Origin of the sequence: Streptomyces sp. NPDC020379 (assembly GCF_044387105.1) — a bacterium.
GTDB lineage: Bacteria > Actinomycetota > Actinomycetes > Streptomycetales > Streptomycetaceae > Streptomyces.
On the sequence record NZ_JBIRVR010000005.1, the window covers coordinates 1 to 57,671 of the forward strand.

Consider the following 57,671-nt stretch of genomic DNA (forward strand, 5'->3'; position numbering starts at 1 on the left):
GAGTACGGCCAGCCCGGCACCACATGGTCCGATGAGCGGCCATTGCGGCCGTGGACCAGACAGAACAGCCGCTCCGGCGAGCAGGCGGCATCCGGTCGCAGCCACGGTGAGACGTCCACCGTGAGCACGATCCGCCCGTCGAACCGCTGAAGAGGCAGGGATGTGAGCAGGTCACGCAGGGCATTTGTGTCGAGCCGGCCGTGGTTCAGGGCGCCGTACAGCGAGCCGTAACCGCGCTGGTGCTCTGCCAGTAGCGACAGCTCCACCGGCGTCCGTATCGGGCCGTCCGCACACAGCAGAGCGTCGGCCAGCTCGAAGAACGCGTCGGCCCGCGCGGACAGACACCCGTAGAACCGGGCGCGGAAGTGTGACAGGTCAGCGAGGGCGTCCCGAGCGCCGTCCTGGTGCAGCACACCCATCCCCAACGGCCTCCCCCGTGAACTCCTTCATCACAACGCAGAGTTCAGGATCACGAGGAAGACCGCCCCATACCCTGCAAACACTCCAAAGGGTGACCGCCGAGGTTAAGGAACAAGGTGAGACTGCTCCCATCCCCTTCTGCGTGGCAGGCGGCCGCGTTACGGTCCGGCGATGCGCACACGTCCGCGGGGCACTACCCGCATACCCTGGACATCACTCGTACTGGCGGCCGTCGCCGCCCTGTTGGCCGTGCTCGTCGCTCCGTCGGGCGCGGCGACCGCCGCCCCCGGCGGGGCGGCGAAGCCGAAGGAGAGCAGACCCGTCTATTCGTACGACCGTGCCGTGCGCGAGTCGGTATGGGTGGACATCAAGGTCGACGGTGACGGTGACGGGCGGTCCGACCGGGTCGCCGTCGACATCATCCGGCCCCGCGAGCCCGCCGAACAGGGCCGCCGCGTGCCGGTGATCATGGATGCCAGCCCGTACTACTCCTGCTGCGGCCGGGGCAACGAAAGCCAGAAGAAGACCTATGACGCACAGGGCAACCCCGTGCAGTTCCCGCTCTATTACGACAACTACTTCGTCCCGCGCGGCTATGCCGTCGCCCTGGTCGACCTGGCCGGAACCAATCGCTCCGACGGCTGCGTCGACATCGGCGGGCGCTCCGACATCCGGTCCGCGAAGGCCGTGGTCGACTGGCTGAACGGCCGCGCCCGCGGTTACAGCAGCCGTACGGGCGGATCGGCCGTCAAGGCCGACTGGACCACCGGCGCCGTCGGCATGATCGGCAAGAGCTACGACGGCACCGTCGCCAACGGCGTCGCCGCCACCGGGGTCGAAGGGCTGAAGACCATCGTCCCGATCGGTGGGATCAGCTCCTGGTACGACTACTACTTCGCCAAGGGCGCCGCCCTCTACGACGGCGGCCCCGACGGGCTCTCGAACGGCATCGAGAGCCCGGACGCGCGCGCCCACTGCCAGGCCGAGCAGCGCCGGCTCGTCGAAGGCGCACCGCGCAACGGCGACTGGACCCCGCAGTGGGCCGAGCGGGACTACGTCAAGGACGCCGCCAAGGTGCGTGCCAGCGTCTTCGTCGTCCACGGCGCGCAGGACCTCAACGTCCGCACCAAGCACTTCGGCCAGTGGTGGGACGCGCTCGCGAAGCAGGGCGTGGAGCGCAAGATCTGGCTGTCGACCGCCGGGCACGTCGACCCCTTCGACTTCCGCCGCGACGCCTGGGTGCCCACGCTGCACCGCTGGTTCGACCACTACCTCCTCGGCTACGCCAACGGCATCGAGCGCGAGCCCATGGCCGACATCGAGCGCGCCCCCGACCAGTGGGCCACCGACCGCGTCTGGCCGCCGAGCGGCACCCGGGCCACCACGCTCCACCCGGCCGCGGGCCCCGTCGCCGGCGTCGGCACCCTGGGTCTTGCGCCCGCGCCGTCCGGCACCACCGCCGCCTTCACCGACGACCCGAAGCTGAACGAGGGCGACTGGTCCGCCCACATCGACGAATCCACCCCCGGCAAGGCCGGGTTCACCACCGGGCCGCTCGCCCGCGACCTGCGGCTGTCCGGCTCCTCCACCGTCCGCCTCACCGTCACCCCGTCCACCGCCTCCGCCCACCTCTCCGCCGTCCTGGTGGACCTCGGCCCGGCCACCATCCGCAACTACGCGGGCGACGGCGAGGGCATCAAAACCCTGCCCGGCAGCAGCTGCTGGGGGAGCGGCACCCCCGGTGACACCGGCTGCTTCAAGGACACCGCGGCGGACACCGAGCAGGTCGGATACACCGTCTTCAGCCGCGGCTGGGCGGACCTCGGCCACTACGCGGGAGGCAAGGCGCGTCCGCTGACGCCCGGCAAGCCGTACACCCTCACCCTCGACCTGGCCGCCGCCGACCACGTCGTCCCGGCGGGCCACCGCCTCGCCCTGATCGTCGCGGGCACCGACGCCGGGCTCATCGAGCCCGCCGCCACCAGCCCGCGGCTGACGGTGGACCTCGGCCGCACCTCCGCCGAGCTGCCGTTCGTCGGGGGACGCGCGGCCTTCGCCCGCGCGACGGCCGGCGGCCACCGCCCCGCGCCGCACCCGGGCACCCCGCCGTACGGCTTCCGCCCGTCGGCGCCGTCCCACATACCGGCCGCCTGAACGACCGCGCGGTCCCGCCGCGGTGGCGGGATCGCGCGGGTACCACAGGTCGCCCATAGAAAAAACTGTTATGGGACCGGGCCCTCGAGCGGTTAGAGTCGGCGCATCATGAGCGCCACCCTCGTCGCCAAGGACCTCGCAGCCGGACACGGCGACCGCACCCTCTTCGCCGGGCTCGACCTCGTCGTCGCCCCCGGTGACGTCATCGGACTGGTCGGCGCCAACGGCGCGGGGAAGTCGACACTGCTGAGGCTGCTCGCGGGCCTGGCCACCCCGGAGGAGGGCGCCGTCCGGCTCAGCCCGCCCACCGCGACCGTCGGCCACCTGCCCCAGGAGCCCGACCGCCGCCCCGGCGAGACCGTGCGGGCCTTCCTCGCCCGCCGCACCGGCGTCGCCGCCGCCCAGGCCGCCCTCGACGCCGCGACCCAGGCCCTGGTGGACGGCGCCCCCGGCGCCGACGACGCTTACGCCCACAGCCTCGACCGCTGGCTCGACCTCGGCGGCGCCGACCTGGAGGAGCGTGCCGAGGAGGTCACCGGCTCGCTCGGCCTCACCGTCGGCCTGGACCGGCCCATGACCGCCCTCTCCGGCGGCCAGGCCGCCCGCGCCGGCCTCGCCTCGCTGCTGCTCAGCCGCTACGACGTCTTCCTCCTCGACGAGCCCACCAACGACCTCGACCTGGACGGCCTGGCCCGCCTGGAGTCCTTCGTCACCGGGCTGCGCGCGGGCACCGTGCTCGTCAGCCACGACCGCGAGTTCCTCGCCCGCACGGTCGACAAGGTCCTCGAGCTCGACCTCGCCCAGCAGCAGATCTCCCTCTACGGCGGTGGCTACGCCGCCTATCTGGAGGAGCGCGAGACCGCCCGCCGGCACGCCCGCGAGGCGTACGAGGAGTACGCCGACACCCGCGCCGGCCTGGAGGCCCGCGCCCGCACCCAGCGGAACTGGATGGAGAAGGGCGTCAAGAACGCCCGCCGCAAGGCCACCGACAGCGACAAGCTCGGCCGCAAGTTCCGCACCGAGTCCACCGAGAAGCAGGCCGCCAAGGCCCGGCAGACGGAGCGGCTCATCGAGCGGCTGGAGGTGGTCGAGGAGCCCCGCAAGGAGTGGGAGCTGCGCATGGAGATCGCCGCCGCGCCCCGCTCCGGCGCGGTCGTGGCCACCCTGCGCGGCGCCGAGGTCCGCCGCGGCTCCTTCACCTTCGGACCCGCCGACCTCCAGATCGACTGGGCCGACCGGGTCGCGATCACGGGCGCCAACGGCTCCGGCAAGTCCACGCTCCTCGCCGCGCTGCTGGGCAGGCTGCCGCTCGACGCGGGCGCCGCCGCGCTCGGCCCGGGCGTCGTCGTCGGCGAGGTCGACCAGGCGCGCGCCCTCTTCTTCGGGACCGAGGCGCTGCTGGCCGCCTTCGAGGCGGTCGTGCCGGAGCTGGAGCCCGCCGACGTCCGCACGCTGCTCGCGAAGTTCGGGCTGAAGGCCGCCCATGTGCTGCGCCCGGCCGCCACCCTCTCCCCGGGCGAGCGCACCCGCGCCGCCCTCGCGCTGCTCCAGGCCCGCGGTGTCAATCTGCTCGTCCTGGACGAGCCCACCAACCACCTCGACCTTCCGGCCATCGAGCAGCTGGAGTCCGCGCTCGCGTCGTACGAGGGCACGCTGCTGCTCGTCACCCACGACCGCCGGATGCTCGACGCCGTGCACACCACCCGCCGCATCGAGGTCGCGGACGGGCGTCTCACAGAGAACTGACAGGCCGGCCGCACAGAGAACTGACAGGTCAGACGCACAGAGAATGGACAGGTTCGGACAGGCGGCTGACAGGTTGGAAAACCGCAACAGTCCGTCCGGGTGAAGCGGTGTCCGAAAACAAACCCAGGTACAGGCCAATATTTGGCCAAGCGCTCGCCATGGTGGTCGGGGCGACGCGCCGGGGCCGGTCGCCCCTCGGCCCCGCACGGTGGCGGATTTGAACTCCTGATGGGGATGCTCCGGCAGGTGTTCGATTTACGGAATTCTGGCTCCACCATGCGAACCCTGCGCCGGAGGTCGGCGTCTGTGGTGGCGGACGTCCCGAGGGCGTCCGTTCCACCCGCCGTCGAATTAAGGCGAATAGAGGCGTACCGATGTCCCCGTCCCTTTCCGGCCCACAATCCGGCACACAGGACCCCCCTGTGGGGCAGGCCCGCTACCGCAGTGCCCCGGCACCGCGCCCGCGCACCCTGCTCGACGTACTCGACACCACGATCGCCGCACATCCCGAGGCCCTCGCCCTCGACACCGGTCATGAGGCCCTCACCTACCGGGCGCTGCGGGACGAGATCACCGTCCGCGCCGACCGGCTGCGCCGCGTCGGCATCGGCCCCGGCGACCGTGTCGGCATCCGCGTCCCGTCGGGCACCGCGGAGCTGTATCTGTCCATCCTCGCCGTGCTGGCCTGCGGCGCCGCCTATGTGCCGGTCGACGCGGACGACCCCGACGAGCGCGCCGCCACCGTCTTCGGCGAGGCCGGCGTCTGCGCCGTCCTCGGTGCCGACGGCCTCCACACGGCCGGGCCCGTCGACCCCCTGCGGACGCAGCGGCCGGAGCCGCTCCCCGAGGACGACGCCTGGATCATCTTCACCTCCGGCTCCACCGGCGCCCCCAAGGGCGTCGCCGTCACCCACCGCAGCGCCGCCGCCTTCGTCGACGCCGAGGCCGCGCTCTTCCTCCAGGACAGCCCGCTGGGTCCCGGCGACCGGGTGCTGGCCGGACTCTCCGTGGCCTTCGACGCCTCCTGTGAGGAGATGTGGCTGGCCTGGCGCTACGGCGCCTGCCTGGTGCCCGCGCCCCGCGCCCTGGTGCGGGCCGGCCACGAACTCGGCCCCTGGCTGGTCGAACGCGGCATCACCGTCGTCTCCACCGTGCCCACCCTCGCGGCGCTGTGGCCCCCGGAGTGCCTGGACCGCGTGCGGCTGCTGATCGTCGGTGGCGAGGCGTGCCCCGCTGCGCTCGTCGACCGCTTCGCCGTGGCCGGCCGCGAGATGTGGAACACCTACGGTCCCACCGAGACCACCGTCGTCGCCTGCGCCGCCCGGATGCTGCCCGGCGAGCCCGTCCGCATCGGCCTGCCGCTCAACGGCTGGGAACTGGCCGTCGTGGACGCGAGCGGCGAACTCGTGCCGTACGGCGCCGAGGGCGAGCTCGTCATCGCGGGCGCGGGCAACGCCCGTTACCTCGACCCGGTCAAGGACGCCGACCGCTACCGGCACTCGGACGCCCTGGGGACCGACCGCGCCTACCGCACCGGCGACCTCGTCCGCGCCGACCCCGAGGGCCTGATCTTCGCGGGCCGCGCCGACGACCAGATCAAGATCGGCGGCCGCCGCCTCGAACTGGGCGAGATCGACGCCGCGTTGAGCTCCCTGCCCGGCGTGCACGGCGCCGCGGCCGCCGTGCGCACCACCCCGGCGGGCGGCAAGGTCCTCGTGGGCTACGTCCTGCCCGACGGCGGATACGACCGGCACAAGGCGAGAGAACTGCTCGCCGAGCGGCTGCCCGCCGCGCTGGTGCCCGTCCTCGCCGAGGTCGGTGAACTGCCCACCCGCACCTCCGGCAAGGTCGACCGCGACGCCCTGCCGTGGCCGCTGCCGCAGTCCGCCGAAGACGGCGAGGAACTGCGCGGCACCGCGGCCCGGCTGGCCCACCTGTGGGAGCAACTGCTCGGCACCCGGCCCACCGCGGACTCCGACTTCGTCGCCCTCGGCGGCACCAGCCTCACCGCCGCCCGCATGGCCTCCGCCCTGCGCGAGCACCACCCCGGCGTCTCCGTCGCCGGCCTCTACCGGCACACCGTCCTGCGCGACATGGCCGACCACATCGACTCCCTCACCCCCGCGCGGTCCTCGGGCCCCGCGCCCGAGGTGCGCCCGGTGCGGCCCCTGCGGCGGCGCACCGGTGTGGCCCAGGTCCTCGTGCAGTGCGCGCTCTTCGGCGTCGCCGGGCTCCGGGGGCTGGTCGGCCTCGCCGCCGCCGACAACGTCCTCGGACTGCTGGCCCCGCGGGCCTGGGCACCGCACACCTCCTGGTGGCTGGTGCTGATCGGCTGGGTGGTGCTCTTCAGCGCACCCGCCCGCTTCGCGATCGGCGCCTGCGCCGCCCGCACCCTGACCCGCGGCATCAAGCCGGGCGCCTACCCGCGCGGCGGCCGCGTCCACCTGCGGCTGTGGGCCGCGGAGCGCACGGTGGCCGCCTTCGGCGTCCCGACCCTCCTGGGCACGCCCTGGGCCGCCCTGTACGCCCGCGCCCTGGGCTGCAAGGCCGGCCGCGGCGTGGCCCTGCACGCGATGCCGCCGGTGACCGGCCTCGCCGAATTCGGCGACGGCTGCGGCGTCGAGCCCGAGGCCGACCTCTCCGGCTGGTGGCTCGACGGCGGACTCCTGCACGTCGGCGCCCTGAAGATCGGCGCGGGCGCCCGGGTCGCCCACCGCAGCATGATGATGCCCGGCGCCTCCCTCGGCGCGAACGCCGAACTCACCTCCGGCGCCTGCCTCGACGGCCACATCCCCGCCGGCGAGACCTGGGAAGGATCGCCGGCCCGCCCCCGCCCCCGTACCGCGGTGCCCCGCCCCGCGAGCGCGACGTCCGCCGAGCGGAGCGAGGGCCTCGGGCGAGGCTCCGCTGTCCCGGCCTCCCGCACGGACAGCGCCCTCGCGGCGGCCGCGCGCGCCGTGGACGAAGCCTTCGACGGCCTCGGCCACCCGGTGGACGCGGGTGACCGCCCCGCCACCCGCTCCGCCCTGAGGAGCCGTCGCCCGCGCAGCGGCTCCGTCCGCCCGCAGCCGACCGGCCGCCCCGAGCCGTACGCGGGCCGCGGCAAGGGCTCCCCCCGCCCCGGCGGAACCGGCCGCCGCGCCCGGCGTGCCCGCCGCACCCCGCCCACCACAGCGACGGTGAGCCCGCGCTGGCGCCTCGCCTACGCGCTGTCCCTCGCGCTCGTGCCCCTGCTGCCGCTTCTCTCGGCACTCCCGTCGCTGGTCGGCACGTACTACCTGGTCAAGAGCTGCTCCACGCTGCTGTCCGTGACGCTGCTGCTGCTCGCCGCCGCGCCCGTGCTCACCGTCGCCACCACCCTGTGCTGGGCGCTGCTCGTCGCCGGGGTCGTCCGGCTCCTCGGGCGCGGGATCACTCCCGGAGACCACCCCGCCACCGGCGGGGTCGCCTGGCGGGCCTGGCTCGTCACCCGGCTGCTCGACTCCACGCGCTCCAGCCTCTTCCCGCTCTACGCGGGCCTGGCCACCCCCGTCTGGATGCGCCTGCTCGGCGCCCGCGTCGGCAAGAACGCCGAGATCTCCACGGTGCTCCCGCTCCCGTCGCTGCTCACGGTCGACGAGGGCGCGTTCCTCGCCGACGACACCCTGGTCGCCCCGTACGAACTGCACGGCGGCCGGATGCGGCTGGGCACCGCGCACATCGGGCGGCGCGCCTTCGTCGGCAACTCCGGCATCGTCGGCCCCGGCCGGAGCGTGCCCGACAACGGCCTGATCGGTGTCCTCTCCGACACCCCCGAGCACAGCGAGCCGGGCTCCTCCTGGCTGGGCCGTCCCGCGATGCCGCTGCCGCGCGTCGCGACCGTCGCCGAGGCGGGCCGCACCTTCGCGCCGCCGCGCCGCCTCGTCCTCGCCCGCGCTGCCGTCGAGATCTGCCGCGTCCTGCCGCTGATCATCGGCTTCGCGTTCGCCGAACTGGTCCTGCTGGGCGAGCAGGACGCGCTCGACACCGGAGGCCCCGGCCTCGCCGCGGCCGTCGGCGCCCCCCTGCTGCTGGCCGCCGCGGCCGCCGCCGGACTCACCGCGACCGCCGCGAAGTGGCTGCTCATGGGCCGCTTCAAGGTGGGCGAGCACCCGCTGTGGAGCTCCTTCGTCTGGCGCAACGAGCTCTACGACACCTTCGTGGAGTCCCTCGCCGTGCCGTGGATGGCGGGCCCCTTCACCGGCACCCCGGTCCTCAACTGGTGGCTGCGCAGCCTGGGCGCCCGGATCGGCCGCGGCGTGTGGTGCGACACGCACTGGCTGCCCGAGACCGACCTGATCTCCCTCGGTGACGGCGTCAGCGTCAACCGCGGCTGTGTCCTGCAGACCCACCTCTTCCACGACCGGATCATGCGGATGGACACCGTCCACCTCGCCGACGGCGCCTCGCTGGGCCCGCACGGCATCGTCCTGCCCGGCACCAGCATCGGCGAGCACGCGGCCATCGCGCCGTCCTCGCTGGTCATGCGCGGCGAGTCGGTGCCCGCCGGGACCCGCTGGGCGGGCAATCCGATCGCAGGGGAGCGTGTGGCGTGAGGGGCGACGACGCATCATGACCCTCCGGGACCGCTTCCCGTGCAGCCGCCGCGCCGTTCTCACGGCCGCGGCGGCGGCCCTCCCGCTGGCCGCGACCGCGGCCAGCACGAGCGACCGGGCCGCCCGCGGCGGCGGCCCGGCGGCGCGCTACTTCCCGCGCCACGGCTCGTACGGCCACCGCACCCTCGCCTACGACCTGCGGCTCGCCTACGACCCCGGGTCCGCGTGGCTGGACGGCCACGCCACGATCAAGGCCGTCGCCAACGAGAACACCCGCCGGGTCGAACTCGACCTGGCCCGGCTGACCGTGCACGCCGCGGAGATCGACGGCGAACCGGCGACCGTGCAGCGGCGGGACGGCAAGGCCGTGCTCACCGCCGCCCGGCCGCTCGCCCCGGGCCGGCCGTTCACCGCGGACATCCGCTACAGCGGCAGCCCGGGGCCCGTACGCACCCCGTTCGGCGCGATCGGCTGGGACCGTACCGGCGACGGTCACGACGGCACCCTCGTCGCCTCCCAGCCGCTCGGCGCGCCCTCGTGGTTCCCGTGCAACGACCGGCCGGACGACAAGGCCGCTTACACCGTCACCGTGACGGTGCCCGCGGGCCACCACGCGCTCGCCAACGGCACCCTGCGCGAGCGCCGGGACCTCGACGACGGGTCGGTGAGCTGGACCTACCACCACCCCGGGCCGATGGCGTCCTACCTCGCGGCCGTCTACACCGGCCGGTTCACGCACGAGACGCACGACACGGAGAGCAGCGGCTCACCCGTACCGCTGCGCAACGCCTACCCCGCCCACCTCGCCGACCGGGCCCGGCACGACCTGGCCCGCCAGCCTCAGATGCTGCGCGCCTTCACGGAGATGTTCGGCCCGTACCCCTTCGAGACGTACGGCGCCGTCGTCGTCGACGCCGAACTCGCGGCGCCCGTGGAGAATCAGACGCTCTCCGTCTTCGGCAGCAACCACATGGACGGCAAGCGCGGCTGGGAGACGCTCGTGGCCCACGAGATCGCCCACCAGTGGTACGGGAACAGCGTCAGCCTCAACGACTGGCGGCACATCTGGCTCAACGAGGGCTTCGCCACCTACGCGGAGTGGCTGTGGTCCGAGCACATCGACGAGGACGACGCCCACACCCTCGCCGTGCAGGCCCGGCGGGAGCTGTCCGGCCACCGGCAGAACCTGCGCATCGGCGACCCCGGGCGCAGCCGCATCTTCGACGACCGGGTCTACGTCCGGGGCGCGTGCACCCTGCACGCGCTCCGGCTGGCCCTCGGCGACGAGCGGTTCTTCACGGTGCTGCGCACCTGGCACGCCGCGCACCGCGGCGGCAGCGCGGACACCGACGCGTTCGTCGCCCACGCGGAACGGACGGCGGGCCGGCCGCTGACCGGCCTGCTCCACCCCTGGCTGTTCGAGCGGACGCTGCCGGAGTTCCCGGACCGGACCGTCGGGGCGTGACTCCCTGCCGGACCGCCCGGCGCGCCTACCAGTGCGCCGGGCGGTTCAGCGACGGCGGCAGCACGGTGGCGGCGTCGCCCTTCGCGGCGTCGAGCTGCGACTGGATGAGGAAGAGGCTGCCGGTGAGGTCGGCGCCCCTGAGGTCCGCCCCGCGCAGATCGGCCCCGATGAGGTCGGCCAGCCGCAGGTCGGCGCCGCGCAGGTCGGCACCTATGAGGCAGGCGCCCCGCAGACTGGCGCCCCTGAGGTCCGCGCCCTTGAGCTTCGCCCCGATGAGGCCGGCTCCGCGGCGGTCCTTCTTCTTCCCGCCGAACCCTGCGCGTGCGAGCTCGCTCGCCCGCAGCAGCAGGGGGTTGACCTCCTGCCGGACGGCCATGACGTCCACGGCCGCGAGGGCCTCGGCGTCCAGGGCGGTGAGCCGCGCGGTCTCCTCCAGCGCGCGGGTGAGCTCACCGCGCACCGGCCGGGCGGCGGGCAGCGCCCGCGCCTCGGTCAGGTAGTACAGCAGCTCGTGCAGGTCCCGCATGACGGGGAACACGTCGAACATCCGCTGCCCGCCGTCCGGCGCCCGCCGCCAGTCCAGCCCGCCGAACGTCACCTGCGAGACCTTCTGCCCGGCGCCGAAGCAGTCGTAGACCGTGCAGCCACGGAACCCGCGCGGGCGCAGCTCGGTGTGAATGCCGCAGCGGAAGTCCGCCCGCAGATTGGGGCACGGCGTCCGGGCCGGCTTGTCGATCGCGAAATCCGACGAGGCGGAGAAGGCGGGGACGGTGCAGCAGAGGGCGAAGCAGTTGGCGCAGTCGGCGGCGAGGTCGGTGCCGGTCGGTATGTGGGACAAGGGGTGGATCTCCTGGCTCGATGTTTCGTTTCTTCCCCCGGCTCGGCGGCTTCCGGGGGCGGGTCGCTGGCACCTGCGGCAAGAGCGGCCTGCGGCCGCGTCCTCAGTCTCCCCCAGCTACCTCCCCCAGACTCCGTCCGGGAGTGCCCCCCAGAGGTGCCCCCAACGGGCTGGATATCCAGCCCGTTGGGCGTTTGAGGACAACGCGCGAAGCGTGTTGCCGGGGGTCCGGGGGGCTCCCCCGGTTTCGGGAAAGGGCGGGCAGGGGAACAAAGCGCCGCGGGCCCAAGCGACCCACTGCCCCGGGGCGGAGCCCTTCGCGGCGGAGCCGCACATCAGACGCGGCCGGCAAGGGGCGGGCAGGGGAACAAGCCCCGCGCAGCGGGACCGTCAGCGCCGCTTCGGATCCAAGAGCCCCGCCCGCCGCAGCGCGTCAGCCATCGCGTCGTTCGCCGGCGGAGCCGCCTCCCGGGATCGCGGCGCACCCCCGCCGTCACCCCGCCGCGGCCGAGGCGCCCCACCGCGGGCCCCCTTGCGCGGCGCGGCCCCCGCCGCGGGAGCCGCCTCGTCCTCCAGCCGCAGCGTCAGCGACACCCGCTTGCGCGGGATGTCGACCTCCATGACCTTCACCCGCACGATGTCACCGGGCTTCACGACATCCCGCGGGTCCTTCACGAAGTTCTTCGACATCGCCGACACATGCACGAGACCGTCCTGGTGCACACCGATGTCCACGAAGGCGCCGAAGGCCGCCACATTGGTGACGACGCCTTCGAGGACCATGCCGGGCACGAGGTCGCCGAGCTTCTCGACGCCGTCCTTGAACGTCGCCGTCCGGAACGCCGGACGCGGGTCGCGCCCCGGCTTCTCCAGCTCCCGCAGGATGTCGGTGACCGTCGGCAGGCCGAAGGAGGCGTCGACGAAGCTCTCGGGGCGCAGCGAGCGCAGCACGCTCGTGTTGCCGATGAGCGCGGCGACCTCGCCGCCGGTGGCCTTCACCATCGCCCGCACCACGGGATAGGACTCGGGGTGCACGCTGGAGGCGTCCAGCGGGTCGTCGCCGCCGCGGATCCGCAGGAAGCCGGCGCACTGCTCGTACGCCTTCGGGCCGAGCCGGGCCACGTCCTTGAGGCCCTTGCGGGACCGGAAGGGGCCGTTGGCGTCGCGGTGGGCCACGATGTTCTCCGCGAGGCCCGTGCTGATGCCGGAGACCCGGGAGAGCAGCGGCGCGGACGCGGTGTTCACGTCGACGCCGACGCCGTTCACACAGTCCTCCACGACCGCGTCGAGCGAGCGGGAGAGCTTCAGCTCGGAGAGGTCGTGCTGGTACTGCCCGACGCCGATGGACTTGGGGTCGATCTTCACCAGTTCGGCGAGCGGGTCCTGGAGCCGGCGGGCGATGGAGACCGCGCCACGCAGCGACACATCCAGCTCAGGCAGCTCCTGGGAGGCGAACGCGGAGGCGGAATACACCGAGGCGCCCGCCTCCGAGACCATCACCTTGGTCAGCCCCAGCTCCGGGTGGCGCGCGATCAGGTCGGCGGCGAGCTTGTCGGTCTCGCGCGACGCCGTGCCGTTGCCGATCGCGATCAGCTCCACGCCGTGCTCGCGCGCGAGCCGGGCGAGCGCCGCCAGCGAGGCGTCCCACTTCTGCTGCGGCACGTGCGGATAGACCGTCTCCGTCGCGGCGACCTTGCCGGTCGCGTCCACGACGGCGACCTTCACGCCCGTGCGGAAACCGGGGTCGAGGCCCATCGTGACGCGTGTGCCCGCCGGGGCGGCGAGGAGCAGGTCGCGGAGGTTCGCGGCGAAGACCCGGACCGCCTCGTCCTCGGCGGCCTGGCGCAGCCGCAGCCGCAGGTCGATGCCGAGATGGACGAGGACGCGGGTGCGCCAGGCCCAGCGCACCGTGTCGGCCAGCCACTTGTCGGCCGGGCGGCCGCGCCCGACGATGCCGAACCGCCGGGCGATGGCCTGCTCGTACGCGGTGGGGCCCTCGGCGGCCGACGGCTCCTCCGGCTCCAGGGTGAGGTCGAGGACCTCCTCCTTCTCGCCCCGCAGCATGGCCAGCACCCGGTGCGAGGGCAGCGCGGTGAAGGGCTCGGCGAAGTCGAAGTAGTCGGCGAACTTGGCGCCGGCCTCCTCCTTGCCCGGCCGCACCTTGGCCGCGACGCGGCCGCGCGTCCACATGCGCTCGCGCAGCTCGCCGATCAGGTCGGCGTCCTCGCTGAAGCGCTCGGTCAGGATGGCGCGGGCGCCCTCCAGCGCGGCCGCGGCGTCGGCCACCCCGCGCTCGGCGGAGACGAAGGCGGCCGCCGCGGCGAGCGGCTCGACGCCCGGGTCGCCCAGCAGCCCGTCCGCGAGCGGCTCCAGCCCGGCCTCCCGCGCGATCTGCGCCTTGGTGCGCCGCTTGGGCTTGAAGGGCAGATAGATGTCCTCCAGCCGGGCCTTGGAGTCGGCGGTGCGGATCCGCTCCTCCAGCGCCGCGTCGAGCTTGCCCTGCGCGCGGACGGAGTCCAGGACCGCCGTGCGGCGGTCCTCCAGCTCCCGCAGATAGCGCAGCCGCTCCTCGAGGGCGCGCAGCTGCGCGTCGTCGAGCATCTCGGTCGCTTCCTTGCGGTAGCGGGCGATGAAGGGCACGGTCGAGCCGCCGTCGAGCAAGTCGACGGCGGCCTTCACCTGCCGCTCCCGGACGCCGAGCTCCTCGGCGATCCTGCCTGCGATCCTGTCCTCGGTCGACGCACCCGCTGCCGTCACGATCACGCTCCGCTTTCTCCTCGAGCTGTGATCCGCATTGTGGCAGGTGCCACCGACAACGCCCGCGCGAGCCTCGCGGCCCCGGCGCTCAGCCCTTGCCGAGCAGGTCCGCGGGGAAGCCGCCCGCGCCGAACGCCGCCGTGGTGAAGGCGGTCGCCAGCTCGGTGAGGCGCTCGGTGCCCGCCGCGCCCAGGTGCTCGTACGGGCCCGCGTCCAGGCGGTCCGTGGTGGCCTCCAGCTCCTCGCGCAGCGTGATGCCGGCTTCCGTCAACTCGCCCTCGGCGTCGAGCAGTCCGCGCTGCCGCAGCCGGTCCCGGCCCGCGTCCAGCTCGTCCTCGCTCCAGCCGCGGGTGGCCAGCAGCCACTTGCGGGTCATGCCGCGGCCGGTCGCGCCGTGGCTGACGAGGGCCTCCACCGGGTCGAGTCCGGCCTGGACGAGTGCCATCACATGGCCGTCGCCGCGGTGTTCGCGCAGCAGGGTCGCGGCGTACCAGAGGGCGAGGTGCGGCGCGTCCGGCACCGGCAGGGCGGCGTGGGCGGCGTACAGCGGGCGGCCGCCCCGTGTGCAGCCCTCGGTCGCGCGCAGCGCGAGGCGGGCGGCCTCGGCCATCTCCGGGGAGGCGACGGTGTCGTCGCCGAGCAGGCGGCGCAGGGTCGCGTCGGCGGCGCGCAGCCGGGCGGCGATCGCCTCCTCGGGCGTGACGGTGTCCCAGACGGCCGGGACGTGCCGGGCCACCAGCTCGTACTTGTAGTTGTAGAACGCGGCCGCCACCACACCGGCGCCCACCCGCCCGAACGCGGCGGCGCGCGCCGCGAAGTTGACGGCGGGGCGGTCCTCGACGCCCAGGGCCGTGAACTCCCGGTGGGTGTCCGGGGAGAAGTAGACGAGGGAGTGCAGGGGGTTCACGACGTGGTGACAGCGGCGCGCGGCGCCCTCGGGCAGACGCTGGGAAGTGGTCATGGCTGCACGTTACCGACTGGTCGGTACGGCGGGAAGATCCGGGGGAGGGCCGGTGGCCATGGCGGAAAAGGTGGGATATTCGTCATTGCGGACGCGCCGGACCCCGGTGAGCATGGTGTGCATGACACCTCGCCGCACCGTGCTCTTCCCCCTCTTCGAGGGGGTGCAGAGCCTCGACGTCACAGGCCCCCTCGAAGTGTTCGACCGCGCGGCCCTGGTGGCCGGCGACCCGGATCTCTACGAGCTCCGTACCGCCACCGTCGACGGCGGGGCGGTCCGCACCAGCAGCGGCCTGCGGCTGATGCCCGACACGGCCCTGCGCGCGGCGAAGGTCCCGCACACCCTGGTCGTCCCGGGCGGGGCCGGCACCCGCGCCGCCGATCCCCGGCTCGTCGACTGGCTGCGCGAGAGCGCCCCGCGCGCCGAACGGATCGTGTCGGTGTGCACGGGAGCGTTCCTGCTCGCCGAGGCCGGGCTGCTCGACGGGCGGCGCGCGACGACCCACTGGGCCTACTGCGCCGGCCTCGCCGAGCGCTACCCCGCGATCCGCGTGGAGCCCGACCCCATCTACGTACGCGACGGGAAGATCGCCACCGCCGCCGGGGTCACCGCGGGCATCGACCTCGCGCTCGCCCTCGTGGAGGAGGACCTGGGCCGGGAGCCGGCGCTCGCCGTCGCCCGCAGGCTCATCGTCTTCCTGCGCCGCCCGGGCAACCAGACGCAGTTCAGCGCCCAGCTGGCCGTCCAGACCGCGCAGCGGGCGCCACTGCGCGACATCCAGCACTGGGTCGTGGAGAACCTGGCGGCGGACCTCTCCGTCGACGCGCTCGCCGCCCGCGCCGGCCTGTCGCCCCGGCACTTCGCCCGCGCCTTCCACAGCGAGGTGGGGATGACGCCCGGCCGCTACGTCGACCGGGTCCGGCTGGAAGCCGCGCGCAGGCTGCTCGAAGACACCGCCGATGCGGTCGAGACCGTCGCGCGGGCGTGCGGCTACGGCACGCCCGAGGCGATGCGCCGCGCCTTCATCCGCGCCCTGGGAGCCTCCCCGGCCGAATACCGCCGCCGCTTCCGCCCGCTGACCCCGGCCTGAGCCGGCCCGTTCCGTACGAAAGGACGATCGTGCAGATCGCCATCCTGCTCTACCCCGGCTTCACCGCCCTGGACGCCGTCGGCCCCTACGAGGTGCTCGGCAACCTCCCCGGCGCCGAGGCCGTCTTCGTCGCCGAGGAGCCCGGCACGCTGCGCAACGACAGCGGCAGGCTCGCCATGGTCGCCGACGCCTCGCTCGCCGAGGTCACGCGCCCCGACATCGTCGTGGTGCCCGGCGCGCCCGACACGAGCGGGCCGACGGGTTCCGAGGCCGTACGGGAGTGGCTGCGGGCCGTCGACCGCACCACGTCCTGGACGACGTCCGTGTGCACCGGCTCCCTGGTCCTCGCCGCCGCCGGCCTGCTGACGGGCCGCCGGGCCACCTCGCACTGGCTGCACCTGGAGGAACTGGCGTCGTACGGCGTCGAGTCCACCGGCGAGCGGGTCGTCACCGACGGGAAGTACGTGACCGCGGCGGGCGTCTCCTCCGGCCTCGACATGGGCCTCACGCTCGCCGGCCGGATCGCGGGCGACCGCACGGCCCAGGCGCTGCAGCTCCTCATCGAGTACGACCCGCAGCCGCCGTACGACGCGGGCTCACCGGAGAAGGCGCCCGCGGACCTCGTGGCGGAGTGGCGGGCGCAAAAGCTCTGACCCGGCGGCGTCACCGCCGCGCAGGACCACTCCCGCGGGCACGCGGCCGGGGAGGACCGGGACGGGGGTCCGGTCTTCCCGGGCACGCGATCGGGGAGGACCGGGACGGGGGTCCGGTCCTCCCCGGCCGCGGCCGTCAGGCCGGACCGGGCACCCGCCAGGCGAACCGCGGAGCCCGTCGCTCCAGGAACGCCGCGGCGCCTTCCGCCGCCTCACCGCTGCCGCGGGCCTCCCGCGCCCAGTGCTCCCACCGCGCGTCCCCTTCCGCCGCGGTGAACTCCTTCGCCGCCACCTGCGTGAGCAGCGACCGCGACGCCAGCACCCGCGCGAACTCCGCCACCCGCTCCCCGAGCGACTCCGCCGGCCACACCTCGTCCACCAGGCCGGTGCGCAGCGCCCGTTCGGTGTCGATCAACTCGGCGGAGAACAGCAGGTACTTGGCCGTCGACGGCCCCACCAGGGCGGCCAGCCGCCGGGTGGACGACGCCGCGTAGACGATCCCCAGCCGCGCCGGGGTCACCCCGAAGGAAGCGCCCTCCGCCGCGAAGCGCAGGTCGCAGGCGGCCGCGAGCTGGACGCCACCGCCCACGCAGTAGCCGCGGACGGCCGCGATCGTCGGCTTGGGGAAGGCGGCCAGCGCCTCCTCGGCCGCGACGGCCAGATCGCGGGAGCCCTCGCCGCCGTCGGTGAGCGAGGAGATGTCGGCGCCCGCGCAGAAGGTGTCGCCCTCGCCGGTGAGCACCAGGACGCGTACCGCCTCCTCGGCCGCGCAGCGCTCCAGCAGGCCGGGCAGGGCCCGCCACATGCCGTTCGTCATGGCGTTCCGCTTGGCGGGGTTGGCGATACGGACGGTCGCGGTGCCGTCGGCGATGTCCAGATGCAGTGCGGGCTCCATGGTCCGGATGCTATCCGGGCGCGATTCCACGATCCGACCTATGATCAAAAAGGGGGCGCTACGAGGAGGCGCTCATGTCCAGGGGCACAAGGCGGGCGCGGCCACCGGGCCACAGGCTCAGCCGCAATTTCGGGGTGCTGGCGCTGCTGGGCGGGATCCTGGTGCTCGCCGGGCTGGTGGGGCTGGCCTACGCGGGGTTCGCGACCCTCACCACGATGCTGCTCTTCGGCTGGCTGCTGCTGATCGGCGGGATCGTCGGCCTGGTGCACGCCGTCCAGTCGCGGGACAGCAGCTTCTTCTGGCTCGGCGTGGTGGTCGCGGCGCTGAACATCGCCGCGGGCGCGGTGGTGATCCGGCGGCCCGAGGTCGCGGCCGTGGGCCTGACGATGTTCGCCGCGCTGCTCTTCCTGACCGGCGGCGTCTTCCGGCTGGTGGGCAGCGTGGTGGTGCGCGGCCCGCAGATGGGCTGGACGCTCGTGCAGGGCGCCTTCGGGCTGCTGCTGGGCATCCTGGTGCTCGGTGACTGGCCGCACAGCAGCCGCTATGTGATCGGCACCTTCTTCTCCCTCGCCCTGCTCTTCGACGGGCTCGGCCTGATCGCCCTCGGGGTCGGGGGCCGCCGGGTCGTCGGCCTGGTCTCGGACGCGGTCTCGGAAGAAGGTGCTCCGGATCGTTCAGCCAACAACGACCAGGGCGGCCAGGAACAGTCGCGTGGGTGACCCTGGCATACGCACGCGATCAAATCCCGTCGATAGGCGCTGACTTGTGTTCAGAATGCCGGTGCGGACCCTTACGTTCCCAACACTCGATGTGCGGTCGACCACGGTGAGGGGTTGGTATCGGACATGGAGATCCTCGGGAGCGTTCCGCCCGAACCGGGACAGGCCCCGCCGCCGCGCAGGCCGATCGAGTTCGACGGTGCCTGGCGGTTCACCGCTCCCGCACGGGACTCCTCCGTGCCCCGCGCCAGACACGCCGTCCGCGACCTGCTGGGCCGTCAGCGGGTGCCGCTGCGCGACGACCTCCTGCACGGCCTGCTGCTGATCGTCTCCGAGCTGGTCACCAACGCCGTGCAGCACGCCGCGCTGCTCTCGCCCGAGGTCGCCGTGGAGGTCTCCATCGGCCCGCACTGGGTACGGGTGGCCGTCGAGGACGACCACCCGTACCGGCCCAAGCCCCTGGAGGCGGACGACGACCGCATCGGCGGCCGGGGCCTGCTGCTGGTCAAGACCATCTCGGACGAGGCCGGCGGCCTGTGCGACGTCGAGCACACCGCGAGCGGCGGCAAGGTGGTCTGGGCCGCCCTGCCGCTCGGCACGCCGGCTACCAGCCCGCTGCGTCCCCGGTGATCTCGCGCACCACCGGACGCGCGGTGTCCAGCACATCCATGAACCACGCCGAGAACGTGAACTTCTCCCGCAGCTCGTCGAGCTCGGCCGGGGTCACGAAGGCCGTCTCCTCGACCTCCTCCGGGTCCGGGCGCAGCGCCGCGCTCACGGTGCCCACGAAGAGGTGGTTGAACTCCTGCTCGACCAGGCCCGACGCCGGGTCGGGGTGGTTGTAGCGCACGGTGCCCGCCTCGCGCAGCAGCGAGGGCGCGGCGCCCAGCTCCTCGCCCGTGCGGCGGGCCGCCGCGACGAACGGCGGCTCGTCCGGATAGGGGTGGCCGCAGCAGGTGTTGGACCAGACGCCGGGGGAGTGGTACTTCCCGAGCGCCCGGCGCTGGAGCAGCAGCCGCCCCTGCTCGTCGAAGAGGAAGACCGAGAAGGCGCGGTGCAGCCGCCCGGGGGCGATGTGCGCGGAGAGCTTCTCGGCCGTGCCGATGGTTCTGCCGGACTCGTCGACCAGTTCCAGCATGATCGGTTCAGCTGTGCCGTCGGAGGTGGGAACCGTCGAGTCGTCGGCGGACAGGCCCTTGGCAGGTGTGATCGGCATTGACCATCCTCGTAGTCGGTCTTCGACCCTCAAGTCTGCCGTACGCCGCCGTGGCGTCAATGACAGAGTCGTGCCTCGTGCGCCGCGTGGCCGCCGGGCTCCAGCTGGAAGGTGCAGTGCTCGACGTCGAAGTGCTCGCCGAGACACCCCTGCAGGTCGTGGAGCATTTTCTCGTGTCCGGCCGAGTCCAGCGTCGCGTGGTCGACGACCACGTGCGCCGACAGCACCGGCATCCCGGATGTGATCGTCCACACATGAAGATCGTGCAGGTCGGCCACCCCCGGCAGCGCCATGATGTGTGACCGGATCTCGTCCATGTCGACGTTCTTGGGGGCCGCCTCCAGCAGGACGTCCAGCGCCTCCCGCAGCAGCTTGAGCGTGCGGGGCACGATCATCAGGCCGATCAGCAGGGACGCCACGGGGTCCGCCTGCGTCCAGCCCGTGGCCATGATGACCAGGGCGGAGATCACCACGGCCAGGGAGCCCAGGGCGTCCGAGAGGACCTCCAGGAACGCCCCGCGCACATTGAGGCTCTCCTTCTGGCCGCGCATCAGCAGGGCCAGCGAGATCAGGTTGGCCACCACACCGACCAGGCCGAAGACCACCGTCGTGCCGCCGGGCACCTCGGTGGGGCTGGCCAGCCGCTTGATCGCCTCGAAGAGGATGAAGCCGCCGACGCCGAGCAGCAGCAGACAGTTCAGCAGGGCGGCCAGGATCTCCGCACGGGCGTAGCCGTAGGTGCGGCGGCCGCCGGGCGGCCGGTTGGCGAAGTGGATCGCCACCAGCGCCATGCCCACCCCGACCGCGTCGGTCGCCATGTGCCCGGCGTCCGCGAGCAGCGCCAGCGAACCGGTCAGCGCGCTGCCGACGATCTCCGCGACGAGCACCGTCAGGGTGATGCCCAGCGCGATCCGCAGCCGGCCCCGGTAGGCCGCGGCGGCCGTGCCGGTCGCCCCGGGCGGGGGCCCGTGCGAATGGCCGTGGTCGTGCCCTGCGCCCATGGAAGCCGCCTTACGAAACGATGCCCGCTCGGCCGGCGGACGCCGGCCGAGCACCCAGTGAACTACGGGTGGGGGGTATCGGGCAACGCGGCACTGAACACCGTTGTCATGTGCTCTGACCTGCGACGATGCCTACAGTGGCGGCCATGGGTCCGACCTGCGGCGACCGGTCAGGAGCGGGCCTGCGGATGGTGGTGGCACCAGCCTTCCCAGGCCGAGGCGACCATGCTCCGCACCCCGTGCACCGGGCTCCAGCCGAGCTCCTTCGCGATCAGTTCGTTCGAGGCGACGACACGCGCCGGATCACCCGGACGGCGCGGCTCGACGACGGGCGCGGGCTCCGCGCGGCCGGTCACCTCGGCGATCAGGTCCGCCATCTCCCGTACGGACACACCACTGCCCGTGCCCACGTTCAGCGTGAGGTCGCCCGTGCCCGGCCGCTCCGCGAGCCGCCGGGCGGCCGCCAGGTGGGCGGTGGCCAGGTCCTCGATGTGGATGTAGTCACGGACACAGGTGCCGTCGGGTGTGTCGTAGTCGTCACCGAAGATGCGCGGGCTCTCGCCCCGCGTGAGCCGGTCGAACATCATCGGGATGATGTTGTAGACCCCGGTGTCGGCCAGCTCCGGCACGGCCGCGCCCGCCACGTTGAAATAGCGCAGGCACGCGGTGGACAGCCCGTGCGCGGCCCCGGTGGCGCGGACCAGCCACTCACCGGCGAGCTTGGTCTCGCCGTAGGGGTTCATCGGCAGGCACGGCGTCTCCTCCGTGACGAGGTCGACGTCCGGCATGCCGTAGACGGCGGCGGAGGAGGAGAAGACAAAGCTCCCGACGCCCGCCGCGACCACCGCCTCCAGCAGGACCGTCAGGCCGTGCAGGTTCTCCCGGTAGTACAGGAGCGGCTTCTCCACCGACTCCCCGACCTGCTTCTTCGCCGCCAGGTGCACCACACCGGTGACCTCCAGCCCGGCGAACGTGCGGTCCAGGAGCTCACGGTCCAGCACGGAGCCCCGCACCAGCGCGCACTCCGCGGGCAGCCGCCCGGCCACGCCCGTGGACAGGTCGTCCAGCACGGCGACGCGCTCCCCGGCGTCCACCATCGCCCGCGCCACGTGCGCCCCGATGTACCCGGCTCCACCTGTGATCAGCCATGTCATGTCGGCACCCTAATCCAGCCCGGGTAAGGGTCCTGTTCCCTTCACCTCTGTCCGCCCCCGCGGTGCCCCCTTCCGCACGCCTCCCGGAACCCCACAGGCGGCCCGGGCGTCCAGTCAGTGTCGGGGAAGCCCGGGCACACGTGCGGTGAACGGCACCTTCCGTTGATCCGATAGCCTCTGCCGACGTGCCCGCACGCCGCCCGCCCCCCAAGGCCGGCGCGTGCCACGCCCGCTGCCCGGACGCCCCGCGGACCGAGGCGGCCGCATCCGCTTCCAAGGAGTGAGTTCGTCTGTCGACCGCCATCGTCACCGGTTCGCCGCCCGTCGGCTCCTCCCTGGAGGAGGACCTGCGGTCCCTGGGCTTCGGCGTACGCGTGGCCGCTGACGCCGCCGCCGTCACCACCGAGCTCGCCGCCGTCCCCGCCGACGAGCGGGTCGCGGTCGTCGACGCCCGCTTCGTGGGCCACGTCCACGCCCTGCGCCTGGCGCTCACCGACCCCCGCTTCCCCGCCGCCGCGGTCGAGGGCGCGCTCACCGCGCGGCCCGAGGCCCGCGCCGCCCTGACGCGCGCGGCCACCGGAGCGGCCCTGCCGGACGACGGCCCCGAGGCCGCCCTGCCCGACGCCCTCGCCCACCGGCTGGAGGCCGAGGGCGTCGCCCTGCACCGCCCCGACCTCGGCGTCCTGGTCGCCACCGTGCCGGCCGACGCCGACATACGGGCCAAGGCCGAGGCCGACGTCCGGTCCGTCGACGACGAGGCCGTACGGCTGCGCTCCGCCGTGAAGTCCCGCGACGGCTTCTTCACCACCTTCTTCATCAGCCCGTACTCCCGCTACCTCGCGCGCTGGTGCGCCCGCCGCGGCCTGACCCCCAACCAGGTCACCACGGCCTCGCTGCTCACCGCCCTGATCGCGGCGGGCTGCGCGGCCACCGGCACCCGGCCCGGCTTCGTCGCCGCGGGCGTGCTGCTCCTCTTCTCCTTCGTCCTGGACTGCACGGACGGCCAGCTGGCCCGCTACTCCCTGCGGTACTCCACGCTCGGCGCCTGGCTCGACGCGACCTTCGACCGCGCCAAGGAATACGCCTATTACGCGGGCCTCGCCGTCGGCGCGGCCCGCGGCGGCGGCACCGACGACGTCTGGGCGCTCGCGCTGGGCGCGATGGTCCTCCAGACCTGCCGCCACGTCGTCGACTTCTCCTTCAACGAGGCCAACCACGACGCCGCGGCCAACACCAGCCCCACCGCCGCCCTCTCCGACCGGCTCGACAGCGTCGGCTGGACGGTCTGGGCCCGCCGCATGATCGTGCTGCCCATCGGCGAGCGCTGGGCGATGATCGCGGTCCTCACCGCCCTCACCACGCCCCGCGTCGTCTTCTGCGCGCTGCTCATCGGCTGCGCGCTGGCCGCCTGCTACACCACCGCGGGCCGCGTGCTGCGCTCCCTGACCAGGAAGGCCCGCCGCACCGACCGCGCCGCCCGGGCGCTCGCCGACCTCGCCGACTCCGGGCCCCTCGCACAGCTCGCGAGCCGCACGCTCGGCCGGACGATGGCGGCCGGCACCTACAGCGCCCCCTACTGGGCGCTGCTCGGGACCGCCGCGCTCTTCGTCTGGCCGCTGGTCGCGCACTCGGTGGGCACCTGGCGGGCCGTGCCGCAGGCCGTCGTCTACGCGATCCTCGCCGGAGTGGCCGTCGCGCACCCGCTCAAGGGCCCGCTCGACTGGCTCGTACCGCCGGTCTTCCGGGCCGCCGAGTACGGCATGATCCTCGCCCTCGCCGCCACCTCCGGCGCCCCCGGGGCCCTGCCCGCGGCTTTCGGCCTGGTGGCCGCGGTCGCCTACCATCACTACGACACGGTGTACCGCATCCGCGGTGGCACCGGGGCGCCCCCGCACTGGCTGGTGCGGGCGATCGGCGGGCACGAGGGACGGATCCTGGCGGTCTCGATCGCCGCCGCCCTGTGGCACGACCAAGGTTTCACGATCGCGCTGACGGTCCTCGCGACCGCCATCGCGCTCACGGTGCTCATCGAGAGCATCCGCTTCTGGGTGTCCTCCGGGGCGCCCGCAGTACACGACGAATCAGGAGAACCCGCATGATCGGCCTCGTGCTGGCCGCCGGCGCCGGACGGCGTCTGCGTCCCTACACCGACACTCTGCCCAAGGCCCTGGTGCCGGTGGACGGCGATACGACCATCCTCGACCTCACCCTGGCGAACTTCGCCGAGATCGGTCTGACCGAGGTCGCGATCATCGTGGGCTACCGCAAAGAGGCCGTGTACGCGCGCAAGGAGGCCCTGGAGGCCAAGTACGGCCTGAGCCTCACCCTGATCGACAACGACAAGGCCGAGGAGTGGAACAACGCCTACTCCCTGTGGTGCGGCCGCGACGCCCTCAAGGACGGCGTGATCCTCGCCAACGGTGACACCGTGCACCCGGTCTCCGTCGAGAAGACCCTGCTCGCCGCCCGCGGCAACGGCCAGAAGATCATCCTCGCCCTCGACACGGTCAAGCAGCTGGCCGACGAGGAGATGAAGGTCGTCGTGGACCCCGACAAGGGCGTCCAGCGGATCACCAAGCTGATGGACCCGGCCGAGGCGACCGGCGAGTACATCGGTGTCACCCTGATCGAGGGCGAGGCCGCCGCCGACCTGGCCGACGCCCTCAAGGTCACCTTCGAGCGCGACCCCGACCTCTACTACGAGGACGGCTACCAGGAGCTCGTCAACCGCGGCTTCAAGGTCGACGTGGCGCCCATCGGCGACGTCAAGTGGGTCGAGATCGACAACCACGACGACCTCGCCAAGGGCCGGGGGATCGCGTGCCAGTACTGACGAGGCTCATCCCCTCGCCGGTCGTCGTGGACATCCGCGCCGGAGCGCTGGACGACCTGGCCGGCGTCCTCGCCGACCAGCGGATCTCCAGCTCCGGCAAGCTGGCCATCGCCATCAGCGGCGGCTCCGGGGCGGTGCTGCGCGAGCGGCTCGCCCCGGCGCTGCCCGGCGCCACCTGGTACGAGGTCGGCGGCGGCACGCTGGACGACGCGATCAAGCTGGGCGACGCCATGAAGAAGGGGCACTACGACGCGGTCGTGGGCCTCGGCGGCGGCAAGATCATCGACTGCGCGAAGTACGCCGCCGCGCGGGTCGGCCTGCCGCTGGTGGCCGTCGCGACCAACCTGTCGCACGACGGCCTCTGCTCGCCGGTCGCCACCCTCGACAACGACGCGGGCCGCGGCTCCTACGGGGTGCCCAACCCCATCGCCGTGGTCATCGACCTCGACGTCATCCGCGAGGCCCCGGCCCGGTTCGTCCGGTCCGGCATCGGCGACGCGGTCTCCAACATCTCCTCCGTCGCGGACTGGGAGCTCTCCCACCGCGAGACGGGCGAGCCGATCGACGGCCTGGCCGCCGCCATGGCCCGGCAGGCCGGCGAGGCCGTGCTGCGCCACCCCGGCGGCGTCGGCGACGACAGCTTCCTCCAGGTGCTGGCCGAGGGCCTGGTCCTCACCGGCATCTCGATGTCGGTGGCCGGCGACAGCCGCCCCGCCTCGGGCGCCTGCCACGAGATCAACCACGCCTTCGACCTGCTCTACCCCAAGCGGGCCGCCAGCCACGGCGAGCAGTGCGGCCTCGGCGCCGCCTTCGCGATGTATCTGCGCGGAGCCCGCGCGGAGTCCGCGCTGATGGTCGAGGTGCTGCGCCGCCACGGGCTGCCGGTGCTGCCGCAGGAGATCGGTTTCAGCACCGAGGAGTTCGTGCGGGCCGTGGAGTTCGCCCCGCAGACCCGCCCCGGGCGCTACACGATCCTGGAGCACCTCGCCCTCTCCACCGACCAGATCAGGGACGCTTACGCCGACTATGCCAAAACCGTCACTAGCTGAACTCCGTCCGGTCGTACACCCCGGCGGCCTCAAGGACCGGCGCAGCGGTGAGCACTGGGCCGGGCGCCTGTACATGCGCGAGGTCTCGCTGCGCTGCACCCGGGTGCTGCTGAACAGCAGGCTCACACCCAATCAGTACACCGGCCTGATGATCCTCGCCGGCGTGGCGGCGGGCGCGGCCCTGCTGGTGCCGGGCCTCACCGGCGCGATCCTGGGCATGCTGCTCATCCAGCTGTATCTGCTGCTGGACTGCGTCGACGGCGAGCTCGCGCGCTGGCGCAAGGTCACCTCGACGACCGGTGTCTACCTCGACCGGGTGGGGCACTACCTCTCCGAGGCCGCTCTTCTGGTGGGTTTCGGCATCCGCGCGGCGGACGTCTTCCACAAGGACGGCGCCGCCACCCAGTGGCAGTGGGCGTTCCTCGGCACGGTCGCCGCGCTCGGCGCGATCCTGATCAAGGCCGAGACCGACCTGGTCGACGTGGCCCGCGCCCGCAGCGGTATGGCGGCCGTGGAGGACTCCGCGGCCACGCCCCGTTCGTCCGGCATGGCGCTGGCCCGCAAGGCCGCGGCCGCGCTGAAGTTCCACCGGCTCATCGGCGGCGTCGAGGCGTCGCTGGTGATCCTGGTGGCCGGCATCGCGGACTTCTTCCATCACGACCTGTTGTTCACCAGGATCGCGGTCGTCCTGCTCGCGGCCGTCGCCGTCCTGCAGACTGTGCTGCACCTCGTGTCCATCCTCGCTTCGAGCAGGCTCAAATGAGTGCCCCCTCACTGAAGGTCGGCGCGGTCGTCCTCACCATGGGGAACCGCCCCGCCGAGCTGCGCGCGCTGCTGGAGTCCGTGGCCAAGCAGGACGGCGATCCGATCGAGGTCGTCGTCGTCGGCAACGGCTCCCCGCTGCCCCCGCTCGCCGTGCCCGGACTCACGGTGCGGACGGTCGAGCTGTCCGAGAACGTCGGCATCCCGGCCGGCCGGAACGTCGGCATCGAGGCGTTCGGCCCCGCCGGGCGCGACGTCGACGTGCTGCTCTTCCTGGACGACGACGGACTGCTGCCGGGCCAGGACACGGCGGAGCTGTGCCGGCGGGCGTTCACGGACGACCCGCGGCTGGGCATCATCAGCTTCCGCATCGCCGACCCCGACACCGGGGTCACCCAGCGCCGCCACGTACCCCGGCTGCGCGCCTCGGACCCCTTGAGGTCCTCGCGGGTGACGACCTTCCTCGGGGGCGCCAACGCCGCCCGTACCCGGGTCTTCGCCGAGGTCGGCGGGCTGCCCGACGACTTCTTCTACGCGCACGAGGAGACCGACCTCGCCTGGCGCGCCCTCGACGCGGGCTGGATGATCGACTACCGCGCGGACATGGTGCTGCACCACCCGACGACGGCCCCGAGCCGGCACGCGGTCTACCACCGGATGGTCGCCCGCAACCGCGTCTGGCTGGCGCGGCGCAATCTGCCCGCCCCCCTTGTCCCGGTCTATGTGGGGGTGTGGCTGCTGCTGACCCTGGCGCGGCGGCCCTCGCTGCCCGCGCTGCGCGCCTGGTTCGGCGGCTTCCGGGAGGGCTGGTCGACGCCGTGCGGCCCACGCCGTCCCATGAAGTGGCGTACCGTGTGGCGCCTGACCCGACTGGGTCGCCCTCCCGTGATCTGACAAGCTCTTGTCGATGAGCATCAGGCGTGAACCGGGGCCCGGCCCCGGGAGCGCACCTTGAGGACGAAAGTGTCAACTGTGAGCGAGACAACGCACGACAGTGCGGTCGCCATGAGTGCCCCGCCGGCACCCGACGACGGACTCTCCGCCGCCGAGCTGGCCCAGAAGTACGGCCTGGCGGTGAGCGGTGCCCGGCCCGGGCTGGTGGAGTACGCGCGGCAGCTGTGGGACCGACGGCACTTCATCATCGCCTTCTCCCGCGCCAAGCTGACCGCTCAGTACAGCCAGGCCAAGCTGGGCCAGGTGTGGCAGGTGGCGACCCCGCTGCTGAACGCCACGGTGTACTTCCTGATCTTCGGCCTGCTGATGGGCCAGAGCAAGGGCATGGGCATCAAGACGTACATCCCGTTCCTGGTGACGGGCATCTTCGTCTTCACCTTCACCCAGAGCTCGGCGATGTCGGGCGTCCGGTCGATCTCCGGCAATCTGGGGCTGGTGCGGGCCCTGCACTTCCCCCGGGCGGCACTGCCGATCTCCTTCGCGCTGCAGCAGCTCCAGCAGCTGATGTTCTCGATGGTGGTGCTCTTCCTCTTCCTGCTCGGGTTCGGGCACACCCCGCAGCTGTCCTGGCTGCTGATCGTCCCGGTGCTGGCGCTGCAGTTCGTCTTCAACACCGGCCTGGCGATGATCCTGGCCCGCGCGGGCAGCAAGACCCCCGACCTGGCACAGCTGCTGCCGTTCATCCTGCGCACCTGGATGTACGCGTCCGGCGTGATGTACAACCTGGTCGAGGCGCTGAAGAAGCAGCACTCCCCGGGCTGGCTCATCGACGTGCTGAGCGCGAACCCGGCGGCCGTCTTCATCAACCTGATGCGTTCCTCCCTGATCAGCGGCCACGCCGCGCACAAGCACATCGACCTGCCGCCGCACGTGTGGGCGCTGGCGGTCGGCTGGTCGCTGCTGATCGGCCTCGGAGGCTTCGTGTTCTTCTGGAAGGCTGAGGAGCAGTACGGCCGTGGCTGAGCAGCACAGCGTCGCGAAGGCGCCCATGTCGACCTCCCAGGTGCCGACCGTGATCGCGGACGACGTGCACATCGTCTACCGCGTCTACGGCGGCAACACGGGCCGGGGCAGCGCCACCGCGGCCCTCAACCGGCTCGTCCGCCGCAAGCCCAACGCGGGCGTGCGCGAGGTGCACGCCGTCAAGGGTGTGAGCTTCACCGCCTACCGCGGCGAGGCGATCGGCCTCATCGGTTCCAACGGCTCCGGCAAGTCGACCCTCCTGAAGGCGATCGCCGGGCTGCTGCCCACCGAGCGCGGCAAGGTCTACACCGACGGCCAGCCCTCGCTGCTGGGCGTCAACGCGGCCATGATGAACGACCTCACCGGCGAGAAGAACGTGATGCTCGGCGGTCTGGCGATGGGCATGAGCCGGGAGCAGATCCGCGAGCGCTACCAGGAGATCGTCGACTTCTCGGGCATCAACGAGAAGGGCGACTTCATCACCCTGCCCATGCGCACCTACTCCTCCGGCATGGCGGCCCGCCTGCGGTTCTCCATCGCGGCGGCCAAGGACCACGACGTGCTGATGATCGACGAGGCGCTGGCCACCGGCGACCGGTCGTTCCAGAAGCGCTCCGAGGCCCGCGTCCGGGAGCTGCGCAAGGGCGCCGGCACGGTCTTCCTCGTGAGCCACAACAACCGGTCCATCCGCGACACCTGCGACCGCGTGCTCTGGCTCGAACACGGCCAGCTGCTCATGGACGGCCCCACGGAGGAAGTCGTACGGGCCTACGAGAAGGAGACGGCCCGCTAGTCCGGTGAGACCGGCAGCGCCCCCGAGGCCCCCGCTGTGACGCGTCCGGCGGGGGCCTTGACCTTTCCGTAACGATCAACTCACTTATTGACAGGGTTGATTCGTTCCCCGCGTGGCATTGTATGGATCAAGCACCTACCCGGGCGCGCGTCGGACACCTGTACGGCGTACGCTGTACCGTGCTGATTTGCGGAGAAGCGGGGCGATACCGGTGTATCTCCATCCGCTGAGCTGGCTCCGCGGCTGGTCGGCGGGAGGTGTCAAGGGGGGACCAGGGGGAGGTCTGTCCTGCGGCGTGTCCGAAATGGGATGTTCTGGGTCGGCAGTGTAGAACGGGAGATGTGACGGCAATGGCTACGGGAACTCTCCAGCTCCGAGGCGTGTCCGCCGTCCCCGGTCCGGGCAGCCCGCGGTGACGGCGGGGACGGACGCGCACGAGCGCGCCGTGCTCGACAAGGCCGCGCACGAGAACTTCCCCGTGGCGCCCTTCTTCGTGCCACGCGCTTGGCGGGACGATCTCATGGCCGTCTACGGTTTCGCCAGACTCGTGGACGACATCGGTGACGGCGATCTCGCCCCCGGCGGCCGCGACGCCGAACTGCTCGGCCTCCACCGTGAGCAGACCGGCGACCGTCTCGCCATGCTCGACGCCTTCGAGGCCGACCTGCGCCGGGTCTTCGACCGCTCCGGCACCGGACCGCGCCACCCCCTGCTGCTCCGCCTGCGGCCGACCGTCCACCGGTGCGGCCTGACCCCGGAGCCCTTCCTGGGCCTGGTCGAGGCGAACCGGCAGGACCAGCGCGTCCGCCGCTATGCCACCTACCAGGATCTGCTCGCCTATTGCGAGCTGTCCGCCAATCCTGTCGGCCGCCTGGTCCTGGGCATCACCGGCACAGCGAGCCCCGAGCGGATCCGCCGCTCGGACGCGGTCTGCACAGCTCTGCAGATCGTCGAACACCTGCAGGACGTCGCCGAGGACCTCGGGCGCGACCGCGTCTATCTCCCGGCCGAGGACATGAAACGGTTCCGCGTCGGCGAGGCCGACCTCGCCCGTCCCACCAGCGGCGCGTCGTTGCGCAGCCTGGTCGCGTACGAGGCGGAACGCGCCGGGGAACTGCTGAATGAAGGCACCCCCCTGGTGGGTAGCGTCCACGGCAGGTTGAAGCTGTTGCTCGCGGGGTTCGTGGGCGGGGGGAGGGCCGCGCTCAAAGCGGTTTCCGCCGCGGGATACGACGTACTGCCGGGACCGCCCAAGCCCACCAAGCTCAGCCTGCTGCGCGAGGTGGGAGCGACACTGCGAAGAGAGGGGTGAGCGGGACCGTGAACGGATCGCCAGACGCGTCCGCGCCGGTACTCGCCGCGTACAGCTACTGCGAGGCAGTCACCGGCCAGCAGGCCGGTAACTTCAGCTACGGCATCAGGCTTCTGCCGACCGCCAAGCGGCGCGCCATGTCCGCGCTGTACGCCTTCTCGCGGCGGGTCGACGACATCGGCGACGGCCCACTGGACGCGGAATCGAAGCGGCACCGGCTCGAGGAGACCCGGGCGCTGCTCGCCCGCATCAGGGAGGGCAAGGTCGAGGAGGACGACACCGACCCGGTGGCCGTCGCGCTCACCCATGCCGCGCGCCGCTTCCCGATCCCGCTCGGCGGGCTCGACGAGCTCATCGACGGTGTGCAGATGGACGTGCGCGGGGAGACCTATGAGACCTGGGACGACCTCGCGGCGTACTGCCGCTGTGTCGCGGGTGCCATCGGACGGCTCTCGCTCGGGGTGTTCGGCACCGTGCCAGGCGCACGGGATGCCGCGCGCGCCGCGGAGTACGCCGACACGCTCGGGCTCGCGCTTCAGCTGACCAACATCCTGCGCGACGTCCGCGAGGACGCGGCCAACGGCCGCACCTATCTGCCCTCCGACGACCTCGCCAAGTTCGGCTGCTCCGCGGGCTTCCACTCCGTGCGGCCGCCCGCCGGGTCCGACTTCACCGGGCTGGTGCACTTCGAAGTGCGGCGCGCTCGCGCGCTGTTCGCCGAGGGCACCAAGCTGCTGCCCATGCTCGACCGCCGCAGCGGCGCCTGTGTCGCCGCCATGTCGGGCATCTACCGCAGGCTCCTGGACCGCATCGCCCAGGACCCCGAGGCGGTGCTGCGCGGCCGGGTCTCGCTCCCCGGACGCGAGAAGGCATATGTCGCCGTGCGCGGCCTGTCCGGCCTCGACGCCCGGAGCGTCGACCGGCGGACCGCCGGGGGGCGCACTTGATGCCCCCTACTCCTACCGGTGGGCAGTGTGCAACCCTCCGGCGATCGCACACGTCACTCACAGCAGCCGAGGGGGTGGGCGCATGACGGCTCCACGGACGACGACGAGGTCCGGGCAGCGGCGCTCGGACGAGGAAGGCCGCCCGGTAGGCGCGGCCGCGGTGGTCATCGGCGGCGGCCTCGCCGGTGTCACCGCCGCGCTCGAACTCGCCGACGCCGGACTGCGGGTCACCCTCGTCGAGGGCCGCCCGCGGCTGGGCGGGCTCGCCTTCTCCTTCCGTCGTGGTGAACTGACGATCGACAACGGACAGCACGTCTATCTTCGCTGCTGCACCGCCTACCGGTGGTTCCTCGACCGCGTCGACGCCGCCGGACTCGCCCCGCTGCAACAGCGACTGGACGTCCCCGTGCTCGACGTCGGCCACTCCTCCGGGCGGCCGCGCCTCGGCCGGCTGCGCCGCGCGCAGCTGCCCGTGCCCCTGCACCTCGCCGCGAGCCTCGCCACCTACCCGCACCTCTCGCTCGCCGAGCGGGCCAAGGTCGGGCGCGCCGCGCTGGCCCTCGGCGGCCTCGACCTCGACGACCCCGCCCTGGACGGCGAGGACTTCGCGAGCTGGCTGCACCGCCACGGCCAGTCGGACCGCGCCATCGAGGCCCTGTGGGACCTCGTCGGCGTCGCCACGCTCAACGCCACCGCCGACCGGTCCTCGCTGGGCCTGGCCGCCAAGGTCTTCAAGACCGGGCTGCTGTCCGAGCCGGGCGCCGCCGACATCGGCTGGGCCCGCGTCCCGCTCGGCGAGCTGCACGACGTCCGCGCCCGCACCGCCCTCGACAAGGCCGGCGTGCGCACCGAGCTGCGCACCCGCGCCACCGCGATCACCCGGGCCGAGGACGGCGGCTGGCACGTCGGCATCGAGGCCGGACCGGGCGGCGCCGAGCGGCTCGCCGCCGCCACCGTCGTGCTCGCCGTGCCCCAGCGCGAGGCCCACGGCCTGCTGCCCGCGGGCGCGCTCGACGACCCCGACCGGCTGCTGGACATCGGCACCGCGCCGATCCTCAACCTCCACGTCGTATACGACCGCAAAGTCCTGCGCCAGCCGTTCTTCACGGCGCTGGGCTCGCCGGTGCAGTGGGTCTTCGACCGCACGGACTCCTCCGGACTCGGCGACCGCGCCGACGGCGGCCAGTACCTGGCCATCTCGCAGTCGGCCGCGCACGACGACATCGACCGGCCCGTCGCCGAGCTCCGCGAGCGCTATCTTCCCGAGCTGGAGCGCCTGCTGCCCGCGGCACGCGGCGCCGGCGTACGGGACTTCTTCGTGACCCGGGAGCGGACAGCGACGTTCGCCCCCACCCCGGGCGTCGGCCGGCTGCGGCCGCACGCCCCCACGAACGCGCCCGGCCTCTACCTGGCCGGTGCGTGGACCGCCACCGGCTGGCCCGCGACCATGGAGGGTGCTGTGCGCAGCGGTGTCAGCGCCGCCGGCGCGGCACTCTCCGAGCTCGGTCTCTCCCGCCGGAACCCCTTGTGGGAGGCGGCATGAACGAGGCGAGCCACCCAGGCGTGCCGCCCCGCGAAGGGGCGCGTACGAGCACGACCACCAGAGGAGAGACCGTGACTTCGGCGATCCCAGCTGTCGACACCGCAGGCGTCAACGCCCTGCTGGAGCGCGGACGGACGCTTGCCACGCCGGTGCTGCGTGCTGCCGTGAACCGGCTCGCACCGCCCATGGACACCGTCGCCGCCTATCACTTCGGCTGGATCGACGCCCAGGGCCGGCCGGCGCACGGCGACGGCGGCAAGGCCGTACGCCCCGCTCTCGCCCTGCTCTCGGCCGAGGCCGCCGGCGCCCGCCCCGAGGTGGGCATCCCCGGCGCCGTCGCCGTGGAGCTCGTGCACAACTTCTCGCTGCTCCACGACGACCTGATGGACGGCGACGAGCAGCGCAGGCACCGCGACACCGTATGGAAGGTGTACGGCCCCGAGCAGGCCATCCTGGTCGGTGACGCACTGTTCGCGCTCGCGAACGAGGTGCTGCTGGAGCTCGGCACCGTCGAGGCTGGGCGCGCCACCCGGCGCCTGACCACCGCCACCCGCAAGCTGATCGACGGTCAGGCCCAGGACATCTCCTACGAGCACCGCGAGCGGGTCACCGTCGAGGAGTGCCTGGAGATGGAGGGCAACAAGACGGGCGCCCTGCTCGCCTGCGCCGTCTCCATCGGCGCGGTCCTCGGTGGCGCCGACGACCGCACGGCCGACACCCTGGAGGCGTACGGCTACCACCTCGGCCTCGCCTTCCAGGCCGTGGACGACCTGCTCGGCATCTGGGGCGACCCGGAGGCCACCGGCAAGCAGACCTGGAGCGACCTGCGTCAGCGCAAGAAGTCGCTCCCGGTCGTCGCCGCGCTCGCGGCGGGCGGCCCGGCCTCGGCCCGGCTCGCCGACATCCTCGCCGCTGACGCCAAGCTCAGCGACGCCCAGTCCGCCGACTTCGACGAGGAAGAATTCGCCAGCCGCGCGGCGTTGATCGAGGAGGCGGGCGGCCGGGAGTGGACCTCCCAGGAAGCCCGCCGCCAGCACGCCACCGCTATCGAGGCGCTCAACGGAGTCGACATGCCCACCGAGGTCCGCGCGCAGCTCACCGCGCTCGCCGACTTCGTCGTCGTACGAAAGAGATGATCACCATTCACCCGATCTGACAGATCGCAGTCGCCGGCCGGCGCCTTGATGGAGCGTCGGCCGACGGAGCCCCCAGCACGGCAGAGAAGAAAGATCACTGCAAAAGGGGAAACCATGACAGCGACGACCGACGGAAGCACCGGGGCCCTCGCGCCCCGCGCAGCCGCGGCCAATGACAGCACCACAGCATCACCGCCGCTCCCGGCCGACGGGGCCACCGTCACGACGGCCGCCGAGCGGGCCACGGCCCGGGCCGTGGAACACCTCCTGGCCCGTCAGGACGCCGAGGGGTGGTGGAAGGGCGACCTGGCGACCAACGTCACCATGGACGCCGAAGACCTGCTGCTCCGTCAGTTCCTGGGGATCCAGGACGAGAAGACCACGCGGGCGGCGGCCCTCTTCATCCGGTCCGAGCAGCGGCCGGACGGCACCTGGGCCACCTTCCACGGCGGACCGGGAGAGCTCTCCGCCACCGTCGAGGCGTATGTCGCCCTGCGGCTCGCCGGGGACACCCCCGACGCCCCGCACATGGCCGCCGCCGCCGAGTGGATCCGCGCCCAGGGCGGCATCGCGGCCACCCGCGTCTTCACCCGGATCTGGCTCGCGCTCTTCGGCTGGTGGAAGTGGGACGACCTCCCCGAACTGCCGCCCGAGATCATGTATCTGCCGAAGTGGGTCCCGCTCAACATCTACGACTTCGGCTGCTGGGCCCGGCAGACCATCGTGCCACTGACCGTCGTCTCGGCGAAGCGCCCCGTACGGCCGGCGCCATTCGCCCTCGACGAGCTGCACACCGACCCCGCGCGGCCCAACCCGCCGCGCCCACTGGCGCCCGTCGCCAGCTGGGACGGTGTCTTCCAGCGCCTGGACAAGGCGCTCCACCAGTACCGGAAGTTCCCGCTCCGCAGAGTGCGCCGCAAGGCGCTCGACGCGGCCGCCCGGTGGATCATCGAGCGGCAGGAGAACGACGGCTGCTGGGGCGGCATCCAGCCACCCGCGGTCTACTCCGTCATCGCCCTCCACCTCCTCGGCTACGACCTCGACCACCCCGTGCTCCGCGCCGGGCTGGAGTCGCTGGACCGTTTCGCCGTCTGGCGGGAGGACGGCTCGCGGATGATCGAGGCTTGTCAGTCGCCCGTCTGGGACACCTGCCTCGCCGCCATCGCGCTGGCCGACGCCGGGGTGCCGGCCGACCACCCGGCGCTCGTCAAGGCCGCGGACTGGATGCTGGACGAGCAGATCCACCGGCCCGGGGACTGGGTCGTGCGACGGCCCGAACTCACCCCGGGCGGCTGGGCGTTCGAGTTCCACAACGACAACTACCCCGACATCGACGACACCGCCGAGGTGGTCCTCGCGCTCAAGCGCATCGCGCACCCCGACCCCGTACGGGTCGAGGCCGCGATCCGGCGCGCGGCCCGCTGGAACCTCGGGATGCAGTCGAGGAACGGCGCCTGGGGCGCCTTCGACGCCGACAACACCAGCCCCTTCCCCAACCGGCTGCCGTTCTGCGACTTCGGCGAGGTCGTCGACCCGCCGTCCGCGGATGTCACGGCGCATGTGGTGGAGATGCTGGCGGTCCTCGGGCAGCAGCACCACCCGCGCACCCGGCGCGGCATCGAGTGGCTGCTCGCCGAACAGGAGGAGAACGGCGCCTGGTTCGGCCGCTGGGGCGTCAACTACGTCTACGGCACCGGCTCGGTGCTGCCCGCCCTGGCCGCCGCGGGCATCCCCGCCTCCCACCCGGCCGTCCGCCGGGCGGTGCGCTGGCTGGAGAGCGTGCAGAACGCCGACGGCGGCTGGGGCGAGGACCTGCGCTCCTACCGCGACCCCGAGTGGATCGGGCGCGGCGCCTCCACCCCCTCGCAGACGGCGTGGGCGCTGATGGCCCTGCTGTCGGCGGGGGAGCGGGAGAGCAAGGCCGTCGAGCGCGGTGTCGCGTATCTCGTGGAGACCCAGACCGAGGACGGCACCTGGGACGAGCCGTACTTCACCGGTACCGGGTTCCCCTGGGACTTCTCCATCAACTATCACCTCTACCGGCAGGTGTTCCCCGTCACGGCGCTCGGCCGCTATGTGCACGGGGAGCCCTTCACCGCGAACCGCCGGGAGGCGTGATGACCACGGGCACGGGTCCTGCGTCCGCACCGCTGCTGATCGCCTGCGCGCTCGGCATCGAGCGCCTCGCCCTGCGCGGCGGCGGCCTCGGCGGTGCGGCCGGACCCGTGACCGTGCTGCGCACCGGCATGGGCCCGCACGCCGCGGACCAGGCCGTCACGCGAGCGCTCGGTGACGGCACGGCCATGCGGGACGCGGCCGTGATCGCCACCGGATTCTGCGCCGGCCTGGCCCCCGGGATGCACCCCGGGGATCTGGTCGTCGCCGACGAGACACACGACCGCGAGGGCCGCACCGAGTGCTCCGGCGTCGAGCTGCTCGCCAAGGAGCTCGCCCGGGCGGTGCCCAAGCGCGTCATCCACACTGGCCCGCTCGTGGGCTCGGACCACGTCGTACGGGGCGCGGAACGCTCGGCGCTGCACGCCGCGGGCGCGATCGCGGTGGACATGGAGTCCGCCGCCACGCTCCGGAGCGCCGTACGGATGGGCCCGCGCCCCGTTGCGGCCGTCCGGGTGGTCGTGGACGCTCCAGAACATGAACTCGTACGAATCGGGACGTTGCGGGGTGGAATATCAGCCTTCCGGGTGCTCCGCACCGTCCTTCCCGCATTTATCGAATGGCACCGATCTTTACTGCTCCCCAGGAGGTGAGCCAGATGGCCATGCCGCTCCGTCAGTCCATCCGGGTGGGTACCTACCTTTTTGAACAGAAGCTCCGCAAGCGCGCGAAGTTCCCCCTGATCGTGGAACTCGAACCGCTCTTCGCGTGCAACTTGAAGTGCGAGGGCTGCGGCAAGATCCAGCACCCGGCCGGCGTGCTCAAGCAGCGCATGCCCGTCGCCCAGGCGGTGGGCGCCGTGCTGGAATCCGGCGCGCCGATGGTGTCCATCGCCGGTGGCGAGCCCTTGATGCACCCGCAGATCGATGAAATCGTCCGGCAGCTCGTCGCCAAGCGCAAATATGTCTTCCTGTGCACCAACGCGTTGTTGATGCGCAAGAAGATGGACAAATTCACCCCCTCCCCCTACTTCGCGTTCGCGGTGCACATCGACGGGCTGCGCGAGCGGCACGACGAATCCGTTGCGAAGGAAGGCGTCTTCGACGAGGCGGTGGAGGCGATCAAGGAGGCCAAGCGGCGTGGCTTCCGGGTGACCACCAACTCCACTTTCTTCAACACCGACACCCCGCAGACCATCGTCGACGTGCTCGACTTCCTCAACGACGAGCTCCAGGTCGACGAGATGATGCTCTCGCCCGCCTACGCCTACGAGAAGGCTCCCGACCAGGACCACTTCCTGGGTGTCGAGCAGACCCGCGAGCTCTTCAAGAAGGCGTTCTCCGGCGGTAACCGCGCCCGCTGGCGGCTCAACCACAGCCCGCTCTTCCTGGATTTCCTGGAGGGCAAGGTCGATTTCCAGTGCACCGCCTGGGCGATTCCCAACTACTCCCTCTTCGGCTGGCAGCGCCCCTGCTATCTGATGAGCGACGGCTATGTGCCGACGTACCGGGAGCTGATCGAGGAGACCGACTGGGACAAGTACGGACGCGGCAAGGACCCCCGCTGCGACAACTGCATGGCGCACTGCGGCTATGAGCCCACGGCGGTCCTCGCCACCATGGGGTCGCTGAAGGAGTCGCTGCGCGCGGTCCGCGAGAGCGTCGCCGGAAACCGGAGCTGATCGCCATGGGATCCTCGGAGCCGGTCTCTCTGGGGCTCCCCGGCGTTCCGGCCCGGCCGCTCGCGAAGCGCCGCACCTCGCGGCGCATCCAGGTCGGGCCGGTCGCGGTCGGCGGGGGAGCACCGGTGTCGGTGCAGTCGATGACCACGACCGTGACGGCCGACGTCGGCGCCACGCTCCAGCAGATCGCGGAGCTCACGGCGGCGGGCTGTCAGATCGTGCGGGTGGCGTGTCCCTCGCAGGACGACGCCGAGGCGCTGCCGGTGATCGCGAAGAAGTCACAGATCCCGGTCATCGCGGACATCCACTTCCAGCCGAAGTACGTCTTCGCCGCGATCGACGCGGGCTGTGCGGCGGTGCGGGTGAACCCGGGCAACATCCGCCAGTTCGACGACAAGGTGCGTGAGATCGCCAAGGCGGCCTCCGACGCGGGCACCCCGATCCGGATCGGCGTCAACGCCGGTTCCCTGGACCGGCGGCTGCTGGAGAAGTACGGCAAGGCCACGCCCGAGGCGCTGGTGGAGTCCGCGCTGTGGGAGGCGTCCCTCTTCGAGGAGCACGGCTTCCGCGACATCAAGATCTCGGTCAAGCACAACGACCCGGTCGTCATGATCAATGCCTACCGGCAGCTGGCCGCCCAGTGCGACTACCCCCTCCACCTCGGCGTGACGGAGGCGGGCCCGGCGTTCCAGGGCACCATCAAGTCGGCCGTGGCCTTCGGGGCGTTGCTCTCGGAGGGGATCGGGGACACGATCAGGGTCTCCCTGTCGGCCCCGCCCGCCGAGGAGATCAAGGTCGGCACGCAGATCCTGGAGTCGCTCGGGCTGCGGGAGCGCCGCCTGGAGATCGTCTCGTGTCCCTCCTGCGGCCGGGCGCAGGTGGACGTGTACAAGCTGGCGGACGAGGTGACCGCCGGCCTGGAGGGCATGGAGGTGCCGCTGCGGGTCGCCGTCATGGGCTGCGTGGTCAACGGCCCGGGCGAGGCGCGCGAGGCGGACCTGGGCGTGGCCTCCGGCAACGGCAAGGGCCAGATCTTCGTCAAGGGCGAGGTCGTCAGGACCGTTCCCGAGTCGAAGATCGTGGAGACGCTGATCGACGAGGCGATGAGGATCGCCGCGGACATGGCGGCGGCGGGCGTCGCCTCCGGTGTACCCGACGTCACCGTCGGCTGACCGCCGGAGGCGTACCGCGGGGGAAACAGGGGCCGAGGCGGCAAGCCCGGCCCAGGCCGAGAGAAGAGGAGGGGGCTCGCGTGTCGTTGCTGGAGAACATCCGCGGTCCGCGTGACCTGAAGGCGCTGGACGGCGAAGACCTGACCGAACTGGCCGGGGAGATCCGCCACTTCCTGGTGCACGCCGTGGCCAGGACCGGAGGACACCTCGGACCCAACCTCGGCGTGGTGGAGCTCTCCATCGCACTGCACCGCGCCTTCGACTCCCCGGCCGACCGCATCCTGTGGGACACCGGCCACCAGTCGTACGTGCACAAGCTGCTCACCGGCCGCCAGGACTTCTCGAAGCTGCGCGGCAAGGGAGGGCTCTCCGGCTATCCCTCGCGCGAGGAGTCCGAGCACGACGTCATCGAGAACAGCCACGCCTCCACCGTGCTCGGCTGGGCCGACGGCCTCGCCAAGGCCAACCAGGTGCTCGGCCGCTGGAACCGCCACGTCGTCGCCGTCATCGGTGACGGCGCGCTGACCGGCGGTATGGCGTGGGAGGCCCTCAACAACATAGCCGCCGCCCGCGACAGGCCGCTGATCATCGTCGTCAACGACAACGAACGCAGCTACGCGCCCACCATCGGCGGCCTCGCCGACCACCTCGCCACCCTCCGCACCACCGACGGCTACGAACGCTTCCTGTCCTGGGGCAAGGACGCCGTCCAGGGGCTGCCCGTCGTGGGCAAGCCGCTCTACGAATCGCTGCACGGCGCGAAGAAGGGCTTCAAGGACGCCTTCGCCCCGCAGGGCATGTTCGAGGACCTCGGGCTGAAGTACCTCGGGCCGATCGACGGGCACGACATCGAGGCCGTCGAATCGGCACTGCGCCGGGCCAAGCGCTTCCACGGCCCCGTCCTCGTCCACTGCCGCACCGAGAAGGGCCGCGGCTACCAGCCCGCCCTGGAGGACGAGGCGGACCGCTTCCACACCGTCGGCGTGATGAACTCGCTCACCGGCGAGCCCCTGGTCGCCTCCGCGGGCCGGTCCTGGACCTCGGTCTTCGGCGACGAGATGCTGAGGATCGGCGCCGAGCGGCCCGACGTGGTCGCGATCACCGCCGCGATGCTCCACCCCGTGGGCCTGACCCGGTTCGCCCAGGCGTACCCGGACCGCGTGTGGGACGTCGGGATCGCGGAGCAGCACGCGGCGACGTCGGCGGCCGGTCTGGCGACGGGCGGGCTGCACCCGGTCTTCGCGGTGTACGCGACGTTCCTCAACCGGGCCTTCGACCAGGTGCTGATGGATGTGGCGCTGCACAAGTGCGGTGTCACCTTCGTGCTGGACCGGGCCGGGGTCACCGGCACCGACGGCGCCTCGCACAACGGCATGTGGGACATGTCGATCCTCCAGGTCGTGCCCGGCCTGCGGATCGCCGCCCCCCGCGACGCCGACCAGCTGCGCGCCCAGCTGCGCGAGGCCCTGGACGTCAGCGACGCCCCGACCGTCGTGCGCTACCCCAAGGAGACCGTGGGCGAGGCCGTCCCGGCGCTCGACCGGGTCGGCGGCATGGATGTGATCGCCCGCTCCGGCACCGCCGAGCCGGAGGTGCTGCTCGTCGCCGTCGGCACCATGGCCCAGGTCTGCCTCCAGGCGGCCGACCTGCTCGCCGCCCGCGGCACCCCCTGCACCGTCGTCGACCCGCGCTGGGTCAAGCCCGTCGACGCGGCCCTGCCCGCCTTCGCCGAACGGCACAGGATCGTCGCCGTCGTGGAGGACAACAGCCGCACCGGCGGCGTCGGCTGGGCCGTCGCCCAGGCTCTGCGCGACGCCGAGATCGACGTCCCCGTGCGCACCTTCGGTATCCCCGAGCAGTTCCTGCCCCACGCCAAGCGCGGCGAGGTCCTGGCCGACCTGGGCCTCACCCCCGCCGAGATCGCCGGCCGGATCAGCGCCGCCCTGGCCCGTAAGGAGGCCGCGGCGGCGGACCCGGCCCGTAAGGAGAACGACGCATGACACCCGACGGCACCGACGGCGCGAAGGGATTCGACCTCACCCGGCTCCTCGCCGAGCGCGGCGGCGAGCGCTACGAGCTGCACGCCCGCCACCTCAACCACCAGCTGCCCCGCATGCTGCACACCATCGGCTTCGACAAGGTCTACGAACGGGCCGAAGGGGCCTACTTCTGGGACGCCGACGGGCAGGACTACCTCGACATGCTCGCCGGCTTCGGGGTGATGGGCGTCGGCCGCCACCACCCCGTGGTCCGCAAGGCCCTGCACGACGTCCTCGACGCCTCGCTCGCCGACCTCACCCGCTTCGACTGCCAGCCGCTGCCCGGCCTCCTCGCCGAGAAGCTGCTGTCGTACACCCCGCACCTGGACCGGGTGTTCTTCGGCAACAGCGGCACCGAAGCCGTCGAGACCGCGCTGAAGTTCGCCCGCTACGCCGCCGGGCGGCCACGGATCCTCTACTGCGCGCATGCCTTCCACGGCCTGACGACGGGCTCGCTGTCCGTCAACGGCGAGGACGGCTTCCGCGACGGCTTCGCCCCGTTGCTGCCCGACACCGCGATCCCGCTCGGCGACCTCGACGCCCTGGAGAGAGAGCTGCGCCGCGGTGACGTGGCCGCCTTCGTCGTCGAACCCATCCAGGGCAAGGGTGTCCACGAACCACCGCCCGGCTTCCTCCGCCAGGCGCAGGAACTGCTGCGCCGGCACAAGGCCCTGCTCATCGCCGACGAGGTGCAGACCGGCATCGGCCGCACCGGCGACTTCTACGCCTACCAGCACGAGGACGGCGTCGAGCCGGACCTGGTGTGCGTCGCCAAGGCGCTGTCCGGCGGTTACGTGCCCGTCGGCGCGACCCTCGGCAAGGACTGGATCTTCAAGAAGGTCTACTCCTCCATGGACCGGGTGCTGGTCCACTCGGCCAGTTTCGGCTCCAACGCCCAGGCCATGGCCGCGGGTCTGGCCGTGCTGTCCGTCATGGAGGACGCCGAGGTCGTGGCCAACGCCCGGCACACGGGCGACCTGCTGCGGACGCGGCTGGCGGCGCTGGTCGACAAGTACGAGCTGCTGCACGACGTGCGCGGCCGCGGCCTGATGATCGGCATCGAGTTCGGCAAGCCCAAGTCACTGGGCCTGCGCAGCCGCTGGGCGATGCTCCAGGCGGCCCGCAAGGGCCTGTTCGCGCAGATGGTCGTGGTGCCCCTGCTCCAGAAGCACCGCATCCTCACCCAGGTCTCCGGCGACCACCTGGAGGTCATCAAGCTCATCCCGCCACTGATCATCGGCGAGCCCGAGGTGGACCGCTTCGTGAACGCGTTCACCGCCGTCATGGACGACGCGCACGCGGGCGGCGGGCTGATGTGGGACTTCGGCCGCACGCTGGTCAAGCAGGCGGTGGCGAACCGGTAGGCGGTGGGCGGGGCGTCCTCGTCCGATGTCCGATGTTGTGTCTGCTTCTCCCGGGGCGGAGAAGCAGACATCTCGTGCGGCGGTGCGCCCTGGCAGACGGAGGGCAGCCGGCGCGTGTTCGTGGGGGCTGCCCTGCCCGCCCTTCGGTGGCTCGCCGGAGTGGCTGACGCTTGAGCCGCGTGATCCGCTGGGCCGTACAGGAATCGTGCGGCAAGAGGTGGACAGGTGAAGGCTCGGATCGGCTGCACCGCGTGGATCCGCGGTATTTCCCCTCCTGACAGGGGCGCCGGCTGTCGGCGTACGCGGTCTCACCTCTGAGGGGCCGAGGCGTGTCCGGCGGATCGCATGAGGCATCCCCGTAGGGCGTGCTGATCAGCCGCCCTGGCCGGCGCTTCCGATCGGGCCGACCTTCACCGGGGAGCCGGGGTTGTCCGTGACGGGCAGCGTGGCGCCGCCCGGCCAGGGGAGGGTGACCGTCTTCGTCTCGTTCGGCGGGGTCACCAGCAGCCCCGTGACGCGGACGCCGGAGCCGCCCGACTTGTTGACCGGGTAGTCGATGCCGAAGAACGTCGACTGCCCGTTCTTGAGAACGGTCGCGGGGGCCTGCTCACCGGTGCGCTTGGCGGACAGCGTCCCCGAGTTGGTCTTCAGGTCGACGCCCGCGTACCCGGATATCGCGCAGCTGTGGCCGCTCCGGTTCTTCAGCCGCACCGTGACGGTGCCGTCGGGATCGCCGCCGATGGTGCTGTCCTTCGCCGTGATCTCCAGCTCGTCGGTGCGGCACTTGGCGAGCTTGCCGCTCTCCTTGGCGCCGGTCCCGGCGGCCGTGCCCTGTCCGCCGGAGCTCTTCCCACCGGACCCCTTTCCGGCGGGGTCCTTCCCGCCGCCCTGATCCGGACCGCCCGAGTTCGGACCGCCCGCGTTCGCACCGTTCGAGCCCGATCCGCCGCCCGAGGAGGCCGCGGAGGAAGCGGACGACGGGTCGCTCTTTCCCGTGCCACCGCCGTCGCTCTGACAGGCCGTGAGCGAGAGACCGGCGGCAACGGCCAGGGCGGCGAAGGTGAGCTTGTGAACGCGCATCGTTTCTTCCTCGGCATCGGTGGGGGTGTCGGCCGCTCGCTACGAGTTGGTACGAGCGAGCGTTTCTGATGACCAGGAGTCACCCGGCCCGGCGAACGTTCCACCAACGGTCCCCTCATACATGTCCGTTACACGCACGACCCGGCCACGCGCACCACCACACGCCGCCGGCCAGCCGGGACGCGGTTCCCGCCACCGTTTCGCACCTGTCCGCGGCGGCCGCCCGCTGGGACAGACCCGTGACCCGGCGGATCTTGACCACGGCGGTGGCATGCTCTCCTCAACCCGTCCCGCCCGCACCCGCAGGGGAATCGGCTGCCGACCTTTGGCCGGGCGATCCCCGCTCGGAAGACCTCAACCGTGCCTTCCGGTTGCCGGCGGGCCGCACCCCGGCCGGGCTCCGCGGTCTCACCGGCTGGGCCGGTGTCCACGTCGGCGGTCCACGTGTGTACGCGATCCACGGCTCGCCTTCGGATTGCGGTGATCCCCCTCGCTGCCAGGTGTGACGCGCCAGTTCGTCGGCTCGGATGCCGCGCTCCAGGCAAAGCCCACCCGGGCATGTCACGGATCCCCCCGCGCTCTCCGTCGTACGGGCAGCAGCGACCGACACGACGCGGAGGTCTGTCATGGCCCGCATTTCCCTCGCTCCCCGGCGCACCCCACTCGTCCGGCTGATCCGGTGGTACTGCGAGCGCAGTTACGGCAAGGTTCTCGACCCGGTGATGGCCTACGCGCACAACGGGCGCGTCGTGCTCGCCATCAGTGGGCTCGAGTTGGCGGCGGGCCGGTGGAAGAGGGCCGACCCGGGGCTCAAGGCGCTCGCGGTGATGGCTTCGGCCACGTCCATCGGGTGCTCGTGGTGCATGGACTTCGGCTACTGGGAGCACCACCGGCACGGCATGGCGCCCGAGAAGCTGCGCGACGTGCCGCGCTGGCGGGAGAGCGAGGTCTACACCCCGCTGGAGCGGGACGTCATGGCGTACGCCGAGGCGATGTCCGCGACTCCGCCGACCGTCACGGACGAGCTGGTGGAGAGGCTGCGCAGGCATCTCGACGACGCCGCGCTGGTCGAGCTGACGTCGATGGTCGCGGTGGAGAACCTCCGTTCCCGCACGAACGCGGCACTCGGCCTGACGAGCCAGGGTTTCAAGGACAGGTGTGAGGTCCGCGCCGCCGGCTCAGGGACCGCCCCCACACCCCCCACCGCACCCTGAGTGCGACCCGCACACGTGGCCGTGGGACGAGCACGTCGGGAAGGAGCACATCGGCCCGAAACCGCTGCCCGCCCCAAGGGACTTGTCCGTCCGCTCGGGCTTCGCCGCCCGGAACAGCTGGTCGCGCAGGACGCCGTCCGGGAGGGCCGAGGGGCCTTCGAGGGCGACCCGGCCGGCGGGGCCCGTCGGGTGCGCGGCCCGCGCCGCGCGGCGGCCCGCCGGGGTCGCCCTCGACCAGCGGACGCGGATCGCCAGGCGCAGCGCGACACCGCAGGCCACGCACGCGAGGAGGGAGAACGGCACCGGATACGTGCGCGTGGCGAGGAGCAGCGCCGATGCCATGAGGGTGGCGGCGGTCAGGCCCGCCGTGTGCAGTCGCCCGGCCCGGCGGCCGGCCGGGCCGGGCCCGGAGGGCGCGAGCAGACCCCCGGTCATCAGCGCCGACTGGATGTCCCGCACGGCCGGTGCGCCCAGCAGTGCCATCCGAGCGCCGCGTATGGTGCAGGACCAGCGGTCACCGCAGCACTTGAGCAGGGCGCGCTCGACCGGGTCGTACGTGACGGGGCTGAGCACCTCGAGCATGCCGTCGGTGGTCACCGTGATCCGCCCGTCGTCGGCCATCACGGTGATGACCGTGTCCGCGACCCGCAGCGGGCCGCCCGTCAGGCACGCCACCTCCAGCAGGCCCGGCGTGCCGCTCCCGGTGCGTGTCGGCGCGATCGCCCGGCGGCGTGACCGGAGCAGCAGGGCCGAGGGGAGCGCGACGGTGGCCGTCGCGACGGCGAGTGCGATTGCCCATGCGGTGATCATGCTGTCACGTGCCTTTCGCGGAACGCGGTGCCGGGCGGGCGGGACGGGGCGCGGCACGCGGCCGGAGGGCCCGTACGGCCGCGGCGAAACGGGCCCGCGGCGGCCGCGGCGTCGCACGCCAGTCGGCCAGGCGACGGCGGCGCCCGGGGTCGCGGGGGAGGCCGGCGGCCAGGAGGTGGTCGGCGAAGGCCGTGGCGTCGTCGTGGTATCCGCCGGTGAGGGGCCGGGTACGGGCGTAGGCGAGGAAGAGGCCGCGGAACTCCTCGCCCAGGGCGGCGGGGAGTCCGGGCGCGACCCCGGCCACGGTGGCCGCCCGCTTGGCGAGCAGGATCCGGCGCTGCACGTCGAGCCGCGCCCGGTCGAAGCCCCGTGGCGGCGGGCCGCCCGCGACGAGCGCGGCCAGCAGGGCGGCCTGGTCCCGGGCGAGGCGGGCGCGGGCCTGCTCCAGGCCGGGGTCAGACACGGCCGGTGCCCGGGGTCACCACGGCGCGTACGGCCGCGAGTTCCGCCGCGAGCTCGTCCGGGCCCGGGAAGCGGCCGTCGCGCTCCAGCAGGACGCCGGGCGGCTGCCCGCGGGCGCACAGCTCGGCGAGCAGGCGCAGCACCGGCGGGGGCACGGGGTGGGCGTGCGTGTCGTACCAGATGCCGTCCGCCTCCACGCCCCCGGCGACATGGACGTACGCGACGGCCTCCAGAGGGAGGGCGTCCAGCGTCTCGGCGGGGTCCTGGCCCAGGTTGACGTGGTTGGTGTGGAGGTTGGCCACGTCGACGACCAGCCCGACCCCGGTGCGCTCGGCCACCTCGGCGAGGAACTGACCCTCCGTGAACTCCTCGTCGGGCCAGCGCAGACAGGCGGCGACATTCTCCAACGCAAGGGGTACGGGCAGGAATTGCCGGGCCAGGCGGATGTTCGCGCAGATGACGTCGAGCGCGTCGCGCGTGCGCGGCACGGGCAGCAGGTGCCCGGCCTCCATGCGGGGCGTGCCGGTCCGCGGGCCTCCCGCGCGCACGGTCGCGAGGTGCTCGGTGACCAGCGGCGCGCCGAGCGCCTCGGCGCGCTCGGCGAGGGCGGCCAGCCGCGCGAGGTCGGGTCGGTCCGCGTCGCCGAGCCCCAGGGTGACGCCGTGCGGGACGACGGGGACGCCATGGGCGCGCAACCGCCTTACGGGGCCGGGGAGGTGGGCGGGGTCGATGTTCTCCGCGACGACCTCCACCCAGTCGGGAGGGGGGAGCCGGGCGAGGGTGTCGGCGAGCTCGGGCCGCCAGCCGATGCCCGTGCCGAGATTGCGCATGGGCCCACCCCCGTGTCCCCGCGCGTCCGAAATGGCCGCGTAAAGGGCTGATGCCCCGCCGTCGTGCGGCTCAACCCGGATTTTCCCCGCCCGGCCGCAGCGGCCGGGAAAGCGTCAGGGCTTCTGCCCCACCCCGCCGTAGAAGATCGTGCTGTTGAGCTCCTCCGCGCTCGGCACCGGGCCGTCCGGACGCCACAGCGGCACCCGCACCAGGCCCGGGTCCTGGAGCGCGAAGTCGCCGAAGAGGGGCTCGATCGCCGTGCGGTCCCGCAGGTTCAGGGCCGCGGTCGCGTTCTTGTACGTGCCGAGCACGCTGTCCCGCGCCTTGACGTCCGTATAGCCGCCCGCGTAGCCCTCGTACGGCTCGGCCGTGGCGTGGGAGAGCACCAGGCGGCTGCCGGAGGGGAGCGCGGCGCCGAGCGTGGCGACGATGCCGGCCGGGTCCTCCTCGTCCTTCACGAAGTGCAGGACGGCCACCAGCAGCAGGGCCACCGGCTCGGTGAAGTCGATGAGTCCGCGCACGACGGGGTGGGCCAGGACGGCCTCCGGCTCGCGCACGTCACCGAGGACGAACGCGGCGTGCCCGGCGCCGGTGAGCTTCGCGCCGGCGTGGGTCGCCACGATCGGGTCGTTGTCGACGTACGCGACGCGGACGTCCCCGGCACTCTCGTGGGCCACCTCATGGGTGTTCGGCGAGGTGGGAATGCCGGTGCCGATGTCGATGATCTGGCGGATGCCGTCGCGCACGCAATCCCGCACGGCGCGGCGGAGAAAGGCGCGGTTGGCGCGGGCCGAAAGCCGCACCTGCGGGTGCACCTGGATGACGTGTTCCGCGGCCTGCCGGTCGACCTCGTAGTTGTCCCAGCCGCCGAGGTAGTAGTCGTACATGCGCGCGGGATGCGGCCTGCTGGTGTCTATTTCCTCGGCCGAGAAGCCCCGCTCGCTCACACCGTGCTCATTCATTCGCAGCTCACACTCGTTCCCGCGAGAAGGAAGTCGGCCTGGCCGGCCTTCGCGCCTCTGATGAAGCTTTCGATTTCGTGGTGCGTGTAGATCAGCGCCGGGCCTTCCGGATCGGTGGACTGGCGCAGGGCGACCCGGCCGTCCCCCAGCCGCATGGCCTCGACGCAACTTCCCCCGTTGCCGCCGCTCCACGGCTTGCTCCACCCCTCGGTGCCGAGATCGGTGGCAGGCATGCCGTTGTATATGCGATCCATGGTTCAGATCTCCTTACGAATGCCACCGAGGACGGCCTTGGTGGTGTGTGCCGGCGCGGCCTGCGCGCACATGCGGTCCAGCGCTTCCAGGAAGGCCGAGACATCGTCGCGCTGGTCGAAGTAGGAGGCCCCGACCAGGTTTTCCGCGTAGGCGATGTCCGGCAGTTCGGCGAGCGGGAACCGGAAGATATGGAACGGTCCGTACATCGCCGGATGCGGCCCGGCGGCGAACGGCATGATCTGGAGCCGGACGTTCGGCAGGTCGGTCGCCTCCATGAGCCGGGCGATCTGCGCGCGCATGATGTCCGGCCCGCCGATGGGCCTGCGCAGCACGGTCTCGTCCATCACCACCCAGAGCAGGGGCGCGCCGTCCTGGGTGAGCAGCGCCTGGCGCTGCCTGCGGACGGTGACCGCGCGGTCGATGTCGGCGGCGGGCGCGTGCGGCATGCCGGCGCGGAGCACGGCGCGCGCGTAGTCCTCGGTCTGCAACAGCCCGGGGACGTAGTGCGGTTCGTACGCGCGAATGAGATTGGCCTCTCCTTCGAGGCTCACAAAAGCGCTGAACCATTCGGGGAGGACATCGCGGAAACGGTGCCACCAGCCGGGGCGGTTGGCCTCACGGGCGAGGGAGAGAAAGCTCTCGACCTCTTCCGGCCCGGCGACGCCGTAGACGCGCAGCAATTTCTCCACATAGGGGAGCTTCAGGCCGACTTCGGCCTTCTCCATTCTGCGGACCGTGGCATGGGTCACATCGAGGGCGCGGCCCGCGTCCTCATAGGACAGCCCGGCCTTCTCCCGGAGGTCCTGAAGCCGTTTGCCGAGTACGACCCGAAGGACGGTCGGGGCGCCTGTCGGCCGCGCGTCCGCCACTGTTCTTCCCCCTCCGTGCCGTCAGCGGCTGTCATATGCCCGCAGTGTGCCATGCGCCCTCCGGAGCGCACAGACTGCCCTGACGATTCTGCAAATTACAGATTGAACCTTGCCACACATGACCGGCATCGCACATAGTTGCGGAGTGGTCCCCTCCCATGACGCACCTTCGCTCGGACGCTACGGCAGTTCCATGGCCGCGCGTCTCCAGGACGCCTTTCACTTCCCGGCTCTCAACACCTCGGTGGCGGAGGCGCGCAGACGAGTCGCCGCGCAGCTGCGGGAGTGGGGAATCGATGAAGTGGCGTGCGATGACGCCCAATTGGTGGTTTCGGAACTCTTCACCAATGCCGTCCGGCACACGGACAGCGAAAAGGTCAGCTGTCAACTGCGCCTGAGCGGCGCGCACGTACGGATAGAGGTCACCGACCAGGGGCACACCTCGACGGAGCCGCGGGCGCGGTGCAGCGGCGCGGACGAGGAGAGCGGGCGCGGGCTGCTGCTGGTCGGTGTGCTGTCGAAGGCGTGGGGGGTCCGGCCCGACGACAGCGGCCGAGGCCGTGTCGTCTGGGCCGACCTGCCGCACGGGCGGCTTCCCCGCTGACCCGCCGGGTGGACTACAGCGGCAGGAGATCGGGCCGCTTGGGCTCCACGTGGTCCCCCGAGGACTCGCCGCGCAGCCGGCGGCCGATCCACGGCACCAGGTGCTCGCGCGCCCAGTGGATGTTGTCGCGGCGCACCTCGGCGGGGGAGCGCTGCCCCTCGTCGGGCCACGGCTGGTCCGGATCGGCGGGCACCTCCAGGCCCAGCACCTGGGCGGCGCGCAGCGCGACGCGCGTGTGCCCGTCCGGCGACAGGTGGAGGCGGTCGTCGCTCCAGGCCCGCCGGTCCTGGACCGAGCGCAGCGACCACAGGTCGAGGACCGGGCAGCCGTGCCGGTCGGCGATGGCGCGGACGTGGGCGGTGTAGGTCGCGATCTTGCCGCGCAGATGGCGCAGGACCGGCATGCCGCGGGTGTCGAAGCCGGTGCACAGCAGCACCGTGCCGACCGAACCGGCGAGGTCCGCGACGGCCGCCTCGTAGCGCGCGGCCACGTCGTCCGGGTCGCTGCCCGGCCGCAGGATGTCGTTGCCCCCGGCGCAGAACGTCACGAGGTCCGGGCTGAGCTCCTTCGCCCGGGGCACCTGCTCCTCCACGATCTGGTCGAGGAGGCGGCCGCGGACGGCGAGGTTGGCGTACCGGAAGGCGTGCTCGGCGTGCTGGTCGGAGAGGAGTACCGCCAGCCGGTCGGCCCAGCCGATGAAGGCGTCGTCCGGCCCCGGGTCCCCGACGCCCTCGGTGAAGCTGTCCCCGACGGCTGCGTACGACCCGATCGTGCTCTTGCTGAATGCTTGCGAATCGTCTGCCACGTCAGCACATCTTTCACCTTCGGGAGTGACTTACGCCACCGTAACCAGGGGTTGACGTGCAGTGATGTATCCCACCCCGGAAAAATCGACCCGAGCGGAATACGTCGGCGCGGGTGCCCACGACGGCTGATGGACCGTACGACCGCTGTCGTAAAGTCGCCTCGTCGCCTCGTCGACGAACAGCGTCGACGGCCGAACCTGGGAGCGCCCGTGACGCAGACGCCGCATGTCCCGTCCACCGAGCCCGAGCCGGCGGGGGTCCGCAACTTCCGCGATCTGGGCGGCCTTCCGGCCGCCGACGGGCGGCGCGTACGGCCCGGCGTCCTCTTCCGCAGCGGCCACCTCGCCCACGCGACCGAGGAGGACCGGCACTTCTTCGGCACCCTGCGCCTGCACACGGTCTTCGACTTCCGCAACGCCGCCGACATCGAGCTCGACGGCCCCGACGCCGAGTTGCTCGGCGTGCGCAACGTCAACATCCCGCTCAGCGACCCCGCGTACGGCGCCGAGTTCTGGAAACTGGTCCGCGCCGGGGACCTCGAACGGCTGCGGGAGGTGATGGCCGGCACGAAGGGCGCGGACCGGATGTGTGCGAGCTACCGCGAGATCATCACCACTCGCACCGCCGAGCACGGCCGTGTCCTGCGCATGATCGCCGAGGACGCCGTGCCCGTCCTCATGCACTGCGCCGCCGGGAAGGACCGGGCGGGGCTGGCGATCGCGATCACCCTGCTCGCGCTCGGGGTGCCGCGCGACGTCATCGAGGCGGACTACCTGGAGTCGAACGCGCCGCACCGGCGCTACCGGATGCGGCGGCCGCGACCGGCCGAGCCGCCGGAGATCACGGCGCTGCTGTCGCCCATGTTCGAAGCGCGCGCGGAGTACCTCGCCGCGGCGTTCGCGGCGATGGAGGAGACGTGGGGCACGGCCGACCGCTATCTCGCCGACGGGCTCGGGCTCACCGGGACGACGCGGGAGCGGCTGCGGCAGCGGTTGCTCACGGACTAGCCCTCTGCTCGCACCTCCACGGCGCGGCCCCGCCGGGCGTCGGCCTACGCTGGCGGTATGGACGACGCGCTCTTCCCCCGCCCCCGGGCCGAGATCGCCCCGGGCGCCGTCCACCTGCCCGGCTGGCTGACCCCCGCCGCGCAGGCCCGGCTGCTCGCCGCCTGCCGGGAGTGGGCCAGGCCGCCCGCCGGACTGCGGACCGTGCGGATGCCGGGCGGCGGGGAGATGTCCGTACGGACGGTCTGCCTCGGCCGGCACTGGTTCCCCTACGGCTACGCCCGCACCGTCGTCGACGGCGACGGCGCGCCCGTGAAGCCGTTCCCGCCCTGGCTGGGCGAGCTCGCGCGGGCGGCCGTCGCCGACGCCTGTGGCACGGCGGCGGCCGACGTGCCGCCGTACGACGTCACCCTCGTGAACTTCTATGGCCCCGGCGCGAAGATGGGCATGCACCAGGACCGTGACGAGAAGGCCGACGCACCGGTGGTCTCGCTCAGCCTCGGTGACGCCTGCGTCTTCCGGTTCGGCAACGTGAGCGGCCGGGACCGGCCCTGGACGGACGTCGAGCTGCGCAGCGGTGACCTCTTCGTCTTCGGCGGTCCCGCGCGCCTGGCCTTCCACGGCGTGCCGCGCACCCTGCCGGACACCGCGCCGCCCGCGCTCGGGCTGTCGGGGCGGCTGAACATCACGCTCCGGGTGAGCGGGCTCTGAGCCGGGCCATACTCGGCATGCTCATGGAAAAAATCGCGTGCGGCCAGGGCCGCGACCCTGCACAGTGGGCACCGGGGGCGGCTTCCGCTGCCGCCGTCCGGGCCTCTGTCGGGGGTGGGCCCGGGCGGTGGCACGCGGAGTTCGCGCGGGCGCGGCCGGGACGTCGGGAGGGGGTCACCGGCCGCCGGTGCTCCGGGGCAGATAATGGCGTGACCTGCCCGCTTCTCCTTGGAGGTGCCGTGACCGGCTTCCGCCCGAAAAGCTCACCGCTCGACGCTCTGCGCCCGGCCGCGTTCGGGGCGGACCCTTCCGGGGAGCGGATGGAGCGCATCCGGCGGTCGCCGAACTTCGCCGACGGGGTGTTCACCAACCCCGTGGCCGCCGACCGCACCCCCTCGGGCTCCCTGCTGAAATTCCTGCCGACCTACTTCCGCAAGGAGGAGCGGGTCCGGCGCACCCCCGCCGGACATGTGCCCGTCCACCCCACGACCATCGCCGACCTGGCCGTCCCCGCCGCCTCCGGGCTGCGGCTGACGTGGCTCGGGCACTCCAGCGTGCTCGCGGAGATCGACGGCCACCGGGTGCTGTTCGACCCCGTGTGGTCGGAGCGCTGTTCCCCCTTCGCGTTCGCCGGCCCCAGGCGGCTGCACCCGGTGCCGGTGCCGCTGGCCGAGATCGGGCGGCTGGACGTGGTGGTCATCTCCCATGACCACTACGACCACTTGGACATGGCGACGGTCAGGGCCCTGGCCCGTACGGGCGTCCGCTTCGCCGTACCGCTGGGCGTCGGCGCCCACTTGGAGCACTGGGGCGTCAGGCCCGACCGCGTGACCGAGCTGGACTGGCACGAGTCGACCGTGGTGGGCGGCCTCACCCTCACCGCCACCCCCGCACGGCACTTCTGCGGCCGGGCGCTGCGCAACACCCAGCACACCCTGTGGGCTTCGTGGGCGGTCGCCGGCCCCGAGCACCGTGTCTTCCACAGCGGGGACACCGGTTACTTCCCGGGCTTCACGGACATCGGCGCCCAGTACGGGCCGTTCGACGCGACGATGGTGCAGATCGGTGCCTATAGCGAGTTCTGGCCAGACATCCATATGACGCCTGAAGAGGGCATGCGCGCCCATCTCGACCTCCAGGGCGAGGCCGCGCGCGGCGTCATGCTGCCCATCCACTGGGGCACCTTCAACCTCGCCCCGCACTCCTGGGAGGAGCCCGTCGAAGGTTCCGTCGCGGCAGCTCAGCGCCATGGTGCACGGGTCGCCACGCCGCGGCCCGGGCAGCCCTTCGAGCCCGCGGGCACGCTGCCGTCCGACCCGTGGTGGCGGCCGATCGCGTTCCAACCGGTCGTGTCCCGGCCCGCGCCGCCGCGGGAGCGGGCCGACGAGGCGGAGGCCACCGTAGGCGCGTAGTGCGGCGGTGACTCCTGATGTGGAAGTGGCGCGTTCCCGCTCTGGTGTGGAACGCACCTCTTGTGGCGGAATTTGATCTCCCGCTTCAATGCCGGTCATTCGTCAGGAAACCTTCCTGACAGCTGACCGGGAAACGGAGAGCCGCCGCATGCCCACGCGTATCTCGAAGAGGACCAGCCGCCTCGCCCTGCTCGGACTGGCCGTGGCCGTCCCGGCCTCGCTCGCTCTCGCGGGCGTCGGCCAGGCGGCCGCCGCCCCCGGTGGCACCGCTCCGGCCACCGCCCGGATACAGGCGGACCGGGCCGGGGCCGGCCTGGAGGACCCGCACGCCAAGGACATCGCGATGCAACTGGTGGCCAGCGCGGAGAACTCCACGCTGAACTGGCGGGCGCAGTTCGCCTACATCGAGCCCTACGACGACGGCCGCGGCTACACCGGCGGCATCATCGGCTTCACCTCGGGCACCGGCGACATGCTCGAACTCGTCGAGGGCTACACCAAGACGAAGCCGGACAACCCGCTCGCGAAGTACCTCCCCGCGCTCCGCAAGGCCAACGGCAGCGACTCGCACGCCGGTCTCGGCAAGCCCTTCGAGGCCGCCTGGAAGAAGGCCGCCGAGGACAAGGCGTTCCGCGACGCCCAGGAAACCCTGCGCGACCGCATGTACTTCGACCCCGCCGTCAAGCAGGCGAAGGCCGACGGCCTGCGCACCCTCGGCCAGTTCGTCTACTACGACGCGATCGTCATGCACGGCCCCGGCGACAGCGAGGACAGCTTCGGCGGCATCCGCAAGGCGGCCATGGCCAAGGCGAAGACCCCGGCCCAGGGCGGTGACGAGAAGACCTACCTCCACGCCTTCTTCGACGCCCGCAAGAAGATCATGAAGAAGGAGGAGGCGCACAGCGACACCAGCCGGATCGACACCGAGCAGCGCGTCTTCCTCGACAACGGCAACTTCGACCTCCGCCCGCCGCTGAAGTGGAAGGTCTACGGCGACTCCTACCAGATCAACCAGTAGCCGACGGCTCCCCGCGCGCCCTTCGGCACGGTGCGCGGGGACCGGCTGTTCCGGGCGTCTGTCAGAAGTGCGGCAGCTCCATGTCGCAGCAGGAGTCGCGGCGCAACTGCCGCCCGACCTCCAGCCACTCACCGTGCGAGCGCGCCGCGTGCGCCGCCCGGTCGCCCGCGCCGCCGTACGCCCCCACCAGATCCGCCTGCTCGAACGGGATCCCGCCGCGCAGCACCGACACCGTGCGCACGAGCGTGTCGAAATCCGTGAACGGGTCGCCGTCCACGATCGTCACATCGGCCAGCTTCCCGGCCTCCAGCGTGCCCAGCTCCCGCTCCGCGCCGAACACCCGCGCGGGCAGGACCGTCGCCGTCCGCAGCGCCTGCGCCGGTGACAGGCCGTAGCGGTGCAGGGCCCGCAGGCCCAGGTGCAGGGACAGCCCGATCGGCACCAGCGGCGCGTCCGTGCCCAGCGCGACGATGCCGCCGCCGGACAGGACACGGCGGTAGACGTCGATCTCCCGCTCCAGTGTGGCCAGTTGGTCCGCCGTCGGCGCGGCCTTCGCCGTCTCGCGCACGACCGCCACATCCCACGGCGGCATCAGCTCCGTCACCCGCGGATCCGCCGCCAGCGCCGGGGTCTCGCCGAGCAGCGGCACCGAGGTGAAGATCGTGGCGATCATATGGAAGTCCGTACCGGTGTAGATCTCCACCAGATCCTCGTACGCACGGCCCGTGGCCGTCGTCGCGTGCCCGAACTCCAGCCGCTGCGTGGCCTGGAGATGGGTCGTCAGGTCCTGCCCCAGCTGCACACCGGGCGAGCAGAGGTGACTGCCCGCCCGCACCCCGAGCCGGTCGTGGGCGTACCGCGCGGCCTCCTCCATCACCCAACCCGGCGCGCGGACATACGTCTTGACGAAGTCCCAGTCGAGCCCGGCCCCCCGCTCCAGCGACCTCCGCAGTCCCTCGCGGGTGCGGTGCGGGCGGCCCATGCTGTACGCGACCCGCGCCCCGTCCAGCAGCTCACCGGTGGCCAGTAGCCGGGGCCCGGCCAGCGCCCCCGACGCCACGGCCTCGCGGATCCGGGCCTGTTCGTAGGCGAAGCCGCCGAGCGAGACCGCCGTGGTGATCCCGTACGCCAGCTGGAGCGCCGTCTGCCGCCCGCCGTAGGTGCTCTGCCAGGGATGTGTGTGCGCGTCCCACAGGCCGGGGAGCACCGTGTGCCCCGAGGCGTCGACGGTGCGCAGGGCGGGGCGCCGGGACCGGTGCGGCTCCACGGAGGCGAGGCGGCCGTCGCGCACCACGAGATCGACGTCCTCGCGCACCGCCTCCCCCGTGCCGTCCCAGAACCTCCCGGCGCGCACGACCGTGTCCGCGGGTGTCGGCCGCCGGTAGTCGAGCGCGACCGGGACCGTACGGGCCGGGCCGCCCGTCACGTCCAGCAGCCGCAGCCGCCCCGCCGACAGATACAGGATGTGCCGGGAGTCCGCGGACCACGACGGGTGGTCGGCCGCCTCGTCCGTCAGCCGGCGCGGCTCGCCGTCGGGCGTCCCGTCGGGGCGCACGGGCAGCAGCCACAGCGCCGACTCGTGGATCACCGCCATGTGGCGGCCGTCCGGCGACCAGACGGGGCCGGAGTCGTAGCGGTCGGCGAGCGAGGCGTGCGGGGCGATGGCGTGGAGGCGGCTGCCGCCGTCGGCGGTGTCGAGCACCCGGATGAGGTTGTAGCCCTCGCGGAACCGCTGGTTGAGCCGGTTGCGGTCGCACAGCGCGAGATGGCGGCCGTCGGGCGACCAGCTCGGTCTGCCGGGCAGCCCGCCCGCGCCCAGGGGAGCCGCGAGCACCCGGTCCGTGCCGGCGGCGAGATCGCGCACCACGAGATTGCCCGACATGTCCAGGCTCGCCAGCCGGGTCCCGTCCGGTGACAGCGCCGGGAGCACGCGGCCGCCGTCGGCCAGCAGGGTCTCCTCGCCCGAGGCGAGGTCACGGCGCCGGACGGCCAGCAGCCCGTCGCGATCGTCGCTGTAGACCAGCGCCTTCCCGTCGCGGGTCCAGGCCGGCGCGAGCAGATAGCGGGTGGACGCCGCGCTCGTGACCTTGCGCGGCCGGCCGCCGGAAACATCCGCGATCCACAGGGAGTTGAGCGCCACGAACGCCACCTGCCGGCCGTCGGGCGACAGCGCCGGCAGATGCACGGCACGTGCCTTGTGCGTGCCACCGGCCTCGAAGTCGTACCGCTTGACTCTGTACCGGGGCCGGTCCAGCGGCAGCTTCGCGGTGAAGGGGATGGTGGCGACCGCCGCGGCGGCCGCGGCCTCCGCCTGTCCGGGCCGGATGATCCGGAACTGCCCGCCCACCGTGAGGAGCAGCTCCTCCCGCGACACCCACCGCGGCGGTACGGGCTCCACGTCCCCCTCGACCGGCACGGCCGTGCCGTCCACCACGAGCGTGCAGGACGCGGCGGGCGCCGCCGTCGTGCGCAGATAGGCCAGCCTGCCGCCGGGCGAGAGGGCCGGGGTCATCACCTGCGCGGCCGCCGCCTCGGTGTGCTCCACGCGCACCGGCCCCCGGCCGTCGGACGCCACCGACACGACCGTACGCGACTCCAGCCCGCCCGCCGCGACGCGCCCGCGGACGAACCACAGCCGCTTGCCGTCCGGCGACCACACCGGGTCGAAGTCCTCCCACGCGCCGTCCTGCCACGGCCCGTCCTGCCCGGCCAGGCCGCTGATCCGGGTCAGCGTGCGCGTCCGCACGTCCACCATCCACACGCGGTACGGGCTCCCGGCCACCGGGTCGCCGCCGCGCTCCGAGGCGAACGCGATCCGCGTGCCGTCCGGTGACCACGCGGGCCCGCGGTCGTCCCACGGCCCGTCCGTGAGCTGCCGCAGCCCGGAACCGTCGGGCCGCAGCGTCCAGAGGTGGAAGCCGCCGCCGCGATAGGCGCAGACGGCGAGCGTCCTGCCGTCGGGGGAGTGGACCGGGCGGGTGGGTTCGAGATCGGCGGGCGTGATCGCCACGGCCTCGCCACCGGCGCGGGGGACGGACCACAGGACGTTCTGCACCTCGGCGATCAGCCGGTCACCGGCCGGGGAGAGGGACGCGGAGCCGTTGGTCGCGGCAGTGAAGGACAGGGCGGCGCGCGGCGCGTGGGGGCTCGTCGCGGCGGCCACGTCGGCGGGGAGGGCGGCGGCGACGCCCGCCGCGGCCGCCGTACCGGCCGCGGCCTGCAGGAATCTGCGCCGGGAGAGTGCGGAGAGGGAGAAAACGGGTGCGCCGACCGGGCCGGGGGTGTCCAACTGTCCTCCTGGGGCGGGGGAGTTGCGGTGATGCGCGG

Annotated in this window: 46 protein-coding genes and 1 pseudogene; 31 read left to right on the forward strand and 16 right to left on the reverse strand. The window is 72.7% G+C overall.

Translation table 11 applies throughout. The annotated features are described in order from the left end of the window. Window positions 1-419, reverse strand: a 419-nt coding sequence (locus ACH427_RS08175; protein WP_398868601.1) for a transposase, incomplete at its 3' end; no start/stop codon positions are given. Between the two features lie 172 nt (window positions 420-591). On the opposite strand from ACH427_RS08175, the gene ACH427_RS08180 reads away from it, so the two are divergent. The 4 genes from ACH427_RS08180 to ACH427_RS08195 all read left to right on the forward strand — a co-directional run bounded on the left by ACH427_RS08180 (window position 592) and on the right by ACH427_RS08195 (window position 10,359). Next, complete coding sequence (locus tag ACH427_RS08180; RefSeq protein ID WP_398868602.1) at window positions 592-2,574, forward strand: Xaa-Pro dipeptidyl-peptidase; 1,983 nt, start codon at window positions 592-594, stop codon at window positions 2,572-2,574. 108 nt (window positions 2,575-2,682) lie between these two features. Continuing rightward, window positions 2,683-4,320 carry an ABC-F family ATP-binding cassette domain-containing protein gene (locus ACH427_RS08185; protein WP_398868603.1) on the forward strand — a complete coding sequence of 546 codons (1,638 nt, stop codon included), beginning with the start codon at window positions 2,683-2,685 and terminating at the stop codon, window positions 4,318-4,320. 422 nt (window positions 4,321-4,742) lie between these two features. Further along, entirely contained in the window at window positions 4,743-8,894 is a 4,152-nt protein-coding gene (locus ACH427_RS08190; RefSeq protein WP_398868604.1) for a Pls/PosA family non-ribosomal peptide synthetase, read from the forward strand. A gap of 16 nt (window positions 8,895-8,910) precedes the next feature. Further along, entirely contained in the window at window positions 8,911-10,359 is a 1,449-nt protein-coding gene (locus ACH427_RS08195; RefSeq protein WP_398868605.1) for a M1 family metallopeptidase, read from the forward strand. 25 nt (window positions 10,360-10,384) lie between these two features. On the opposite strand, the gene ACH427_RS08200 is transcribed toward ACH427_RS08195, so the two are convergent. From ACH427_RS08200 to ACH427_RS08210, 3 genes are all read right to left on the reverse strand, one after another. Beyond that, complete coding sequence (locus ACH427_RS08200; RefSeq protein ID WP_398868606.1) at window positions 10,385-11,197, reverse strand: pentapeptide repeat-containing protein; 813 nt, start codon at window positions 11,195-11,197, stop codon at window positions 10,385-10,387. A 390-nt stretch (window positions 11,198-11,587) separates the two neighbouring features. Next, entirely contained in the window at window positions 11,588-13,960 is a 2,373-nt protein-coding gene (locus ACH427_RS08205) for a Tex family protein (RefSeq protein ID WP_398868607.1), read from the reverse strand. An 82-nt stretch (window positions 13,961-14,042) separates the two neighbouring features. Then, window positions 14,043-14,915, reverse strand: a complete 873-nt coding sequence (locus ACH427_RS08210; protein WP_398868608.1) for a hypothetical protein — start codon at window positions 14,913-14,915, stop codon at window positions 14,043-14,045. A gap of 121 nt (window positions 14,916-15,036) precedes the next feature. Here ACH427_RS08210 and ACH427_RS08215 point away from each other — a divergent pair, with 121 nt between their 5' ends. Both ACH427_RS08215 and ACH427_RS08220 read left to right on the forward strand, forming a co-directional pair. Then, window positions 15,037-16,005: a GlxA family transcriptional regulator gene (locus ACH427_RS08215; protein ID WP_398868609.1), complete on the forward strand. Its 969-nt coding sequence runs from the start codon at window positions 15,037-15,039 to the stop codon at window positions 16,003-16,005. A 29-nt stretch (window positions 16,006-16,034) separates the two neighbouring features. Continuing rightward, complete coding sequence (locus ACH427_RS08220; protein WP_398868610.1) at window positions 16,035-16,658, forward strand: DJ-1/PfpI family protein; 624 nt, start codon at window positions 16,035-16,037, stop codon at window positions 16,656-16,658. Between the two features lie 136 nt (window positions 16,659-16,794). On the opposite strand, the gene ACH427_RS08225 is transcribed toward ACH427_RS08220, so the two are convergent. After that, window positions 16,795-17,553: an enoyl-CoA hydratase/isomerase family protein gene (locus ACH427_RS08225; protein WP_398868611.1), complete on the reverse strand. Its 759-nt coding sequence runs from the start codon at window positions 17,551-17,553 to the stop codon at window positions 16,795-16,797. Between the two features lie 74 nt (window positions 17,554-17,627). Between ACH427_RS08225 and ACH427_RS08230 the strand changes: the two genes are divergently transcribed. Continuing rightward, window positions 17,628-18,272 carry an HdeD family acid-resistance protein gene (locus ACH427_RS08230; RefSeq protein ID WP_398868612.1) on the forward strand — a complete coding sequence of 215 codons (645 nt, stop codon included), beginning with the start codon at window positions 17,628-17,630 and terminating at the stop codon, window positions 18,270-18,272. 126 nt (window positions 18,273-18,398) lie between these two features. Next, on the forward strand, window positions 18,399-18,902 hold the full coding sequence (locus ACH427_RS08235; protein ID WP_398868613.1) for an ATP-binding protein: 504 nt from the start codon (window positions 18,399-18,401) through the stop codon (window positions 18,900-18,902). On the opposite strand, the gene idi is transcribed toward ACH427_RS08235, so the two are convergent. The 3 genes from idi to galE form a co-directional block, all read right to left on the reverse strand. Further along, window positions 18,877-19,488: an isopentenyl-diphosphate Delta-isomerase gene (gene idi, locus ACH427_RS08240; RefSeq protein WP_398868614.1), complete on the reverse strand. Its 612-nt coding sequence runs from the start codon at window positions 19,486-19,488 to the stop codon at window positions 18,877-18,879. The two genes, ACH427_RS08235 and idi, sit on opposite strands and share 26 nt — an antisense overlap. A gap of 56 nt (window positions 19,489-19,544) precedes the next feature. Continuing rightward, window positions 19,545-20,489, reverse strand: a complete 945-nt coding sequence (locus tag ACH427_RS08245) for a cation diffusion facilitator family transporter (protein ID WP_398868615.1) — start codon at window positions 20,487-20,489, stop codon at window positions 19,545-19,547. Window positions 20,490-20,659: 170 nt separating this feature from the next. Continuing rightward, on the reverse strand, window positions 20,660-21,643 hold the full coding sequence (gene galE / locus ACH427_RS08250) for a UDP-glucose 4-epimerase GalE (RefSeq protein WP_398868616.1): 984 nt from the start codon (window positions 21,641-21,643) through the stop codon (window positions 20,660-20,662). 290 nt (window positions 21,644-21,933) lie between these two features. Here galE and ACH427_RS08255 point away from each other — a divergent pair, with 290 nt between their 5' ends. The 17 genes from ACH427_RS08255 to ACH427_RS08335 all read left to right on the forward strand — a co-directional run bounded on the left by ACH427_RS08255 (window position 21,934) and on the right by ACH427_RS08335 (window position 42,306). Continuing rightward, a complete protein-coding gene (locus ACH427_RS08255) occupies window positions 21,934-23,742 on the forward strand; it encodes a DUF5941 domain-containing protein (RefSeq protein WP_398868897.1) in 1,809 nt (602 codons plus the stop codon). Further along, window positions 23,739-24,476 carry a phosphocholine cytidylyltransferase family protein gene (locus ACH427_RS08260; RefSeq protein ID WP_356289084.1) on the forward strand — a complete coding sequence of 246 codons (738 nt, stop codon included), beginning with the start codon at window positions 23,739-23,741 and terminating at the stop codon, window positions 24,474-24,476. The genes ACH427_RS08255 and ACH427_RS08260 overlap by 4 nt, the downstream gene beginning before the upstream one ends. Further along, on the forward strand, window positions 24,464-25,525 hold the full coding sequence (locus ACH427_RS08265; protein WP_398868617.1) for an iron-containing alcohol dehydrogenase family protein: 1,062 nt from the start codon (window positions 24,464-24,466) through the stop codon (window positions 25,523-25,525). The genes ACH427_RS08260 and ACH427_RS08265 overlap by 13 nt, the downstream gene beginning before the upstream one ends. Beyond that, window positions 25,503-26,288 carry a CDP-alcohol phosphatidyltransferase family protein gene (locus tag ACH427_RS08270; RefSeq protein WP_398868618.1) on the forward strand — a complete coding sequence of 262 codons (786 nt, stop codon included), beginning with the start codon at window positions 25,503-25,505 and terminating at the stop codon, window positions 26,286-26,288. The genes ACH427_RS08265 and ACH427_RS08270 overlap by 23 nt, the downstream gene beginning before the upstream one ends. Then, window positions 26,285-27,181 carry a glycosyltransferase family 2 protein gene (locus tag ACH427_RS08275; protein ID WP_398868619.1) on the forward strand — a complete coding sequence of 299 codons (897 nt, stop codon included), beginning with the start codon at window positions 26,285-26,287 and terminating at the stop codon, window positions 27,179-27,181. The genes ACH427_RS08270 and ACH427_RS08275 overlap by 4 nt, the downstream gene beginning before the upstream one ends. A gap of 78 nt (window positions 27,182-27,259) precedes the next feature. Next, entirely contained in the window at window positions 27,260-28,204 is a 945-nt protein-coding gene (locus tag ACH427_RS08280) for an ABC transporter permease (RefSeq protein ID WP_398868620.1), read from the forward strand. A gap of 25 nt (window positions 28,205-28,229) precedes the next feature. Continuing rightward, window positions 28,230-28,997 carry an ABC transporter ATP-binding protein gene (locus ACH427_RS08285; RefSeq protein WP_361527211.1) on the forward strand — a complete coding sequence of 256 codons (768 nt, stop codon included), beginning with the start codon at window positions 28,230-28,232 and terminating at the stop codon, window positions 28,995-28,997. A 445-nt stretch (window positions 28,998-29,442) separates the two neighbouring features. Continuing rightward, complete coding sequence (gene hpnC / locus ACH427_RS08290; protein ID WP_398868898.1) at window positions 29,443-30,309, forward strand: squalene synthase HpnC; 867 nt, start codon at window positions 29,443-29,445, stop codon at window positions 30,307-30,309. Beyond that, a complete protein-coding gene (gene hpnD, locus ACH427_RS08295) occupies window positions 30,306-31,256 on the forward strand; it encodes a presqualene diphosphate synthase HpnD (protein WP_398868621.1) in 951 nt (316 codons plus the stop codon). The genes hpnC and hpnD overlap by 4 nt, the downstream gene beginning before the upstream one ends. 82 nt (window positions 31,257-31,338) lie before the next feature. Beyond that, complete coding sequence (hpnE, locus tag ACH427_RS08300) at window positions 31,339-32,799, forward strand: hydroxysqualene dehydroxylase HpnE (protein ID WP_398868622.1); 1,461 nt, start codon at window positions 31,339-31,341, stop codon at window positions 32,797-32,799. 71 nt (window positions 32,800-32,870) lie between these two features. Then, window positions 32,871-33,935, forward strand: coding sequence for a polyprenyl synthetase family protein (locus ACH427_RS08305; protein ID WP_398868623.1), 1,065 nt, complete (start codon window positions 32,871-32,873; stop codon window positions 33,933-33,935). A 114-nt stretch (window positions 33,936-34,049) separates the two neighbouring features. Continuing rightward, window positions 34,050-36,053, forward strand: coding sequence for a squalene--hopene cyclase (gene shc, locus ACH427_RS08310; RefSeq protein ID WP_398868624.1), 2,004 nt, complete (start codon window positions 34,050-34,052; stop codon window positions 36,051-36,053). After that, window positions 36,053-36,703 carry a 1-hydroxy-2-methyl-2-butenyl 4-diphosphate reductase gene (locus tag ACH427_RS08315; RefSeq protein ID WP_398868625.1) on the forward strand — a complete coding sequence of 217 codons (651 nt, stop codon included), beginning with the start codon at window positions 36,053-36,055 and terminating at the stop codon, window positions 36,701-36,703. The genes shc and ACH427_RS08315 overlap by 1 nt, the downstream gene beginning before the upstream one ends. Window positions 36,704-36,708: 5 nt before the next feature. Further along, the gene (hpnH, locus tag ACH427_RS08320) at window positions 36,709-37,731 is read left to right on the forward strand and encodes an adenosyl-hopene transferase HpnH (RefSeq protein ID WP_398868626.1); all 1,023 of its coding nucleotides are present in this window, start codon (window positions 36,709-36,711) and stop codon (window positions 37,729-37,731) included. 5 nt (window positions 37,732-37,736) lie between these two features. After that, entirely contained in the window at window positions 37,737-38,903 is a 1,167-nt protein-coding gene (gene ispG / locus ACH427_RS08325; RefSeq protein ID WP_398868627.1) for a flavodoxin-dependent (E)-4-hydroxy-3-methylbut-2-enyl-diphosphate synthase, read from the forward strand. Window positions 38,904-38,983: 80 nt separating this feature from the next. Then, complete coding sequence (gene dxs, locus ACH427_RS08330) at window positions 38,984-40,903, forward strand: 1-deoxy-D-xylulose-5-phosphate synthase (RefSeq protein WP_398868628.1); 1,920 nt, start codon at window positions 38,984-38,986, stop codon at window positions 40,901-40,903. Continuing rightward, window positions 40,900-42,306, forward strand: coding sequence for an aspartate aminotransferase family protein (locus ACH427_RS08335; RefSeq protein ID WP_398868629.1), 1,407 nt, complete (start codon window positions 40,900-40,902; stop codon window positions 42,304-42,306). The genes dxs and ACH427_RS08335 overlap by 4 nt, the downstream gene beginning before the upstream one ends. Window positions 42,307-42,678: 372 nt before the next feature. Here the strand turns inward: ACH427_RS08335 and ACH427_RS08340 are convergent, their stop codons facing one another. Then, complete coding sequence (locus tag ACH427_RS08340) at window positions 42,679-43,386, reverse strand: DUF4232 domain-containing protein (protein ID WP_398868630.1); 708 nt, start codon at window positions 43,384-43,386, stop codon at window positions 42,679-42,681. 626 nt (window positions 43,387-44,012) lie between these two features. Here ACH427_RS08340 and ACH427_RS08345 point away from each other — a divergent pair. After that, window positions 44,013-44,600, forward strand: coding sequence for a carboxymuconolactone decarboxylase family protein (locus ACH427_RS08345; RefSeq protein ID WP_398868631.1), 588 nt, complete (start codon window positions 44,013-44,015; stop codon window positions 44,598-44,600). On the opposite strand, the gene ACH427_RS08350 is transcribed toward ACH427_RS08345, so the two are convergent. From ACH427_RS08350 to ACH427_RS08370, 5 genes and pseudogenes are all read right to left on the reverse strand, one after another. Then, window positions 44,565-45,410, reverse strand: a complete 846-nt coding sequence (locus tag ACH427_RS08350) for a TIGR04222 domain-containing membrane protein (RefSeq protein ID WP_398868632.1) — start codon at window positions 45,408-45,410, stop codon at window positions 44,565-44,567. The two genes, ACH427_RS08345 and ACH427_RS08350, sit on opposite strands and share 36 nt — an antisense overlap. Window positions 45,411-45,414: 4 nt before the next feature. Next, window positions 45,415-46,702: pseudogene (locus ACH427_RS08355) on the reverse strand (DUF692 domain-containing protein). 114 nt (window positions 46,703-46,816) lie between these two features. Then, window positions 46,817-47,665 (reverse strand): SAM-dependent methyltransferase, encoded by an 849-nt coding sequence (locus ACH427_RS08360; RefSeq protein ID WP_398868634.1) that lies wholly within the window; start codon window positions 47,663-47,665, stop codon window positions 46,817-46,819. Continuing rightward, window positions 47,662-47,919: a DUF397 domain-containing protein gene (locus ACH427_RS08365; RefSeq protein WP_116214726.1), complete on the reverse strand. Its 258-nt coding sequence runs from the start codon at window positions 47,917-47,919 to the stop codon at window positions 47,662-47,664. Before ACH427_RS08365 ends, ACH427_RS08360 begins: the two co-directional genes overlap by 4 nt. Before the next feature lie 3 nt (window positions 47,920-47,922). Further along, a complete protein-coding gene (locus ACH427_RS08370) occupies window positions 47,923-48,789 on the reverse strand; it encodes a helix-turn-helix domain-containing protein (RefSeq protein ID WP_398868635.1) in 867 nt (288 codons plus the stop codon). A gap of 193 nt (window positions 48,790-48,982) precedes the next feature. On the opposite strand from ACH427_RS08370, the gene ACH427_RS08375 reads away from it, so the two are divergent. Next, window positions 48,983-49,393 carry an ATP-binding protein gene (locus ACH427_RS08375; protein WP_398868636.1) on the forward strand — a complete coding sequence of 137 codons (411 nt, stop codon included), beginning with the start codon at window positions 48,983-48,985 and terminating at the stop codon, window positions 49,391-49,393. Window positions 49,394-49,406: 13 nt separating this feature from the next. Here the strand turns inward: ACH427_RS08375 and ACH427_RS08380 are convergent, their stop codons facing one another. Continuing rightward, entirely contained in the window at window positions 49,407-50,198 is a 792-nt protein-coding gene (locus ACH427_RS08380) for an SGNH/GDSL hydrolase family protein (protein WP_398868637.1), read from the reverse strand. Window positions 50,199-50,408: 210 nt separating this feature from the next. Here ACH427_RS08380 and ACH427_RS08385 point away from each other — a divergent pair, with 210 nt between their 5' ends. From ACH427_RS08385 to ACH427_RS08400, 4 genes are all read left to right on the forward strand, one after another. Continuing rightward, window positions 50,409-51,206 (forward strand): tyrosine-protein phosphatase, encoded by a 798-nt coding sequence (locus ACH427_RS08385; RefSeq protein ID WP_398868638.1) that lies wholly within the window; start codon window positions 50,409-50,411, stop codon window positions 51,204-51,206. Between the two features lie 57 nt (window positions 51,207-51,263). Then, window positions 51,264-51,914 (forward strand): alpha-ketoglutarate-dependent dioxygenase AlkB family protein, encoded by a 651-nt coding sequence (locus tag ACH427_RS08390; protein ID WP_398868640.1) that lies wholly within the window; start codon window positions 51,264-51,266, stop codon window positions 51,912-51,914. A 239-nt stretch (window positions 51,915-52,153) separates the two neighbouring features. Next, window positions 52,154-53,326, forward strand: a complete 1,173-nt coding sequence (locus ACH427_RS08395; RefSeq protein WP_398868641.1) for an MBL fold metallo-hydrolase — start codon at window positions 52,154-52,156, stop codon at window positions 53,324-53,326. A 148-nt stretch (window positions 53,327-53,474) separates the two neighbouring features. After that, on the forward strand, window positions 53,475-54,344 hold the full coding sequence (locus ACH427_RS08400) for a chitosanase (RefSeq protein ID WP_398868643.1): 870 nt from the start codon (window positions 53,475-53,477) through the stop codon (window positions 54,342-54,344). Window positions 54,345-54,405: 61 nt separating this feature from the next. Here the strand turns inward: ACH427_RS08400 and ACH427_RS08405 are convergent, their stop codons facing one another. Continuing rightward, window positions 54,406-57,633: an LpqB family beta-propeller domain-containing protein gene (locus tag ACH427_RS08405; protein WP_398868644.1), complete on the reverse strand. Its 3,228-nt coding sequence runs from the start codon at window positions 57,631-57,633 to the stop codon at window positions 54,406-54,408. Window positions 57,634-57,671 lie beyond the last annotated feature (38 nt).

Coding starts and splice junctions, on each gene's coding strand:
- ACH427_RS08210 (WP_398868608.1), bottom strand. CDS start 14,915: ATGACCACTTCCCAGCGTCTGCCCGAGGGCGCCGCGCGCCGCTGTCAC.
- ACH427_RS08360 (WP_398868634.1), bottom strand. CDS start 47,665: ATGAATGAGCACGGTGTGAGCGAGCGGGGCTTCTCGGCCGAGGAAATA.
- idi (WP_398868614.1), bottom strand. CDS start 19,488: ATGCCGATCACACCTGCCAAGGGCCTGTCCGCCGACGACTCGACGGTT.
- ACH427_RS08340 (WP_398868630.1), bottom strand. CDS start 43,386: ATGCGCGTTCACAAGCTCACCTTCGCCGCCCTGGCCGTTGCCGCCGGT.
- ACH427_RS08180 (WP_398868602.1), top strand. CDS start 592: ATGCGCACACGTCCGCGGGGCACTACCCGCATACCCTGGACATCACTC.
- ACH427_RS08235 (WP_398868613.1), top strand. CDS start 18,399: ATGGAGATCCTCGGGAGCGTTCCGCCCGAACCGGGACAGGCCCCGCCG.
- ACH427_RS08400 (WP_398868643.1), top strand. CDS start 53,475: ATGCCCACGCGTATCTCGAAGAGGACCAGCCGCCTCGCCCTGCTCGGA.
- ACH427_RS08270 (WP_398868618.1), top strand. CDS start 25,503: ATGCCAAAACCGTCACTAGCTGAACTCCGTCCGGTCGTACACCCCGGC.
- ACH427_RS08245 (WP_398868615.1), bottom strand. CDS start 20,489: ATGGGCGCAGGGCACGACCACGGCCATTCGCACGGGCCCCCGCCCGGG.
- ispG (WP_398868627.1), top strand. CDS start 37,737: ATGGGATCCTCGGAGCCGGTCTCTCTGGGGCTCCCCGGCGTTCCGGCC.
- ACH427_RS08375 (WP_398868636.1), top strand. CDS start 48,983: ATGGCCGCGCGTCTCCAGGACGCCTTTCACTTCCCGGCTCTCAACACC.
- ACH427_RS08230 (WP_398868612.1), top strand. CDS start 17,628: ATGTCCAGGGGCACAAGGCGGGCGCGGCCACCGGGCCACAGGCTCAGC.
- ACH427_RS08215 (WP_398868609.1), top strand. CDS start 15,037: ATGACACCTCGCCGCACCGTGCTCTTCCCCCTCTTCGAGGGGGTGCAG.
- ACH427_RS08315 (WP_398868625.1), top strand. CDS start 36,053: ATGACCACGGGCACGGGTCCTGCGTCCGCACCGCTGCTGATCGCCTGC.
- ACH427_RS08335 (WP_398868629.1), top strand. CDS start 40,900: ATGACACCCGACGGCACCGACGGCGCGAAGGGATTCGACCTCACCCGG.
- ACH427_RS08185 (WP_398868603.1), top strand. CDS start 2,683: ATGAGCGCCACCCTCGTCGCCAAGGACCTCGCAGCCGGACACGGCGAC.
- hpnH (WP_398868626.1), top strand. CDS start 36,709: ATGGCCATGCCGCTCCGTCAGTCCATCCGGGTGGGTACCTACCTTTTT.
- ACH427_RS08390 (WP_398868640.1), top strand. CDS start 51,264: ATGGACGACGCGCTCTTCCCCCGCCCCCGGGCCGAGATCGCCCCGGGC.
- ACH427_RS08275 (WP_398868619.1), top strand. CDS start 26,285: ATGAGTGCCCCCTCACTGAAGGTCGGCGCGGTCGTCCTCACCATGGGG.
- ACH427_RS08225 (WP_398868611.1), bottom strand. CDS start 17,553: ATGGAGCCCGCACTGCATCTGGACATCGCCGACGGCACCGCGACCGTC.
- ACH427_RS08345 (WP_398868631.1), top strand. CDS start 44,013: ATGGCCCGCATTTCCCTCGCTCCCCGGCGCACCCCACTCGTCCGGCTG.
- shc (WP_398868624.1), top strand. CDS start 34,050: ATGACAGCGACGACCGACGGAAGCACCGGGGCCCTCGCGCCCCGCGCA.
- ACH427_RS08260 (WP_356289084.1), top strand. CDS start 23,739: ATGATCGGCCTCGTGCTGGCCGCCGGCGCCGGACGGCGTCTGCGTCCC.
- ACH427_RS08350 (WP_398868632.1), bottom strand. CDS start 45,410: ATGATCACCGCATGGGCAATCGCACTCGCCGTCGCGACGGCCACCGTC.
- ACH427_RS08285 (WP_361527211.1), top strand. CDS start 28,230: ATGTCGACCTCCCAGGTGCCGACCGTGATCGCGGACGACGTGCACATC.
- ACH427_RS08365 (WP_116214726.1), bottom strand. CDS start 47,919: ATGGATCGCATATACAACGGCATGCCTGCCACCGATCTCGGCACCGAG.
- galE (WP_398868616.1), bottom strand. CDS start 21,643: ATGACATGGCTGATCACAGGTGGAGCCGGGTACATCGGGGCGCACGTG.
- hpnE (WP_398868622.1), top strand. CDS start 31,339: ATGACGGCTCCACGGACGACGACGAGGTCCGGGCAGCGGCGCTCGGAC.
- ACH427_RS08195 (WP_398868605.1), top strand. CDS start 8,911: ATGACCCTCCGGGACCGCTTCCCGTGCAGCCGCCGCGCCGTTCTCACG.